This window comes from Pantoea dispersa, from assembly GCF_019890955.1.
In the GTDB taxonomy this organism is placed as follows: Bacteria; Pseudomonadota; Gammaproteobacteria; order Enterobacterales; family Enterobacteriaceae; genus Pantoea; species Pantoea dispersa.
Map to the genome: position 1 here is coordinate 3,193,226 of NZ_CP082346.1, position 57,431 is coordinate 3,250,656.

The 57,431-nt window shown below is 58.0% G+C and carries 54 protein-coding genes (2 of these 54 running past the window's edge); 29 read left to right on the top strand and 25 right to left on the bottom strand.

All coding sequences use genetic code 11. The features are described from left to right. Window positions 1-983, bottom strand: the 5' end (the start) of a protein-coding gene (gene hrpB / locus K7H94_RS15020) for an ATP-dependent helicase HrpB (RefSeq protein WP_222951268.1). The gene continues 1,495 nt to the left of window position 1, outside the view; 983 of the gene's 2,478 nt are visible here — the first part of the coding sequence; the start codon lies at window positions 981-983; its stop codon lies beyond the left edge, outside the window. A 35-nt stretch (window positions 984-1,018) separates the two neighbouring features. Here hrpB and thpR point away from each other — a divergent pair, with 35 nt between their 5' ends. The 9 genes from thpR to panD all read left to right on the top strand — a co-directional run bounded on the left by thpR (window position 1,019) and on the right by panD (window position 8,125). Further along, window positions 1,019-1,558: an RNA 2',3'-cyclic phosphodiesterase gene (gene thpR, locus K7H94_RS15025; RefSeq protein ID WP_222951269.1), complete on the top strand. Its 540-nt coding sequence runs from the start codon at window positions 1,019-1,021 to the stop codon at window positions 1,556-1,558. Next, complete coding sequence (sfsA, locus tag K7H94_RS15030) at window positions 1,559-2,275, top strand: DNA/RNA nuclease SfsA (protein ID WP_021507511.1); 717 nt, start codon at window positions 1,559-1,561, stop codon at window positions 2,273-2,275. Between the two features lie 239 nt (window positions 2,276-2,514). Beyond that, window positions 2,515-2,970 (top strand): RNA polymerase-binding protein DksA, encoded by a 456-nt coding sequence (dksA, locus tag K7H94_RS15035; protein WP_021507512.1) that lies wholly within the window; start codon window positions 2,515-2,517, stop codon window positions 2,968-2,970. Between the two features lie 70 nt (window positions 2,971-3,040). Then, window positions 3,041-3,976, top strand: a complete 936-nt coding sequence (gene gluQRS, locus K7H94_RS15040) for a tRNA glutamyl-Q(34) synthetase GluQRS (protein WP_370515549.1) — start codon at window positions 3,041-3,043, stop codon at window positions 3,974-3,976. A 38-nt stretch (window positions 3,977-4,014) separates the two neighbouring features. Continuing rightward, on the top strand, window positions 4,015-5,430 hold the full coding sequence (pcnB, locus tag K7H94_RS15045; RefSeq protein ID WP_206543568.1) for a polynucleotide adenylyltransferase PcnB: 1,416 nt from the start codon (window positions 4,015-4,017) through the stop codon (window positions 5,428-5,430). Continuing rightward, on the top strand, window positions 5,427-5,912 hold the full coding sequence (gene folK, locus K7H94_RS15050) for a 2-amino-4-hydroxy-6-hydroxymethyldihydropteridine diphosphokinase (RefSeq protein WP_222951270.1): 486 nt from the start codon (window positions 5,427-5,429) through the stop codon (window positions 5,910-5,912). Before pcnB ends, folK begins: the two co-directional genes overlap by 4 nt. A gap of 82 nt (window positions 5,913-5,994) precedes the next feature. Beyond that, window positions 5,995-6,789, top strand: coding sequence for a 3-methyl-2-oxobutanoate hydroxymethyltransferase (gene panB / locus K7H94_RS15055; RefSeq protein ID WP_088516660.1), 795 nt, complete (start codon window positions 5,995-5,997; stop codon window positions 6,787-6,789). A 15-nt stretch (window positions 6,790-6,804) separates the two neighbouring features. Beyond that, a complete protein-coding gene (gene panC / locus K7H94_RS15060) occupies window positions 6,805-7,659 on the top strand; it encodes a pantoate--beta-alanine ligase (RefSeq protein WP_021507517.1) in 855 nt (284 codons plus the stop codon). An 85-nt stretch (window positions 7,660-7,744) separates the two neighbouring features. After that, window positions 7,745-8,125 carry an aspartate 1-decarboxylase gene (gene panD / locus K7H94_RS15065; protein WP_021507518.1) on the top strand — a complete coding sequence of 127 codons (381 nt, stop codon included), beginning with the start codon at window positions 7,745-7,747 and terminating at the stop codon, window positions 8,123-8,125. Between the two features lie 36 nt (window positions 8,126-8,161). Here panD and K7H94_RS15070 read toward each other — a convergent pair whose 3' ends face one another. The 4 genes from K7H94_RS15070 to hpt all read right to left on the bottom strand — a co-directional run bounded on the left by K7H94_RS15070 (window position 8,162) and on the right by hpt (window position 11,796). Continuing rightward, window positions 8,162-9,169, bottom strand: a complete 1,008-nt coding sequence (locus tag K7H94_RS15070) for an acyltransferase family protein (RefSeq protein ID WP_058780458.1) — start codon at window positions 9,167-9,169, stop codon at window positions 8,162-8,164. Window positions 9,170-9,320: 151 nt separating this feature from the next. Beyond that, a complete protein-coding gene (locus K7H94_RS15075; RefSeq protein ID WP_021507520.1) occupies window positions 9,321-10,091 on the bottom strand; it encodes an ABC transporter permease in 771 nt (256 codons plus the stop codon). Continuing rightward, a complete protein-coding gene (locus K7H94_RS15080) occupies window positions 10,088-11,014 on the bottom strand; it encodes an ABC transporter ATP-binding protein (RefSeq protein ID WP_021507521.1) in 927 nt (308 codons plus the stop codon). The genes K7H94_RS15075 and K7H94_RS15080 overlap by 4 nt, the downstream gene beginning before the upstream one ends. Window positions 11,015-11,259: 245 nt before the next feature. Next, window positions 11,260-11,796: a hypoxanthine phosphoribosyltransferase gene (gene hpt, locus K7H94_RS15085; RefSeq protein ID WP_021507522.1), complete on the bottom strand. Its 537-nt coding sequence runs from the start codon at window positions 11,794-11,796 to the stop codon at window positions 11,260-11,262. 155 nt (window positions 11,797-11,951) lie between these two features. Here hpt and K7H94_RS15090 point away from each other — a divergent pair, with 155 nt between their 5' ends. Continuing rightward, window positions 11,952-13,247 (top strand): cystathionine gamma-synthase family protein, encoded by a 1,296-nt coding sequence (locus K7H94_RS15090; RefSeq protein WP_222951271.1) that lies wholly within the window; start codon window positions 11,952-11,954, stop codon window positions 13,245-13,247. On the opposite strand, the gene cueO is transcribed toward K7H94_RS15090, so the two are convergent. Then, a complete protein-coding gene (gene cueO / locus K7H94_RS15095) occupies window positions 13,234-14,847 on the bottom strand; it encodes a multicopper oxidase CueO (RefSeq protein WP_222951272.1) in 1,614 nt (537 codons plus the stop codon). The two genes, K7H94_RS15090 and cueO, sit on opposite strands and share 14 nt — an antisense overlap. 177 nt (window positions 14,848-15,024) lie before the next feature. Between cueO and K7H94_RS15100 the strand changes: the two genes are divergently transcribed. From K7H94_RS15100 to speD, 3 genes are all read left to right on the top strand, one after another. After that, a complete protein-coding gene (locus K7H94_RS15100; protein WP_021507525.1) occupies window positions 15,025-15,372 on the top strand; it encodes a YacC family pilotin-like protein in 348 nt (115 codons plus the stop codon). Window positions 15,373-15,481: 109 nt separating this feature from the next. Then, a complete protein-coding gene (gene speE, locus K7H94_RS15105) occupies window positions 15,482-16,336 on the top strand; it encodes a polyamine aminopropyltransferase (RefSeq protein WP_058780455.1) in 855 nt (284 codons plus the stop codon). A 19-nt stretch (window positions 16,337-16,355) separates the two neighbouring features. Then, on the top strand, window positions 16,356-17,165 hold the full coding sequence (gene speD, locus K7H94_RS15110; RefSeq protein ID WP_021507527.1) for an adenosylmethionine decarboxylase: 810 nt from the start codon (window positions 16,356-16,358) through the stop codon (window positions 17,163-17,165). Between the two features lie 78 nt (window positions 17,166-17,243). Here speD and K7H94_RS15115 read toward each other — a convergent pair whose 3' ends face one another. From K7H94_RS15115 to dtnK, 3 genes are read right to left on the bottom strand one after another with little or no spacing between them, the layout of a single operon-like run. Beyond that, window positions 17,244-18,005, bottom strand: a complete 762-nt coding sequence (locus K7H94_RS15115; protein ID WP_022547144.1) for a DeoR/GlpR family DNA-binding transcription regulator — start codon at window positions 18,003-18,005, stop codon at window positions 17,244-17,246. 6 nt (window positions 18,006-18,011) lie between these two features. After that, window positions 18,012-18,992, bottom strand: a complete 981-nt coding sequence (locus K7H94_RS15120; RefSeq protein WP_222951273.1) for a D-threonate 4-phosphate dehydrogenase — start codon at window positions 18,990-18,992, stop codon at window positions 18,012-18,014. Continuing rightward, window positions 18,985-20,256 carry a D-threonate kinase gene (gene dtnK / locus K7H94_RS15125; protein ID WP_222951274.1) on the bottom strand — a complete coding sequence of 424 codons (1,272 nt, stop codon included), beginning with the start codon at window positions 20,254-20,256 and terminating at the stop codon, window positions 18,985-18,987. Before dtnK ends, K7H94_RS15120 begins: the two co-directional genes overlap by 8 nt. A gap of 188 nt (window positions 20,257-20,444) precedes the next feature. Between dtnK and K7H94_RS15130 the strand changes: the two genes are divergently transcribed. The 4 genes from K7H94_RS15130 (at window position 20,445) to K7H94_RS15145 (ending at window position 24,981) form a co-directional block, all read left to right on the top strand. Further along, entirely contained in the window at window positions 20,445-21,599 is a 1,155-nt protein-coding gene (locus tag K7H94_RS15130; protein WP_222951275.1) for an iron-containing alcohol dehydrogenase, read from the top strand. Window positions 21,600-21,610: 11 nt separating this feature from the next. Next, the gene (locus K7H94_RS15135; RefSeq protein WP_150360704.1) at window positions 21,611-22,495 is read left to right on the top strand and encodes a dihydrodipicolinate synthase family protein; all 885 of its coding nucleotides are present in this window, start codon (window positions 21,611-21,613) and stop codon (window positions 22,493-22,495) included. Window positions 22,496-22,666: 171 nt separating this feature from the next. After that, complete coding sequence (locus tag K7H94_RS15140; protein ID WP_058770607.1) at window positions 22,667-23,620, top strand: phosphoglycerate dehydrogenase; 954 nt, start codon at window positions 22,667-22,669, stop codon at window positions 23,618-23,620. Window positions 23,621-23,661: 41 nt separating this feature from the next. Then, a complete protein-coding gene (locus K7H94_RS15145; RefSeq protein WP_058780450.1) occupies window positions 23,662-24,981 on the top strand; it encodes an MFS transporter in 1,320 nt (439 codons plus the stop codon). Window positions 24,982-25,020: 39 nt separating this feature from the next. On the opposite strand, the gene yacL is transcribed toward K7H94_RS15145, so the two are convergent. Further along, complete coding sequence (yacL, locus tag K7H94_RS15150) at window positions 25,021-25,383, bottom strand: protein YacL (protein WP_222951276.1); 363 nt, start codon at window positions 25,381-25,383, stop codon at window positions 25,021-25,023. A 168-nt stretch (window positions 25,384-25,551) separates the two neighbouring features. After that, window positions 25,552-28,149, bottom strand: coding sequence for a bifunctional aconitate hydratase 2/2-methylisocitrate dehydratase (acnB, locus tag K7H94_RS15155; protein ID WP_152999258.1), 2,598 nt, complete (start codon window positions 28,147-28,149; stop codon window positions 25,552-25,554). Between the two features lie 767 nt (window positions 28,150-28,916). On the opposite strand from acnB, the gene K7H94_RS23305 reads away from it, so the two are divergent. Next, window positions 28,917-29,063: a Hok/Gef family protein gene (locus K7H94_RS23305; RefSeq protein WP_021314460.1), complete on the top strand. Its 147-nt coding sequence runs from the start codon at window positions 28,917-28,919 to the stop codon at window positions 29,061-29,063. Between the two features lie 149 nt (window positions 29,064-29,212). On the opposite strand, the gene lpdA is transcribed toward K7H94_RS23305, so the two are convergent. The 4 genes from lpdA to pdhR form a co-directional block, all read right to left on the bottom strand. Then, window positions 29,213-30,637 carry a dihydrolipoyl dehydrogenase gene (gene lpdA / locus K7H94_RS15165; RefSeq protein WP_021507536.1) on the bottom strand — a complete coding sequence of 475 codons (1,425 nt, stop codon included), beginning with the start codon at window positions 30,635-30,637 and terminating at the stop codon, window positions 29,213-29,215. Between the two features lie 174 nt (window positions 30,638-30,811). Next, a complete protein-coding gene (gene aceF / locus K7H94_RS15170) occupies window positions 30,812-32,704 on the bottom strand; it encodes a pyruvate dehydrogenase complex dihydrolipoyllysine-residue acetyltransferase (RefSeq protein ID WP_222951277.1) in 1,893 nt (630 codons plus the stop codon). 14 nt (window positions 32,705-32,718) lie between these two features. Then, window positions 32,719-35,385 carry a pyruvate dehydrogenase (acetyl-transferring), homodimeric type gene (aceE, locus tag K7H94_RS15175; RefSeq protein ID WP_021507538.1) on the bottom strand — a complete coding sequence of 889 codons (2,667 nt, stop codon included), beginning with the start codon at window positions 35,383-35,385 and terminating at the stop codon, window positions 32,719-32,721. A 126-nt stretch (window positions 35,386-35,511) separates the two neighbouring features. Continuing rightward, window positions 35,512-36,276, bottom strand: coding sequence for a pyruvate dehydrogenase complex transcriptional repressor PdhR (gene pdhR, locus K7H94_RS15180; RefSeq protein ID WP_021507539.1), 765 nt, complete (start codon window positions 36,274-36,276; stop codon window positions 35,512-35,514). A 512-nt stretch (window positions 36,277-36,788) separates the two neighbouring features. On the opposite strand from pdhR, the gene aroP reads away from it, so the two are divergent. The 3 genes from aroP to K7H94_RS15195 all read left to right on the top strand — a co-directional run bounded on the left by aroP (window position 36,789) and on the right by K7H94_RS15195 (window position 40,655). Further along, window positions 36,789-38,144 (top strand): aromatic amino acid transporter AroP, encoded by a 1,356-nt coding sequence (gene aroP, locus K7H94_RS15185; protein ID WP_058759500.1) that lies wholly within the window; start codon window positions 36,789-36,791, stop codon window positions 38,142-38,144. Between the two features lie 154 nt (window positions 38,145-38,298). Next, on the top strand, window positions 38,299-39,705 hold the full coding sequence (locus K7H94_RS15190; RefSeq protein ID WP_031279699.1) for a glycoside-pentoside-hexuronide (GPH):cation symporter: 1,407 nt from the start codon (window positions 38,299-38,301) through the stop codon (window positions 39,703-39,705). Continuing rightward, window positions 39,702-40,655, top strand: coding sequence for a glycoside hydrolase family 43 protein (locus K7H94_RS15195; RefSeq protein ID WP_211726681.1), 954 nt, complete (start codon window positions 39,702-39,704; stop codon window positions 40,653-40,655). The genes K7H94_RS15190 and K7H94_RS15195 overlap by 4 nt, the downstream gene beginning before the upstream one ends. On the opposite strand, the gene ampE is transcribed toward K7H94_RS15195, so the two are convergent. Beyond that, window positions 40,637-41,491: a beta-lactamase regulator AmpE gene (gene ampE / locus K7H94_RS15200; RefSeq protein WP_031279700.1), complete on the bottom strand. Its 855-nt coding sequence runs from the start codon at window positions 41,489-41,491 to the stop codon at window positions 40,637-40,639. The two genes, K7H94_RS15195 and ampE, sit on opposite strands and share 19 nt — an antisense overlap. A 16-nt stretch (window positions 41,492-41,507) precedes the next feature. Continuing rightward, window positions 41,508-42,059 carry a 1,6-anhydro-N-acetylmuramyl-L-alanine amidase AmpD gene (gene ampD / locus K7H94_RS15205; RefSeq protein WP_010618114.1) on the bottom strand — a complete coding sequence of 184 codons (552 nt, stop codon included), beginning with the start codon at window positions 42,057-42,059 and terminating at the stop codon, window positions 41,508-41,510. A 182-nt stretch (window positions 42,060-42,241) separates the two neighbouring features. Here ampD and nadC point away from each other — a divergent pair, with 182 nt between their 5' ends. From nadC to hofC, 4 genes are all read left to right on the top strand, one after another. After that, a complete protein-coding gene (gene nadC, locus K7H94_RS15210; protein ID WP_222951278.1) occupies window positions 42,242-43,138 on the top strand; it encodes a carboxylating nicotinate-nucleotide diphosphorylase in 897 nt (298 codons plus the stop codon). A 176-nt stretch (window positions 43,139-43,314) separates the two neighbouring features. Next, window positions 43,315-43,764, top strand: coding sequence for a prepilin peptidase-dependent pilin (ppdD, locus tag K7H94_RS15215; protein ID WP_222951279.1), 450 nt, complete (start codon window positions 43,315-43,317; stop codon window positions 43,762-43,764). Beyond that, a complete protein-coding gene (gene gspE, locus K7H94_RS15220; protein WP_150059253.1) occupies window positions 43,757-45,145 on the top strand; it encodes a type II secretion system protein GspE in 1,389 nt (462 codons plus the stop codon). The genes ppdD and gspE overlap by 8 nt, the downstream gene beginning before the upstream one ends. After that, a complete protein-coding gene (gene hofC, locus K7H94_RS15225; protein WP_141496250.1) occupies window positions 45,138-46,337 on the top strand; it encodes a protein transport protein HofC in 1,200 nt (399 codons plus the stop codon). Before gspE ends, hofC begins: the two co-directional genes overlap by 8 nt. Window positions 46,338-46,367: 30 nt before the next feature. Here the strand turns inward: hofC and K7H94_RS15230 are convergent, their stop codons facing one another. Then, window positions 46,368-47,408 carry a GMP reductase gene (locus K7H94_RS15230; protein WP_021507548.1) on the bottom strand — a complete coding sequence of 347 codons (1,041 nt, stop codon included), beginning with the start codon at window positions 47,406-47,408 and terminating at the stop codon, window positions 46,368-46,370. A gap of 207 nt (window positions 47,409-47,615) precedes the next feature. Between K7H94_RS15230 and coaE the strand changes: the two genes are divergently transcribed. The 3 genes from coaE to yacG are packed head-to-tail and all read left to right on the top strand — an operon-like array spanning window position 47,616 to window position 49,178. Beyond that, entirely contained in the window at window positions 47,616-48,224 is a 609-nt protein-coding gene (gene coaE / locus K7H94_RS15235) for a dephospho-CoA kinase (protein ID WP_058780442.1), read from the top strand. Window positions 48,225-48,228: 4 nt separating this feature from the next. Beyond that, on the top strand, window positions 48,229-48,972 hold the full coding sequence (gene zapD / locus K7H94_RS15240; RefSeq protein ID WP_222951280.1) for a cell division protein ZapD: 744 nt from the start codon (window positions 48,229-48,231) through the stop codon (window positions 48,970-48,972). A gap of 8 nt (window positions 48,973-48,980) precedes the next feature. Further along, window positions 48,981-49,178: a DNA gyrase inhibitor YacG gene (gene yacG, locus K7H94_RS15245; protein ID WP_021507551.1), complete on the top strand. Its 198-nt coding sequence runs from the start codon at window positions 48,981-48,983 to the stop codon at window positions 49,176-49,178. 26 nt (window positions 49,179-49,204) lie between these two features. Here yacG and mutT read toward each other — a convergent pair whose 3' ends face one another. Next, entirely contained in the window at window positions 49,205-49,600 is a 396-nt protein-coding gene (mutT, locus tag K7H94_RS15250) for an 8-oxo-dGTP diphosphatase MutT (protein ID WP_010618124.1), read from the bottom strand. Between the two features lie 185 nt (window positions 49,601-49,785). On the opposite strand from mutT, the gene K7H94_RS15255 reads away from it, so the two are divergent. Continuing rightward, window positions 49,786-50,172 (top strand): winged helix-turn-helix domain-containing protein, encoded by a 387-nt coding sequence (locus K7H94_RS15255; protein WP_021507552.1) that lies wholly within the window; start codon window positions 49,786-49,788, stop codon window positions 50,170-50,172. Between the two features lie 40 nt (window positions 50,173-50,212). On the opposite strand, the gene secA is transcribed toward K7H94_RS15255, so the two are convergent. The 6 genes from secA to ftsQ all read right to left on the bottom strand — a co-directional run. Then, window positions 50,213-52,918 (bottom strand): preprotein translocase subunit SecA, encoded by a 2,706-nt coding sequence (secA, locus tag K7H94_RS15260; RefSeq protein ID WP_222951281.1) that lies wholly within the window; start codon window positions 52,916-52,918, stop codon window positions 50,213-50,215. A 71-nt stretch (window positions 52,919-52,989) separates the two neighbouring features. Beyond that, complete coding sequence (gene secM, locus K7H94_RS15265; RefSeq protein ID WP_222951282.1) at window positions 52,990-53,496, bottom strand: secA translation cis-regulator SecM; 507 nt, start codon at window positions 53,494-53,496, stop codon at window positions 52,990-52,992. A 272-nt stretch (window positions 53,497-53,768) separates the two neighbouring features. Then, window positions 53,769-54,686 carry a UDP-3-O-acyl-N-acetylglucosamine deacetylase gene (gene lpxC / locus K7H94_RS15270; protein WP_031279703.1) on the bottom strand — a complete coding sequence of 306 codons (918 nt, stop codon included), beginning with the start codon at window positions 54,684-54,686 and terminating at the stop codon, window positions 53,769-53,771. A gap of 101 nt (window positions 54,687-54,787) precedes the next feature. Further along, entirely contained in the window at window positions 54,788-55,942 is a 1,155-nt protein-coding gene (ftsZ, locus tag K7H94_RS15275) for a cell division protein FtsZ (RefSeq protein WP_021507556.1), read from the bottom strand. Between the two features lie 71 nt (window positions 55,943-56,013). Continuing rightward, a complete protein-coding gene (gene ftsA / locus K7H94_RS15280; protein ID WP_013507861.1) occupies window positions 56,014-57,270 on the bottom strand; it encodes a cell division protein FtsA in 1,257 nt (418 codons plus the stop codon). Continuing rightward, window positions 57,267-57,431, bottom strand: partial view of a cell division protein FtsQ gene (gene ftsQ, locus K7H94_RS15285; protein WP_021507557.1) — the 3' portion only. It continues 675 nt past the right edge of the window; only the last 165 of its 840 coding nucleotides appear in the window; its start codon lies off the right edge, out of view; its stop codon occupies window positions 57,267-57,269. The genes ftsA and ftsQ overlap by 4 nt, the downstream gene beginning before the upstream one ends.

Below are 57,431 nucleotides of genomic sequence, written 5' to 3' on the forward strand. Positions count from 1 at the left end.
GCCTGGCTGATGCGCTGGGTCAGCAAACGCGTCACGCCGCTGCGCACGTCAAACTGCGCCGCGCGCTCCAGCGCGCTGTCCACCACCAGGCGGATGCCTTCAATCGTCAGGCTGGTTTCAGCGATGTTAGTGGCGAGCACCACTTTACGCCGGCCCGGCGCGGCCGGCAGGATGGCCCGCCGCTGCGCCTCCAGCGACAGCGCACCATATAAAGGAGATAAATCCACCTCATCACTGACGCGCGACGCCAGTTCACGCTTCACCCGTTCAATCTCCGCCACGCCGGGCAGAAACAGCAGCAGCGAACCGGGCTCGTCACGCAGCAGCTGTGCTACCTCGCGCGCCACCGCCTCTTCAAACCGCTGCTGCGGATTGAGCGAAGCGTAACGTTGCATCACCGGAAAGCTGCGCCCCTGTGACGCAATAAACGGCGCGTCGGGCAGTAGCGTGCGTAGCTGCTGATTATCCAGCGTTGCCGACATCAGCAGAATTTTCAGGTCGTCGCGCAATCCCTGCTGCACATCAAGCAGCAGCGCCAGCGCCAGATCAGCCTGCAGGCTGCGCTCATGGAATTCGTCGAGGATCACCAGCGATACGCCCTCCAGCAGCGAATCGCGCTGCAGCATGCGCGTCAGAATGCCTTCGGTGACCACCAGCAGACGCGTCGCTGCGCTGCTGCAGTTTTCCCCGCGCAGCCGATAGCCTACCGTCCCGCCCGGCTGTTCACCCAGCTGTTCCGCCAGCCGCTGTGCCACGTTGCGTGCCGCCAGCCGGCGCGGCTCCAGCATGATGATTTGCCCTGACAGCTGCGCCTGTTGCAGCAGCTGTAGCGGCAGCCAGGTGGATTTCCCGGCGCCGGTCGGGGCCGCCAGCAGCACCTGTGGCGACTGCGCCAGCGCGGCCAGCAATGCAGGCAGTACCTCGCTTACCGGTAACTCACTCACACTCAACTCCCACTCTGCCTGTGCTAAGATGGCGCGCATTGTACACCACCCGGCGCCAATTACCGGAGTTCAGCATGGCCACGCAACGACTGTTTTTTGCCCTCGAATTGCCTGATGCCCTCCAGCAACAGCTGGTGCAATGGCGGGCCGATTGCTTCGCCGCAGACGCGGGTAAACCGGTGGCGGCGGCGAATCTGCACCTGACGCTGGCGTTTCTTGGTGAGGTCAGCACGGAAACAGCGGGCCAGCTGCAGCAGCTGGCGGCACGCATCCGCCAGCCGGGCTTTACGCTGGATCTCGATGACGCCGGTCACTGGCCGCGTCCCGGCGTAGTGTGGCTTGGCTGCCAGCGCGCGCCGCGCGGTTTACTGCAGCTGGCCAACCTGCTGCGCGCCCAGGCCGCGCGCCATGGCTGTGCGCAGAGTATGCAGCCGTTTCATCCCCACATCACTCTGCTGCGCCACGCTGCGCAGACCGTGGCGCTGCCGCCGCGCGGTTTTCACTGGCGCGTTGAGGTGAGTCATTTCGCGCTGTTTGCGTCCAGCTTCACGCAGGGACGCACGCGCTATCGCCGGCTGGCGCGCTGGCCACTGTTATCTGCCGCAGGAGCATAAATGCAGTTCGATCCGCCGTTACAATCAGCCCGCTTAATCACCCGCTATAAACGTTTTTTAGCCGATGTCATTACGCCGGAAGGTGACACCTTTACCCTGCACTGCGCCAATACCGGCGCGATGACCGGCTGCGCCACGCCAGGCGACACGGTGTGGTACTCCACCTCGGCCAGCGCGACGCGCAAATATCCGCACAGCTGGGAAATAACGCAAACCGCGCAGGGCCACTGGATTTGCGTCAACACCCTGCGCGCTAACCAACTGGTGCGCGAGGCGCTGCTGCGCGACGCAATTCCGGAATTATCCGCTTATAGCCACTGCCAGGCTGAGGTGAAATACGGCACGGAAAAAAGCCGAATTGACTTCCTGTTGCAAGCGGAGGGCAAAGCCAACTGCTATATTGAAGTCAAGTCCGTCACCCTTTTACAAAATGGTAAAGGCTATTTTCCGGATGCGGTGACGGCTCGTGGACAGAAACATCTGCGCGAATTAAGCACTATCGCGGCAGAAGGCCACCGGGCCGTTTTGTTGTTTGCTGTTCTGCACACGGGGATTGAGGACGTTTCCCCGGCGCACCATATCGATGCGCAATACGCAGAACTACTGGTACAGGCGCAGCGCTGCGGTGTGGAAGTGTTGGCGTATCAGGCTCAGATTTCACCGGCAGAAATGTTACTTACCCGGCCGTTAACGGTAACGATTAACGCACAGTTGTAATATTTAACGTTATTTGCTGTGATAAGAATGTTCTGAGCGGTGCGCTAAATACGCTGTTCCTCACAGGCTTGTCAAGGTGCGTTCATGAATAATTGCCAACCTTGATTGCTTCTGCTATTTATAGCGGCCTGTTTTTTTCCCTGATGGGAATCGATATGCCCCGCATGCGTCGGGTTGCAGGCAAAGGCTTTCGCAATCTGAAACAGAACGGGTAGTGCGTGTTATCCAGGAGAAACAACATGCAAGAAGGGCAAAACCGTAAAACATCGTCCCTGAGTATCCTCGCCATCGCTGGGGTGGAGCCGTATCAGGAGAAACCGGGCGAAGAGTATATGAATGACGCCCAGCTGAGCCATTTCCGCAAGATTCTGGAAGCCTGGCGCAACCAACTCAGGGATGAAGTAGACCGTACTGTGTCGCATATGCAGGACGAAGCTGCCAACTTCCCGGATCCGGTTGACCGTGCCGCCCAGGAAGAGGAGTTCAGCCTGGAGCTGCGTAACCGCGATCGTGAGCGCAAACTCATTAAAAAGATTGAGAAAACGCTCAAGAAAGTGGAAGACGACGACTTTGGCTACTGCGAATCCTGTGGAGTCGAAATTGGTATCCGCCGTCTCGAAGCGCGTCCGACCGCCGATCTCTGCATTGACTGCAAAACGCTGGCAGAAATCCGCGAGAAGCAGATGGCAGGCTAATGGCCGTTAACAGACTGTCGCCGCACAGCCGGGAAAACCACTGTTTTCCCGCCGTGCGGTGTACCACAGCATGATGTCCGCCACGCTTCCCTGCATCGGGCGTTTCGCCCCCTCTCCTTCCGGTGATCTTCATTTCGGTTCGCTGATAGCTGCATTAGGCAGCTACCTGAGCGCGCGCGCGCAGCAGGGCCGCTGGCTGGTGCGCATTGAAGATATCGATCCGCCGCGTGAAGTCGCCGGTGCCGCAACGCGCATCCTGCGTCAGCTGACGCATTATGGGCTGCACTGGGACGGCGACGTGCTGTGGCAGTCGCAGCGCCACGAGGCCTATCGCGCGGCGCTGAGCTGGCTGCGCGAACATCGTCAAAGCTACTTCTGTACCTGCCCGCGCAGCCGCATCCAGCAGCTGGGCGGCTTTTACGACGGTCACTGCCGCGATTTACATCTGCCGCCGGAGGGCGCCGCGCTGCGGCTGCGTCAGCATGCGCCTGTATACGGTTTTGACGATCGCCTGCGCGGCCACCTGCAGGCGGAGCCGCGTCTGGCGCAGGAAGACTTTATTATTCACCGTCGTGACGGCCTGTTCGCCTATAACCTTGCGGTGGTGGTCGATGACCATTTTCAGGGCGTGACGGAGATTGTGCGCGGTGCGGATTTGATTGAGCCAACGGTGCGCCAGATTGCGCTGTATCAGCAGTTTGGCTGGCCGGTGCCGGCTTATCTGCATCTGCCGCTGGCAATTAACCCGGACGGTAATAAATTGTCGAAGCAGAACCACGCGCCAGCCTTACCGGACGGCGATCCGCGACCGGTGCTGGTGCAGGCGCTAAGCTTCCTGGGGCAGTCGGTTTTACCAGGCTGGCAGGACCATGGGCTGGAGGCGCTGCTGGACCATGCCGTTACATACTGGGATAGCGCATCGATTCCGCGGCATGATGCGCAACAACCGGATGAGGCGACAACGCCATTCCTAAATGGTTCGCAACAGGCTATGATTAGCCGCTGATTTTATTCACACCCATTTTCTCACTGTCGAGGTGTCCCATTTTTACCCGAGTCGCTAATTTTTGCCGGAGAGTCCTCAAGCGTGATGAGGAGGCCCCTGAAGAGGTGGAAACCGTAAGTCTGATGACCGTTATCCCCCGGGAAAGCCACAATATCTCACGCAAAGATATCAGCGAAAACGCTCTCAAAGTGCTGTATCGCCTGAACAAAGCCGGATACGAAGCCTATCTGGTTGGCGGCGGCGTGCGCGATTTGCTGCTGGGTAAAAAGCCGAAGGACTTTGACGTGACCACCAACGCCACGCCGGAGCAGATGCGTAAGCTATTCCGCAACTGTCGCCTGGTCGGGCGTCGCTTCCGTCTGGCGCATGTGATGTTCGGTCCGGAAGTGATTGAAGTCGCCACGTTCCGCGGCCATCACCAGGAAGAGAGCATCGACGATCGCAACGGTTCGCAGCGCGGTCAGAACGGCATGCTGCTGCGCGACAATATTTTTGGCAACATTGAAGATGATGCGCAGCGCCGCGATTTAACCATCAACAGCCTCTATTACAGCGTGGCTGATTTCACCGTACGCGATTACGTCGGTGGCCTGCAGGATCTGCAGGAAGGCATCATCCGCATGATTGGCGATCCGGAAACGCGCTACCGCGAAGATCCGGTGCGTATGCTGCGCGTGGTGCGCTTCGCCGCCAAGCTGGACATGAGCATTGCGGCGGAAACCGCCGAGCCGATTCCCCGCCTCGCCACGCTGCTGAATGACATTCCGCCGGCGCGCCTGTTTGAGGAGTCGCTGAAGCTGCTGCAGGCCGGTTACGGTTATCGCACCTATCTGATGATGCGCGAATACCAGCTGTTCCAGCCGCTGTTCCCGACGCTGGCGCGCAACTTTACCGAACAGGGCGACAGCCCGATGGAACGCATGCTGGCCCAGGTGCTGAAAAACACCGATACCCGCCTGCACAACGATATGCGCGTGAATCCGGCGTTCCTGTTTGCGGCGATGTTCTGGTATCCGCAGCTGGAGTCAGCCGAGCAGATTGCGCAGGAGAGCGGCCTGACCTATTTCGACGCCTTTGCGCTGTCCATGAACGAAACGCTGGATGAAGCCTGCCGTGCGCTGGCGATTCCGAAACGTATCACCACGCTGATTCGCGATATCTGGCAGCTGCAGCTGCGCATGTCGCGCCGTCACGGTAAGCGCGCATGGAAGCTGATGGAGCATCCTAAATTCCGCGCCGCCTACGACCTGCTGGCGCTGCGTGCAGAAGTCGAGAACAACGCCGAGCTGCTGCGCCTCAGCCAGTGGTGGGGCGAGTTCCAGTCGGCGGTGCCGACACAGCAGAAAACCATGCTCAACACCCTGGGTGACGATCCGGCTCCGCGCCGTAAACCGCGCCGTCCACGCCGTCGTCCAGCTGGCCCGCGCCGCGACAGCAACCACAGCGCGTCATGACGCGGGTCTATCTCGCCCTAGGCAGTAATCTCGCCGATCCGCTGCATCAGGTTGATGCAGCGCTGGCCGCGCTGGATGCCATTCCCGATACCCAGCGCGTAGCCACCTCCGCGTTTTATCGCACGCCACCGTACGGCCCGCCGGATCAGCCGGATTACCTCAACGCCGTGGTGGCGCTGGAGACCACACTGGCCGCGGAAACGCTGCTCGACCACACCCAGCGCATTGAGCTGGAGCATGGCCGGGTGCGCAAAGCCGAACGCTGGGGCCCGCGCACGCTGGACCTCGATATTATGCTGTTCGGCAATGCGGTGATCCACACGCCGCGCCTGACGGTGCCGCACTACGATATGCACAACCGCGCCTTCATGCTGGTGCCGCTGCTGGAGATCGCGCCAGCGCTGCGCCTGCCGAACGGCCAGCCGCTGGCCGGCATTCTGGCGACGCTGGACCGCAGCAGCATCCGCTTGTGGTCCGCCTGACGCGGCAGAATCGCACGCCCGTCGTATCGCCTTTGCAATCAATCCAGTACACTGCGCGCATCAGAAAATGCTGGAGATTGCGATGAAACCCACCACCCTCTCTCACTTACGCCAGCTGAAAGCCAGCGGCCGCAAGTTCGCCACGCTGACTGCCTACGATTTCAGCTTCGCGCGCCTGTTTGCCGACCAGGGCATTCCGCTGCTGCTGATTGGCGATTCGCTCGGCATGACCGTTCAGGGCCATGATTCCACGCTGCCGGTGACGGTCGACGATATTGCTTATCACACCGCCGCGGTGCGGCGCGGTGCGCCCAACGCGCTGGTGATGGCCGACCTGCCGTTTATGAGTTACGCCACGCCGCAGCAAACCTTTGACAGTGCCGCGCAGCTGATGCGCGCCGGTGCCAACCTGGTAAAACTGGAAGGCGGCGCCTGGCTGGCAGAGACCGTGCGCATGCTGACCGAGCGCGCCGTGCCGGTGTGTGGTCATCTGGGATTGACGCCGCAGTCGGTTAATATCTTCGGTGGCTACAAGGTGCAGGGGCGCGATGAAGCGGCAGCCGAGCGCCTGCTGGCGGATGCGCTGGCACTGGAAGCAGCCGGTATGCAGCTGCTGGTGCTGGAGTGCGTGCCGGTCGCGCTGGCTGAGCGCGTCACAAAAGCGTTGTCGGTACCGGTAATCGGCATCGGTGCCGGTAACGTCACCGACGGCCAGATTCTGGTGATGCACGACGCGTTTGGTATTACCGGCGGCCACATTCCAAAATTTGCCAAAAATTTCCTTGCGGAAACCGGCGACATTCGTGCGGCAATTCGCCAGTATATGGCCGACGTTGAGGCAGGCACCTACCCTGCTGCCGAACACAGTTTCCAGTAAATCAGGAGATTTGCAGTGCTGATCATTGAAACGCTGCCGCTGCTGCGCCGTGAGATTCGACGCTGGCGCCAGGCAGGTAAACGCATCGCGCTGGTGCCCACTATGGGCAACCTGCATGAGGGGCATCTGACGCTGGTGGATGAAGCACGCCAGCGCGCAGATATCGTGGTGGTATCGATCTTCGTTAACCCGATGCAGTTTGATCGCGCCGACGACCTGGCGCGCTATCCGCGCACGCTGCAGGACGATTGTGAAAAACTCAATCGCCACAGCGTCGACCTGGTCTTTGCCCCGGCGCCGGCCGATGTCTATCCGCAGGGTCTCGACAGCCAGACGTTTGTTGAAGTCCCGGGTCTCTCTTCGCTGCTGGAAGGTGCCAGCCGTCCCGGTCATTTCCGCGGCGTGGCCACCATCGTCAGCAAGCTGTTTAATCTGGTACAGCCGGATATCGCCTGTTTTGGCGAGAAGGATTTTCAGCAGCTGGCGATCATCCGCAAGATGGTGGCGGACATGGGCTTTGACATTGACATCGTTGGCGTGCCGACGGTGCGCGCCAAAGACGGTCTCGCGCTCAGCTCACGTAACGGCTATCTTACTGCCGATGAACGCAAGCTGGCGCCGGTGCTCAGCCAGGTGATGAACAGCATGGCGCAGCGCCTCAGCAACGGCGAGCGGCACGTGGATGAGATTATTGAACACGCCGAACAGACGCTGCGCGATCAGGGCCTGCGCCCCGACGGCCTGGCCATCTGCGATGCCGATACGCTGCAGCCGCTGACGGTCGACAGCCAGCGCGCAGTGATTCTGATGGCCGCCTGGCTCGGCAATGCGCGTTTGATTGATAATCAGCAAGTGGATCTGACGGTTTAACGCCGTCGTTTATGGGCAGCATGTACCCGCTACACACTGCGCGGTGGAAACCGGCCGCGCACGGGTATAACAAAGGTATCACGCTATGATTCGTACCGTATTACAAGGCAAACTGCACCGCGTAAAAGTGACGCAGGCGGATTTGCATTATGAAGGCTCCTGCGCCATCGATCAGGATTTTCTTGATGCCTCCGGCATTCTGCAATACGAAGCCATCGACATCTATAACGTCACCAACGGCCAGCGCTTCTCTACCTATGCCATTGCCGCCGAGCGTGGCTCAAAAATCATTTCGGTCAACGGTGCAGCCGCGCGCTGTGCCTGTCAGGGCGATCTGCTGATCATCTGTTCTTATGTGCAGGTGGAAGATGAAGTGGCACGCAGCTGGCAGCCGAAAGTGGCCTACTTCGACGGCGATAACGAAATGAAGCGTATCGCTAAAGCGCTGCCGGTGCAGGTGGCCTGATCATCCCGCGCGCTGTACGGACAGCGCGCCTTTCCCTTATACGCCCGCCAGCTGCGGCTGCCCTTTGCGCTTCAGCGTAAACAACCAGTCAAACCATCCTTTTGCCCGCAGTACGCACAGCGCCGTTGGCAACGCCAGCGCGACGCTGAACGCCAGCACAAAATGCAGGTCAGCCAGCCACGCAGAGTGGCCGTCGTGGCGCAGCAATTTACTGCACACCTGAATCGCCAGATAGTGCGACAGATAAAACACAATCGAATGGCGGCCAACGTAGTTAACCGCCCGCAGATTGATACGGCAGGCCAGCGCAACGAACAGCGGGATTGAGGGCAGCGCCAGCGGCAGCAGCCACGGCGAATGCTGACGCAGCCCGCCCCACAGGCTGAACGCCGCGAGCAGCATAAAGGCGATCAGCGACAGCAGCAGCGGCGTACGACGCTGCGCGAACGCGGCAATATCAATATCCTGGCGCACCAGCCAGTCGGCGCTGTAGAAGAAGGCAAACAGCACCAGCGACTTGTTCAGATGCAGGTTGTCGAAACTGGCAAATAGCGAGTCAGGCGGCACCGGCGGCAGCAGCACCGCACCGGCAACGCACAATGTCAGCACCAGCGCCGCGGGCAGGCGGCGCGCCGGGATAATCAGCACAAAGAACAGAAACAGCGAGTGCAGAAACCAGGTGATATCGCCGCCGCTCAGATGGCCGAGCGCGATGGCCAATGGCGACTGCGGGTGATTGGCCATCGCGCTGAAGGTCCACTTCAGCCCGCCGTAGATCAGCGCCCAGACGGCAAACGGATAGAGAATGCTGCTGACTTTGTTTCGCAGATAGCGCGCCTGTCCGTGGCGTAAACCGCTGGCGACGAACAGACCGGAGACGAAGCACATCAGCCCCATACGCACCGGCGCCAGCAGCTGATTCACCAGCTCGTTAAAGGCAGTGAAGTGCCCGGCCTGCTGGTTCACTGCAATCATGCAGTGCAAAAAAATCACCGCCAGAATGCTCATGCCGCGTAAATTATCAATCCATGATACCCGATTCACTCTTCGCTTCCCCGCTGCTTTTTTGGTCAGCGGCCACTATGGGGAAAGCCACAGACTGAAAGCACAAGACGCGTCTGGAATTGCGAAGAGTGGGTAAAAAAAAGCCGCCGCCGGACGACGCCGGCAGCGGCTTCTTATTCGGAGCTGCGCCTCAGGTGCGCAAGCCGCGTCCGCGCTGAATCAGCGCATACACCAGCACGTAAAACACCACGATAAACGCCACCAGCACTGACAGCGTCAACACCAGCGGAACATCGTTGATGCCAAGGAAGCCATAGCGGAACCCGCTGATCATGTACACCACCGGATTGAGCTTCGACACCGCCTGCCAGAACGGCGGCAGCAGCGCCAGCGAGTAGAATACGCCGCCGAGGTAAGTTAACGGAGTCAGCACGAAGGTCGGGATCAGGCTGATATCGTCAAAGGTGCGCGCAAACACCGCATTCAGCAGGCCCGCCAGCGAGAACAGAATCGCTGTCAGCAGCAGCGTGATCGCCACCATCGGCCACGAGAATACGTGGAACGGCACGAAAAACAGCGACACCGCCGTCACCAGCACGCCCACGCACACGCCGCGCGCTACGCCGCCGCCGACATAACCGGCGATAATGATGTGCGTCGGCACCGGCGCCACCAGCAGCTCTTCAATGTTGCGCTGGAACTTGGCGCTGAAGAATGACGAGGCGACGTTGGCGTACGCGTTGGTGATCACCGCCATCATAATCAGGCCCGGCACGATAAACTGCATGTAGCTGAAGCCGTGCATATCGCCGATGCGTGAGCCGATCAGATTGCCAAAGATAATAAAGTACAGCGTCATGGTGATCACCGGCGGCACCAGCGTCTGAATCCAGATGCGGGCAAAACGGTTGATCTCTTTGCTCCAGATACTCTTGAGCGCCACCCAGTACAGATGCGTCATGCGGTTACTCCTGTTTTTCCCTGCGTCAGGCTGACGAACAGCTCTTCCAGACGATTCGCTTTATTGCGCATGCTGAGCACCTGCACGCCCTGCGCGCTCAGCTGGCTGAATACGCTGTTCAGCCCCTGTTCACGCATCACTTCCACTTCCAGCGTTGAGGTATCAACCAGACGATACTGGAAGCCCTCCAGTTGCGGCAGCGGGCTGCGCGGCGCCAGGTCGAGGATAAAGGTTTCCGACTGCAGCTTGGACAGCAGCCCTTTCATTGAGGTGTTCTCCACCAGCTCGCCGCTCTGGATGATGCCGATGTTACGGCACAGCATTTCCGCCTCTTCCAGATAGTGGGTGGTCAGGATGATGGTGGTGCCTTTGGCGTTCAGCTCTTTCAGGAACACCCACATTGAGCGGCGCAGTTCGATATCTACACCAGCCGTCGGCTCATCAAGAATCAGCAGTTTCGGTTCATGCATCAGCGCCCGGGCAATCATCAGCCGGCGCTTCATCCCGCCGGACAACATGCGCGCCCGTTCGTTACGCTTGCCCCACAGGTCGAGCTGATTAAGGTATTTTTCCGCGCGCTTGTTCGCTTCGGCACGTTCCACGCCGTAATAACCGGCCTGATTAACCACAATCTGCATCACGGTTTCAAACGGGTTAAAGTTGAATTCCTGTGGCACCAGCCCAAGCTGCCGCTTGGCGTTGACCACATCTTTCTGCAGGTCGTAGCCAAACACGCGCACGCTGCCGCTGGATTTGTTCACCAGCGAGCTGATAATGCCAATGGTGGTGGACTTACCGGCACCGTTAGGGCCCAGTAAGGCATAAAAATCGCCTGCTTCCACGTTGAGATCGAGGCCTTTCAGCGCCTGTACGCCGCCGGGATAGGTCTTGGTCAGCCCGGAAAGTTCCAGTGCATAAGTCATTGCGAGTCCGTACCCTGTTGTAGTGACATCATAGCCATATGAAATGATAGTGCGCTCGCGTCGAGCGTGCGGGGTTATTCAGCGATAACGGTTGTGAAATCAAAGGAATTGCGCAGAGTGATAACCCACCACACTCTACCACTCTGCGTGCCGCAGGAAAACGCGTGCCGAGCCCGTAAGTCATTGAGTTACGGGCTGCGCATCTTATCGCAGGCGGAGGGAATCAGCCTTGGAAGATTGTGCGGTTATTCGTCCAGCAGCGTAACTTTGCCAATATACGGCAAATGGCGGTAGCGCTGTGCGTAATCAATACCGAAGCCGACCACGAACTCATCCGGAATGGTAAAGCCGACAAACTCGACCGGCACCTCAACTTCACGACGCTCCGGCTTATCCAGCAGCGTGCAGATCGCCAGTGATTTTGGCTCACGCAGCTGCAGAATTTCACGCACTTTGCTCAGGGTGTTACCGGAGTCGATGATGTCTTCGACGATCAGCACATCTTTGCCGCGAATGTCTTCATCGAGATCTTTGAGGATTTTCACGTCGCGCGTGGAGGACATGCCGCTGCCGTAGCTGGAGGCGGTCATGAAGTCGACTTCGTGCGCGACATCAATGGCGCGGCACAGGTCAGCCATAAACATGAAGGAGCCGCGCAGCAGGCCGACCAGCACCATTTCGCTGCCGCTGTTGCGGTAGTGCTCGCTGATCTGCTTGCCCAGTTCGGCAATACGGGTTGCGATCTCCTGCTCAGAGATCATCACGTCGACGGTGTGTTTCATTGCATTCGCCTAAGAAGGTTTTCAGAAAGCCGCGCATTCTATCATAGTCGACGCACAGGCTAACGCCGCGCACAGAACGCAAACGTTATCGTGGCGAAATTTATTGCGCTGGCGTTAACTGTAAGCATCCTGCCCCGCTCTCTCTGGAGATCCCTATGGCCGCTTCATCAGGTAAAAAAACGCAGATCGGCACGCGTGAACTGCATCCGGAAACGCAGATGCTCAACTACGGTTACGATCCGCGCCTGTCAGAAGGTGCGGTGAAGCCGCCGGTGTTTCTGACGTCAACCTTTGTGTTTAACAGCGCCGAAGAGGGCAAAGAATTTTTCGATTTCGTTGCCGGCCGCCAGCAACCGCCGGCGGGCAAAAGCGGCGGGCTGGTCTATTCCCGCTTCAACCATCCTAACAGCGAGATCGTCGAAGATCGGCTGGCCATTTATGAAGGTGCCGAAAGCGCCGCGCTGTTCTCTTCCGGCATGTCGGCGATTGCCACCACGCTGCTGACCTTTGCCCGTCCCGGCGAAGTGATCCTGCACTCGCAGCCGCTGTACGGCGGCACCGAAACGCTGCTGAGCAAAACGCTGCACGATCTGCAGATCAAAGCGGTGGGATTCAGCGACGGCACCGACGAAGATAAAGTGTATGAAGCCGCGAAGCTGGCGTGGCAGCGCGGGCGCGTCGCGATGATTCTGATTGAAACGCCGGCCAACCCCACCAACAGTCTGGTAGACATCCAACTGATGCGTCAGGTGGCGGAGGTGATCACCCAGCAGCAGGGCTCCCGGCCGATTCTCGCCTGCGACAACACCCTGCTCGGCCCGCTGTTTCAGCGTCCGCTGCAGCACGGCGCGGATATCTCGCTCTACTCGCTGACCAAATATGTCGGCGGTCATTCCGATTTGATTGCCGGCGCCGCGCTGGGCAGCCGGGCGTTAATCAACAAAGTGCGTTCGCTGCGCAGCGCGATTGGCACCCAGCTCGATCCGCACTCCAGCTGGATGATTGGCCGCTCGCTGGAAACGCTGTCGCTGCGCATGGAGAAAGCCGCCAGCAATGCGGAACAGGTCGCGGCATTTTTACGCGATCACGCGCAGGTGGCGAAACTGCACTGGCTGCCCTATCTCGACGTCAGCAGTCCGGCAGGAGAAACCTGGCAGCGCCAGTGCAGCGGCGCCGGTTCCACCTTCTCCTTTGATATTGAGGGCGGCCAGTCTGCGGCATTCCGCTTTCTCAACGCGCTGGCGCTGTTCAAACTGGCGGTGAGCCTCGGCGGCACCGAGTCGCTCGCCAGCCATCCCGCCAGCACCACCCATTCCGGCGTGCCGCAGGAGGTGCGGGAGCGCATCGGCATCACCGACGCGACGGTGCGCCTGTCGATCGGCATCGAACATGCCGATGATTTGATTGAGGATATTCGCCTGGCGCTGGAAGCGGCCGTCAGCTCACCGTAAAGCCCAGCATCATGCCGGTATCTTCATGCTCCAGCAGATGGCAGTGCGCCATATAGGCATTTTCAGTATCGGCGACGTAGTTGAAGCGCACCAGCACTTCACTGCGCCAGCCGTTGACGCTGACCATGTCTTTCCAGCCGGCACGATGCGCCGCAGGCGGCTTGCCGTTCTCGGACAGAATGCGGAACTGCGTGCCGTGAATGTGGAACGGATGCAGCATGGCGTCGCCTTCGCCGGAGATGGTCCATTTTTCATATTTGCCCAGCGGCACGGCAAACATGGGCTTTTCCATGTTAAAGGCCTGGCCGTTGATTTTGTTGCCGTTGTGGAAATCATATACGGCGCTGCTGGCGTAGTTACCCTGATCCATCGCCATATCGCCGTGATCCATGTTGCCATGATCCATCGCGCCATGGTCCATGTTCATGCTGCCATGATCCATCGCTTTGCCCGCGCCGTGCTGGCTGCCCATCGCTTTGGCACCGTAGCGCTGCTGCAGCGCCTGCATGCCCTGCTGATCCAGCTGCGGATCCATCATCAGCTGTAGCCAGCGGCTCTGCAGCCCTTCCGTTGCCGGCAGCGGCGGCACATCCACCAGCTGGTCCGGCAGCGTACCGCTGGCCATCACGCGCAGCGGCAGAATCTGCACCAGCGGCAGCGGCTGATCGAACGGCGCCAGCGTCATGCCCATCTGCGTGACCGGCAGCGTTACGATATCAAAGGTTTTGCCGTCTGAAGTATCCACCAGCACTTCAAAGCGCTCGCCCGGCAGCAGCGGCAGGCTCTTAACCTTCACCGGTTCAGCCAGCAGGCCACCGTCGCTCGCCACCACGTACAGCGGACGTTTATCGCTGGCGGCGATGTGCAGCGAGCGCGCGTTGCAGCCGTTGAGCAGGCGCAGGCGCAGCCAGCCGCGCGGCACCGCGTGCTGTGGATACGGCACGCCGTTGGTCAGCATCAAATCGCCAAACCAGCCCACGGCGGCGCGCATGATATCCAGCTGATAATCGATACGCGTACCGTCCTGAGTGAGCTGCTTATCCTGGAAAATCAGCGGCACATCATCTTCGCCCCACTGCATCGGCAGCCGCAGCTTGCCGGACGCCTCATCTTCTAGCAGTACCAGCCCCGCCAGCCCCTGCGCCACCTGATAGCCGGTTTTGCCGTGCTGATGCGGATGGAACCAGCAGGTCGCCGCCGGTTGATCGGGGGTAAAACTCACCTGACGCGTGGCGCCGGGCGCAATCAGCGCCTGCGGACCGCCATCCACCGCGCCGGGAATTTCCAGCCCGTGCCAGTGCAGCGTGGTGGCTTCCGGCAGGCGATTATGAATATTGACGGTGACGCTTTTCTCACGCTGCAGCCGCAGCGCCGGGCCGAGCAGGCTACCGTTGTAACCCCAGGTTGGGACGGATTTGCCGTTCCACTGGCTGTTGCCGGTCATGGCGGTCAGCGTGTACTGGCCGTGTGCATCGGGCTCCAGCAGCGACGGGATGGGCAACAGCGGGCGCGTAGCGGCCATCAGCGAGCGGCTCCAGAAGGGCAGCGCGCCGGCTGCACTGAGGGCGGCGGTCAGCTTGAGAAAATGACGACGTTGCATATTCATATCCTTATCGTGAATAGGGGCACAGCGTAAACCTTTCCCCTGCGGGAGGGTCAAGCGATGAAAGCGCCCGCCGGGATAAAAAGCGCGCCAGTGGCCCATTTAGCCAAATTTAGCGGAATCCCGGCAATAACTGTGCTAACGTCATTAAATTGTCCCTTGTTGAGAACGATTATGACGAAAAGCATCAAGATCCTGCTGCTGGCGGGACTCCTTGGCTTCTCCTCCACCAGTTTTGCCCTGAGCGAATCCGAAGCAGAAGATCTGGCTGACCTCACCGCGGTGTTTGTCTATCTGAAAAATGATTGCGGCTATCAGGATCTGCCCGACGCGCAGATTCGTAAAGCACTGGTGTTTTTTGCCCAGCAAAACCGCTGGGATCTGAGCAACTACAGCGCTTACAACATGAAATCCCTCGGTGAAGAGAGCTACAAAGATTTGAGCGGTATCGCCATCACCAATGACAAAAAGTGTAAGTCGCTGGCGCGCGATTCCCTCAGCCTGCTTGCCTACGTGAAATAATCCTCCGCCCTGCGCTGCTGTTAACGCCCTGACCGTGCAAGCACGGTCATAATTCGTTATGCTTTTTTCTGGCATTATTGCGCGTTAACAGCATAAGGAGCGCTCCGGCATGGCCGACAAAGAGACCTGGCATGAGACGCTGCATAGCGGCTTTGGCCAATATTTCAGCGTAGATAATCTGCTTTACCGCGATAAAACCGCGCATCAGGATCTGGTGATCTTTGAGAACGCCGCGTTTGGCCGCGTGATGGCGCTGGACGGCGTGGTGCAAACCACCGAGCGCGATGAGTTTATCTATCACGAAATGATGACGCACGTGCCGATTCTGGCGCACGGCAATGCCCGGCGCGTATTGATTATCGGCGGCGGTGACGGCGCGATGCTGCGCGAGGTCGCCCGGCATCAGCGCGTTGAGCACATCACCATGGTGGAAATTGATGCCGGCGTGGTGAATTTCTGTCAAACCTATCTGCCTAACCACAGCGCCGGCGCTTACGACGATCCGCGTCTGCAGCTGGTGATCGACGATGGCGTTAACTTCGTCAGCCAGACGCAGGAACGGTTTGATGTGATCATCTCCGACTGTACCGATCCAATCGGTCCCGGCGAGAGTCTGTTCACCTCGGCGTTTTATGCCGGTTGCAAACAGGCGCTCAATCCCGGTGGCGTGTTTGTCGCGCAGAACGGCGTCTGCTTCCTGCAGCAGGATGAAGCGGTCAACAGCCACCGCAAACTCAGCCACTATTTCGCTGACGTCAGCTTTTATCAGGCGGCGATTCCGACCTATTACGGCGGCATCATGACCTTTGCCTGGGCGAGCGATAATCCGGCGCTGCGCCAGCCGGACCTTGCGACGCTGCAGTCACGTTTTGCCGCGGCCGGACTGCCCTGCCGTTACTACACGCCACAGCTGCACATCGGCAGCTTTGCCCTGCCGCAATATCTTTTAAACGCGCTCAGCTGATCTCAGGAGGTGAACCCAATTGCAAAAGCTAAAACTACATGGCTTCAATAATCTGACCAAAAGCCTGAGTTTTTGTATCTACGACATTTGCTATGCCAATAGCGAAGCCGAACGTGATGGCTATATCGCCTATATTGATGAGCAATATAACGCCAACCGCCTGACGGAAATCCTCACCGAGACCTGCTCGATTATCGGTGCTAACGTGCTGAATATCGCGCGCCAGGATTATGAGCCGCAGGGTGCCAGCGTGACGATTCTGGTCAGCGAAGAGCCGATCAATCCGCAGGATATCGATAATTCCGAGCATCCCGGCCCGCTGCCCAGTTCGGTGGTCGCGCACCTCGACAAGAGTCACATCTGCGTGCACACCTATCCGGAGAGTCACCCGGAAGGCGGTTTATGTACCTTCCGCGCCGACATTGAAGTCTCGACCTGCGGCGTGATTTCGCCCCTGAAGGCGCTGAATTATCTCATCCACCAGCTGGAGTCGGATATCGTGACCGTGGATTACCGCGTGCGCGGCTTCACCCGCGACGTCAATGGCGTGAAGCATTTCATCGACCATGAGATCAATTCCATTCAGAACTTCATGTCCGAGGATATGAAAGCGATGTACGACATGGTGGACGTTAACGTTTATCAGGAAAACATCTTTCATACCAAGATGTTGCTGAAGGAATTTGATCTGAAGTATTACCTGTTCAACACCAAACCTGAAGAGCTGAGCCCGCAGGAGCACAAGCGCATTACCAATCTGTTGTGGAAGGAGATGCGTGAGATTTATTACGGGCGCAATATTCCGGCGACGGGATTGAAGTTGTTATAACTCAGCGCCAGCAGTGGGTGAAGGCTGCGCCGCGGTAACGCAGCGCACGTCATTTACCCGCTGATGCAGGCGGCACATTTACGCGGTCAGCTGCAGGCCAATGCCGCGCTCGCGCAAATCACGGCATACCGCTTCATCAAGGCGGGAATCGGTCACCACATCGGTCAGGCTATCAATCGGTGCCGCGCAGTACAGCGACCATGAGCCATATTTACTGCTGTCGGCCAGCAGAATGCGCCGGCGCGCGTTGGCCAGCAGATCCATCTTCAGCCCGGCTTTGTCTTCCGTCGGCGTGGTAATACCGCGCTCAATACTCCATGAGTTACAGCTGACAAACGCGATGTCCGGATTGATACTGCGCAGCAGGCGCCGGCCGTGCTCACCAATGCACGACTGGCTGGAGTCGTCGATGCGGCCGCCGATGATGGTGGTCTCAATCTGTTTAAACTCCGACAAAAACAGCGCAATGTGCAGATCGGCGGTGATCACCCGCAGCTGCAAATGGGTCAGCTGTCGTGCCAGTTCCAGCATGGTGGTGCCGGCATCCAGCACTACCGCATCGCCGGACTGCACATAGCTGGCAGCGAACTGGGCGATGGCCTGCTTCTCCGCCAGGTTACGCTGCATCTTCTCCAGCGTGGTCGGCTGCGTCGGGATAAAGCGGTTCAGCGTGACGCCGCCGTGGCTGCGGCTAATCACCCCTTCCTTGTCCAGCTTAATCAGATCGCGGCGAATGGTGGCTGGCGAAGCAGAAATGGCGCTCACCAGCTGTTCAACAGTGACCAGATTATGACTTTTGAGATAGTCCATAATCTGGTCGAGACGGCTTTGTCCCTTCATATTTCCCTATGCAAGCTGCATCGCGAGTTTTATCGAGATCGCCATGCTCGCAGAGTTCGCTTTACCTGTCCAGGCGATATCAAATGCCGTGCCGTGGTCGGCGGAAGTGCGGATAAACGGCAGTCCCGCCGTGATGTTGACGCCATCGTAAAAGCCAAGCAGTTTCAACGGGATATGCCCCTGATCGTGGTACATCGCCACCACCATATCGTACTGCCCCTGCTGGCACTGTAAAAACACCGTATCCGGCGGGCACGGGCCATAGACATCAATGCCCTGCTGCTTCATTGCCTGGATGGCTGGTGTCACCGTGGTGATCTCTTCATCACCAAACAGGCCATTCTCGCCCGCGTGCGGATTGACCCCGGCGACCGCGATGCGCGGTTGGTCATAGCCCACGCGGCGCAGGAAGCTGTCAGCCATGCCGATCACCGTCTGAATACGTTCGCCGTTCAGCGTGTCGAGGAACTTACGCAGCGCGATGTGCGTGGTCACGTGGATCACTTTCAGATGGTCGGTATACAGCACCATGGCGTAATTTTTGGTCTGGGTCAGCTGTGCCAGCAGTTCAGTGTGGCCGGGATAAAGGTGGCCCGCCGCGTGCAGCGCCTCTTTGTTCAGCGGGGCGGTGGCAATCGCCTGCACGTCGCCCGCCAGCGCCAGTTCGGTGGCGCGCTTCACGCAGCGCCAGGCCAGATCGCCGGCCTGCTTCTGCACCCTGCCCGGCTGCAGCGCATCAGGATCGGCCAGCGGCTCATCGATGACGTTAATGATGCCCGGTGCGAAATGCGCATCCTGCACGCTGTCCAGCACGCGCAGCTCGGCCTGCGGCGTAATGTTCAGCGCCAGCACCCGACGCAGCGTCGCGGCACAGCCGACCACCACCGCCGGAATGCCCGCCAGCTCCCCTTCTGCCAGCGCTTTAATGATGATTTCCGGGCTGATGCCCGCCGGATCGCCCATGGTCACCGCAATAGTGTTATTCACTCGACTTCTCCTCAATAAAACGAATGGCTTCTGCCAGGGTGTTTTCATCACCAAAGCCACCCGCTTTGGTCATCACCGGCAGGTGTAATTCACTGTTAAGCAGAACCCCGTGCGGTACACAGCCCGCCACCTGGCCCTGAATCTGAAAGCCGCTGGCCCCGAGTGCCTGCGCCACCGCGATGGCCACGTCACCGCCGGAAAGAAACAGGCCGGCAGGCTGAATGTGCGCGCAGACGGCGCGCGTGAGCTGCGCCAGAAACTGGCAGATGCGCTCGCCGAGCTGCTGGCGCGTAATCTGCTGCTGCTGACACAGCTGCGCAATCGCGTAGCGCTGATCAGCCTGTTGCGTGGTGCGTACCACACAGTGCACGCCCTCGCGCAGCGCCTGGACCATCGCCTGCTGCCAGGCCGCCGCCTGCGGCCATGCCGGTGTGGCAAACAGCTGGCAAATATCAATATCAATCAAGCGGATGTCACGCTGGCTGGCGAGCCGGGCGATTTGCTGCTGCGCCATGGCGCTCATCGAACCGACTATCGCCAGCACCGGGCGAGAGGGCCGCGCAGCAAGATGCGCACCCAGCGCATCGCTTAACCCGGACGCGCCGACCAGCAGCGGACGTTCCGGCAGCGTCGCGGCCGCCGCGATAATAGTGTCGATATCCGCCTGCAGTTCCGCGTCCAGTACCAGCAGTCCCTGACTGGTCGCCAGCCGTGCGGCCAGCGTGCCGCTGCGTACCGTGGCAAGATCGATCTGCTCGCCCGGCAGGTCGCATTGCATCTGCAGCCGCGTCAGCACGTTACTGCTGGTCACCGGGGTTTTGGGATCGCTGGCAAATTCGGTATCAGTCAGGCGCTGTTGATGGATCCACACTTCCCCGCCGCGCGTGATGCGGCCCAGCTTTGGCACCGCCGGCACCACCAGCGCCAGCCGTTTCGCGCTGACCTGCAGCGCGGCAGCCACCTCAGCGCCTGGATTGCCGCGCAGCGTTGAGTCAATTTTCTTAAACAGCCAGCCGTGTTGCGCTATCTGCTGATGCGGCTGCATGGCGGCATGTGTACGGCTGGCGGCTTCCGCTGCGCTCACCGCACGGCTATCGGTGCTGATCACCAGCACATCCGCTGCGCCGGCATCCGGGGGCGTCAGGTTATTGAACAGCACGTGGACGCGCGCGCCGGCCAGCGCGAAGCCGCTGCCTGCGTCATTGGCACCGGTAAAATCGTCGGCAATCACCAGAACGGGCGTTTTCCATGGCGATGAAGTCATTCTCTCTCCTGTCACGGCCCCTTGCCGTGCTGCATTTGATTATATTCAATCATGATTGATTATATGTGAGCAAGATCAAATTAATTGAAATCGATATCGCCTATAAATTTAGCCTCAGAAAGGGATACACCCCGCACAGCATTGAGCAAACCTAATCATAATGTGCAAAACCGTTATAAGGGCATGACATGAATATCAACAGCACCGTGATCAGTGGCTATCAGGCTCTGAACGATCTCAGCTATTTACTGCAGGATAAGCAGAAGGCGTTGCTGGTCACGGATAAAAACATTCTGGGTATTCCGGCGGTGCAGGCGCTTATCGCCCGGCTGCAGCAGCAGATCGCCAGCCTGAGCCTGGTTGATACGGTGCCGCCCGAACCGAGCCAGCATGATGTGGCGGCGATTGTTGCGGCGCTGCCGCACGGCGACGTCGATCTGGTGATCGGCATTGGCGGCGGCAGCGTGCTGGATGTGGCGAAGCTGCTGTCCGTGTTGTGCGTAGCCGATGCGCCAACCCTGACGGCGCTGCTGGCCGGTGAGAAGCCGCACACGCGTACCGCTTCTTTACTGATCCCGACCACGGCCGGCACCGGCTCGGAAGCCACGCCCAATGCCATCCTTGCCATTCCGGAGAAAGAGACCAAAGTCGGTATTATTTCGCCGGTGATGCTGCCGGACTACGTGGCGCTGATTCCGGAACTGACCACCAGCATGCCGGCGCACATCGCCTCGTCGACCGGGATTGATGCGCTGTGCCACCTGATTGAGTGCTTCACCGCCACCGTGGCCAATCCGGTGAGTGATAACTATGCGCTGATCGGCATGAAAAAGCTGTTCGCCAGCCTCGAAAAGACCCTTGCCGAACCGGACAACCTGGAAGCACGGCTGAATATGTTGTGGGCGTCTTACTACGGCGGAGCGGCGATCGCCCATGCCGGGACACATCTGGTGCACGCCATGTCGTATCCGCTGGGCGGCAAGTACCATCTGCCGCACGGCGTGGCCAACGCCATTCTGCTGGCGCCGTGTATGCAGTTTGTGCGTCCGGCGGCGGTGAGCAAGTTCGCGCAGGCCTACGATCTGCTGCCGGATGCCGATAGCACACTGGATGAAGAGGCTAAATCGCACGCGCTGGTGGCCTATTTCGCCGCGCTGGTGCAGCGCCTTAAACTGCCTGCCAGCCTGGAAGCGCTGGGCATCGGGCCGGATCATCTGCCGTATCTGGTCGAAGCCGCGCTGGACGTGCAGCGCCTGATGAAGAATGTACCGATGAAAGTCAGCGCCGACGATGTGCGCAACGTCTACCTGACGCTGTTTCCGGCATTAAATCACTCAGCATGAGCGGGGAAATTATGAGCAACACCATTCAGGGCGTACTGACCGCCATCGTCACCACTTTTGATCGCGACGGAGCCTATAATCCTGCCGCGCAGCGTGAACAGATTCGGCGTCAGCTTAGCGCCGGTAACGGTATTTTCTGCGGCGGCACCAACGGGGAATTTTTCGTGCTGAACGAGCAGGAGAAGCTGGCGGTGACCGAGACCTGCGTCGACGAAGTAAACGGCACTGCACCGGTGGTGGCGCACATTGGCGAGATCTCGACGCGTGAGACTATCCGGCTGGGCAGGCAGGTAGCAAAGCTGGGTGTGGATGCCGTCTCGGTGATCACCCCTTACTTTGTCCCGCTTAAACAGGAAGAGCTGATTGATCACTACCGCGCCGTGGCCGACGCCCTCGACGTCCCGCTGTTTCTCTACAACATTCCGGCGCGCACCGGTAATACGCTGCAGCCGGAAACCGTGCGCACGCTGGCAGCGCATCCCAACATCATTGGCATCAAAGACAGCGCCGGCAGCTACGAAAGCCTGAGCGGCTTTCTGCAGGCAGCGGCAGGTATTGCGCATTTCAATGTACTGAACGGGCCGGATTCACTGATTCATCAGGGCTTCGTCGATGGCTGCTCCGCCTGTATTTCCGGGCTGGCTAACGTGGCACCGAAAGAGATTAACGCCATCTGGGCGCGCTTCCATGCCGGTGACATCGCCGGATCGCGCGCCGCTCAGGAGAACGTCACCGGCCTGCGTACCGATCTCTACAGCATTGGTTTTTCCCCGGCGGCGGTGAAAAAAGCCGTGGCGCTGCTCGGCTATGAGGTCGGCGACAGCCGCTATGCGGTGCGCTTCTCTGCGGAGGAAGAGCAGAAGATCCGCCAGATCGTGAATCAGTATTTGCAGTAAAGCCTGGAAATTTAAAGCACTTACCGCACGCAGCTGTGGTAGCGGCGCGATTCATCGCGCAATACAGGCGCCGCTACCCCCTGCCGCCATCAGGGTTAGGGTTAATCTGACGGTGGCGGGTCGGATTCAGGCAGCGATGGCTGCTGTTATTAACACCGGGACGCATTTGCTATGAAAGTCATCTGTACTTCACCTTCGTTCGCCCGCTACGACGCCGCGCCGATCGACACACTGCGCCAGCAGGGCTTTGAGCTGATTACGCTGCCCGCCGACGCACCGCTCAGCGCGCTGGCGCCGCATCTCGCCGACACCGTCGCCCTGATCGTGGCCTTTACCGAGGTCAACGATGCGCTGCTGTCGCTGGCACCGCAGCTGAAAATTGTCTGCAAGCACGGCGTGGGCGTCGATAACATCGACCTCGACGCAACCCGTGCGCGCGGTATTTACGTGACGAACGTGCCGGACGCGAACAAACACGCGGTTGCCGATTTCGCCTTTGCGCTGATTCTCAATAGCGCGCGCCAGATCACCACCGCCGCAATAGAGACCCGCGCCGGCCACTGGCCGCGCATTTTTGCCACCGACGTCTACGGCAAAACGCTCGGCATCATCGGCCTGGGCAATATCGGTAAGCAGGTGGCACTGCGCGCTAAAGGCTTCAATATGCGCATCCTCGCCTTCGATTTTTATCCCGATGACGCCTTCGCCGCCGAACACGGCGTGACGTTTGTCAGCCTCGATCAGCTGACGGAGCACAGCGACTTCATCACCTTACATATGCCGCTCACCGACCAGACACAAAACCTGTTCGACGCTGCGCGCCTGAAGCGCATGAAGAAGAGCGCGTTTCTCATCAACGCGTCACGCGGTGGCGTGGTGAATGAGCAGGATCTCTACCAGGCGTTGCAGGATAACGTGATTGCCGGTGCGGCGGCGGATGTCTTTGTGCAGGAACCGCTGGCGCAGCATCCGCTGTTCACCCTGAGCAACTTTATCCCCACGGCGCACCTTGCCGGATATACCGACGGTGCTATCAGCGCCATCGGCGAACGCTGCGTGACGCAGATTGTGCAGTGTATAAAACAGGGCGAACGCCCGATGAATGTCATGAACGGGCTGGCCTGACGCCGCCCTCCTCTGTCACCCTTTTCGCGTGGATAATGATTATGACCAACACCGCACGCTCAACACGCATCAGATGGTGGATCGCCGGCCTGATGTGGCTGGCCATTGCCATTAACTATATTGATCGTACCGTACTCTCTGCCGCCGCACCGCACCTGATTACCGAGCTCGACATCAATCCAGAGATGATGGGCTTTATCATGGCGGCATTTTTCTGGTCCTACGCGCTGTTGCAGATCCCGGCAGGCTGGTTTGCCGACCGCTTCGGCCAGAAAAAAGGCCTCGGCATCGCTGTCGGCTGGTGGTCGATCGCCACCATGGCGATGGGGCTCGCCACCGGCTTTAAATCGCTGCTGGCGCTGCGTCTGGCGCTCGGCGTGGGTGAAGCAGCGGCTTATCCCAGCAACGCCGGTATTACCGCGCGCTGGTTCCCGGATCGCGAGCGCGCCACCGTCTCCGGCCTGTTCGACAGCGCATCAAAATTTGGCGGGGCCGTCGCCATGCCGCTGATCGTCTTTATGATCGCGCTGTTCGACTGGCGTCTGACCTTTCTGGCGATTGGTGCCGTCGGGCTGATCTGGGTCATCGCCTGGTACTTCATTTATGCCGAGAACCCGGAAGACCACAAAGCGATCAGCACCGATGAAGTGCGCCTGATCCGCGATGGCCAGGCGCAGAAGCACGGCGATAAGAACGTGCGGCCGATGAAGTGGTACAAGCTGCTGCGCTACCGCAACATCTGGGCGATGTGTATTGGCTTCTTCACCATCAATTACACTTCCTACTTCTTTATCACCTGGCTGCCAACCTACCTGGTGAAAGACAAAGGGATGGATTTCCTGAAAATGGGCATGGTGGCGGCGCTGCCGCTGATCTGCGGTATGGTGATTGAGGTGCTGGCGGGCTGGGCGTCGGACCGTATGGTGCACAAAAAAGTGCTGTCGCTGACCGCCACGCGCAAGCTGTTTCTGACGATTGGCCTGCTGATGGCGCTGTGCATCGGGTTCGCGCCGTTCACCGATTCCGTGTTCATGACGGTACTGCTGCTATGTATTGCTAAGTCCGGCACCACCGTCGCGGCCTCTCAGGTGTGGGCGCTGCCGGGCGATGTTGCGCCCACCAACAGCGTGTCAATTGTTGCCGGGCTGCAGAATACCGTCTCCAATATGGGCGGCGCGGTCGGACCAATCATTACCGGCGCTATCGTCGGTGCCACCGGCCACTTTACCTGGGCGCTGGTGTTCTCGGCGGTGCTGGTAGTGATCGGAATCCTTAACTACCTGTTCCTGCTCGGCAAGGTCGAACCGATTGTGGATGAGGAACCTTTATCCCACGCCCGTTCCGCCATTAACGGCGTGTAACCTGCGCAACGACAGTGGCGCCCCGGCTGCGGGCGCCCGTTAACGGCCGGCCATAAACCGGCGATAAGCAGCAATCACCGCGAGAAAATCCTCCACGCCGCAGAACGACAGGCTCTCCTCATCGTAATAAGTCATGCCCTCTTCCAGGCCGTCATCCTCTAACGCCAGCTGATTGGCGCGGATCATCACCTCTTCTTCATCCAGCCACAGCGTATATTCGTGCCCGACGCGCTGCCACTGCTGCTGCGTGCCTTTGACTGTACGCACCGCGGCTTCGACTTCATCCAGCAGCGCAACGTTCTCTTTCACCTCTTCATTGAACCAGTGCCCCACCGCTTCGTGGTCCATCGACATGCGTACCCGGACCTGACCGGTCACGTCACGCAGAAATTCATATTCCATGTTGGCCTCATACCTGTGGCGCGCCAGACGGCACGCTTTCGTGCATTTTGTGCGCAGCGCGCGCAAGAAAGTGGGATCGCGCTCGCATTATGCCTGGAGACGGCGAGGGAAAAAAGCGCATAAAAAAAGGGACGATGCGCTCGTCCCTTTTTCACTGGCAGGCGTATTTTACACCGCGGTCTGGAAAATCACTCCATCCGCTTTTTCGGTGTACTGGCCCAGCTGATCGAAGTTCAGGTAGCGGTAGGTGTCGGCAGCGGTTTTATCCACCTGCACCATAAACTGCTGATACTCGTCCGGCGTAGGCAGTTTACCCAGCAGGGAAGCGACCGCGGCCAGCTCGGCTGATGCCAGGAACACATTGGCACCGGTACCCAGACGGTTCGGGAAGTTACGGGTCGAGGTGGAAACCACCGTCGCGCCGTCTTTCACGCGCGCCTGGTTACCCATGCACAGTGAACAGCCCGGAATCTCGATACGCGCACCGCTCTTACCAAAGACGCTGTAGTAGCCCTCTTCTGTCAGCTGCGCGGCATCCATCTTGGTTGGCGGCGCTACCCACAGGCGGGTCGGCAGCTGGCCTTTGTGCGCGTCCAGCAGTTTACCTGCCGCACGGAAGTGACCGATGTTGGTCATGCACGAACCGATGAATACTTCGTCGATCTTCTCGCCCTGCACGTCAGACAGCCAGCGTGCGTCGTCCGGATCGTTCGGCGCACACAGGATGGGCTCTTTGATTTCCGCCAGATCGATTTCGATCACCGCTGCGTATTCCGCATCGGCATCGGCTTCCAGCAGTTGCGGATCGGCCAGCCATTTTTCCATGCCCTGGATACGGCGCTCCAGCGTACGACGGTCGCCGTAGCCTTCGGAGATCATCCACTTCAGCAGTACGATGTTGGAGTTCAGATACTCGATGATCGGCTCTTTATCCAGCTTGATGGTACAACCCGCCGCAGAACGCTCGGCCGAGGCATCGGTCAGCTCAAACGCCTGCTCAACTTTCAGCTTCGGCAGACCTTCGATTTCCAGCACGCGACCGGAAAAGATGTTTTTCTTGCCTTTCTTCTCAACGGTCAGCAGGCCCTGCTTGATGGCGTACAGCGGAATCGCGTGCACCAGATCGCGCAGCGTGATGCCCGGCTGCATTTCGCCTTTGAAGCGCACCAGCACTGACTCCGGCATATCCAGAGGCATAACGCCCGTCGCGGCGGCAAACGCCACCAGACCAGAACCGGCCGGGAACGAGATGCCAATCGGGAAGCGGGTGTGTGAGTCACCGCCGGTGCCGACGGTATCCGGCAGCAGCATACGGTTCAGCCAGCTGTGAATCACGCCATCGCCCGGACGCAGCGAGACACCGCCACGGTTCATGATGAAGTCCGGCAGCGTGTGGTGTGTGGTGACATCGACCGGCTTCGGATAAGCGGCGGTGTGACAGAAGGACTGCATCACCAGATCGGAGGAGAAGCCCAGACACGCCAGATCTTTCAGTTCATCACGGGTCATCGGACCGGTGGTGTCCTGAGAGCCGACCGAAGTCATTTTTGGTTCACAGTAGGCGCCAGGACGAATCCCTGCCACGCCACAGGCGCGGCCCACCATTTTCTGCGCCAGCGAGTAACCACGGTTGCTTTCAGCCACATCTTTGGCTTTGGTGAACACATCGCTGTGCGGCAGACCCAGCGACTCACGCGCTTTGGTGGTCAGGCCGCGACCGATAATCAGCGGAATACGGCCACCGGCGCGCACTTCATCCAGCAGCACGTCGGTTTTCAGCGCAAAGGTCGCCAGCAGTTCATTGGTCTCGTGATTGCGTACTTCACCCTTGTAAGGGTAAACGTCAATCACATCGCCCATGTTCAGGCGCTCAACGTCGAGTTCGATCGGCAGCGCGCCGGCATCTTCCATGGTGTTGAAGAAGATCGGCGCGATTTTACCGCCGAGGCACAGACCGCCGCCTTTTTTGTTCGGCACATACGGAATGTCGTCACCCATGAACCACAGCACTGAGTTGGTCGCGGACTTACGTGAAGAACCGGTACCAACCACGTCACCGACGTAGGTCAGCGGGAAGCCTTTCTGCTGCAGAGCTTCAATCTGTTTGATCGGGCCAATGTTGCCAGCATCGTCGGGTTCGATGCCGTCACGTGGGTTTTTCAGCATTGCCAGCGCGTGCAGTGGAATATCCGGACGTGACCATGCATCCGGCGCCGGAGAGAGGTCGTCGGTGTTGGTTTCGCCGGTCACTTTGAACACGGTGGTAGTGATTTTTTCTGCCAGCTTAGGACGCTTGAGGAACCATTCTGCATCAGCCCAGGACTGGAGGATTTTCTTCGCGTGGGGATTACCCGCTTTGGCTTTCTCTTCGACGTCGTAGAAGTTATCGAACATCAGCAGCGTGTGGGACAGTGCTTCAGCGGCAATCGGTGCCAGAGCCTCATCGTCAAGCGCCTCGATCAGCGCATGGATGTTGTAGCCGCCCTGCATGGTGCCCAGCAGTTCGACTGCTTTTTCACGAGTGACCAGAGGAGAGTGGGCTTCGCCCTTTGCGATAGCTGCCAGGAATCCGGCTTTTACATACGCCGCTTCATCAACACCCGGCGGGACACGGTTGACCAGCAGGTCAGTCAGGAATTCTTCTTCACCCGCTGGCGGGTTTTTCAGCAGTTCAACCAGCGCGGCCATCTGGGAAGCATCTAACGGCTTAGGTACGATTCCCTGGGCAGCACGCTCGGCAACGTGCTTACGGTATTCTTCTAGCACGACGTTCTCCTCGCTCTCATTGTATAGCTTTCCGGTGCACCTGTTGATGCTGTCAAACAGTAGGGTGAGGTGCCCGGTTCTGCGTCGGCCAGCATAGCAGGATTTCGGCTGATTGTTAATCCGTTTACAAAAAAGCAACATCCGCGCGTTATTTAGCAGATTTGACTGCGCTTTGCGCCAGGAGAGAAGCCAGAACGGCTCTAATAGTGCCTGTTCGCGCCTGTGCCGATAGCCAGTGGAACCAGGTTGTAGCGCGTAATTTGTTGCATTCGGCCTTCACAACGCGAATCCATAACCTGCAATCCCCTTTCGGGCCGGTTCATTCACTTTTGGTTATGTGCTGATGCGCTTGCACTAAACGGCTACCGTTCAGCTTCCCACACACGTTTTCCTGAGGAAAAATTAATACCACATCACCTGATAAATATTGAACGTGATGCCTTGCGCGCATTTAATTAATTATCAACGCAGTGCCGGTTTAAATTAACCTTTAAACTTAGCCACTCAATTAAAATACACCTTTAAAAAATAACTGCGATTTAAAAAAGAGATAAAAAATAAAAGAGGAAATGATAAATAAATAGCGTAGACTGCCTGCGGGTGCTTGAGGCTATCTGCCTTAAGATCTGCAAAAGAAATTGGGGTGGATGGTGGAAGGTGAACCGTGCGATTAATTTTCATTAACCGCACGGGTGAGCCACTACCCAAAACACCCAGACAGTGTCAGGGTAGTGGCTTGCTCGTGCTAATGCAAGGAGTAAGTGATTATGAAGGTGAAATTCAGCACGCTGATTATCAGCGGGCTCATCCTGTTAGGTTTATGCCTGGCAAATCGCAGTTCACTGTGTGAATTACGATTGCGGATATTCGCGGCTGAATTATCGGCTGTCATGGCTTACGAAGCACAACAGTAAACTTCAATAGCGGAGGGTTTCCTCCGCTATTCCGGCATCGTTTAAGGTGATGCTCCTGCGCCCGCTTTCATCTATTCAACTTACGTTTTCAATTAATAAAAAAACGGCTCCTTACAGGAGCCGTTAATTAACCTAAGCCTCAGGCGAACTTATTTCTTTTTCGCTTTCGGATTTGGCAGGTCAGTAATGCTACCTTCAAACACTTCCGCCGCCAGGCCAACCGATTCGTGCAGGGTTGGGTGCGCGTGGATGGTCAGCGCGATATCTTCGGCATCACAACCCATCTCGATAGCCAGACCGATTTCACCCAGCAGCTCGCCGCCGTTGGTACCGACAATCGCGCCACCAATAACACGGTGCGTCTCTTTGTCGAAGATCAGTTTGGTCATACCGTCTGCGCAGTCAGACGCGATAGCACGGCCCGATGCCGCCCACGGGAAGGTGGACACTTCGTAGCTGATGCCTTTCTCTTTGGCTTCTTTCTCGGTCAGACCCACCCAGGCCACTTCTGGCTCGGTGTAGGCGATAGAAGGGATCACTTTCGGGTCGAAGTAGTGCTTCAGACCGGAAATCACTTCTGCCGCCACGTGACCTTCGTGCACGCCTTTGTGCGCCAGCATTGGCTGACCGACGATGTCACCGATAGCATAGATGTGTGGCACGTTGGTGCGCATCTGTTTGTCGACGCGGATAAAGCCGCGATCGTCCACTTCCACGCCTGCTTTGCCAGCATCCAGACCTTTACCGTTCGGTACACGGCCAATCGCCACCAGCACTGCGTCGTAACGCTGTGGTTCAGCCGGCGCTTTTTTACCTTCCATTGATACGTAGATACCGTCGTCTTTCGCTTCTACCGCGGTGACTTTGGTTTCCAGCATCAGGTTGAATTTCTTACTGATACGCTTGGTGAACACTTTCACCACGTCTTTATCGGCGGCCGGGATCACCTGGTCAAACATCTCGACCACGTCGATCTCTGAACCCAGCGCATGGTAGACGGTACCCATCTCCAGACCGATGATGCCGCCGCCCATAACCAGCAGACGCTTCGGAACTTCTTTCAGCTCCAGCGCATCGGTAGAGTCCCACACGCGCGGATCGTTATGTGGAATGAAGGGCAGTTCGATAGGACGCGAGCCAGCAGCAATAATGGCGTTATCGAAGTTGATGGTGGTTGCGCCGCCCTCTCCTTCCACTACCAGCGTGTTAGCACCGGTGAATTTACCCAGACCGTTGACCACTTTCACTTTGCGGCCTTTTGCCATGCCAGCCAGACCACCGGTCAGCTGAGTGATGACTTTCTCTTTCCAGGTACGGATTTTGTTGATGTCAGTCTGCGGCTGGCCAAACACGATACCGTGCTCTTCCAGAGCTTTAGCTTCTTCGATGACTTTCGCCACGTGCAGCAGCGCTTTTGACGGGATACAGCCGACGTTCAGACAGACACCGCCGAGGGTGCTGTAGCGCTCAACCAGTACGGTTTCCAGACCTAAATCAGCGCAACGGAAGGCTGCAGAGTAACCTGCAGGACCTGCCCCAAGTACCACGACTTGAGTTTTAATCTCTGTACTCATCATGACCTCTTGTTAGATTGCCGGCGGTCAAAAGCGACCCTTTCCCAGGCTCTTGATGCCCTATCTCCACCGGGACATTTCACCGCGAGAGTTTACAGAATTGTTAACAAACTGCCAACCGCGGCAACTCCGAATGCTTACAACAAGGCCGGCATTTGCCGGCCTTGATTAATGTCACATCACCAGACGGCGAATATCAGACAGCATATTGTTAATGATGGTGATGAAGCGCGCACCATCCGCACCGTCGATGACGCGGTGGTCGAACGACAGCGAAATCGGCATCATCAGGCGCGGAGCGAACTCTTTGCCGTTCCACACCGGCTCCATCGCCGACTTAGACACCCCGAGGATAGCCACTTCCGGCGCGTTAACAATTGGCGCGAAGTGCGTGGTGCCGAGGCCGCCAAGGCTGGAGATGGTGAAGCAGCCGCCCTGCATATCGCTGGCGGTCAGTTTGCCATCACGCGCTTTCTTCGACGTCGCCATCAGCTCACGCGACAGCTCAGTGATGCCTTTCTTGTTCACGTCTTTGAACACCGGAACCACCAGACCGTTTGGCGTATCGACCGCCACACCGATGTTGATGTACTTTTTCAGGGTCAGCTTCTGGCCATCTTCCGACAGCGAGCTGTTGAAACGTGGCATCTGCTCCAGTGCCGCGGCGACCGCTTTCATGATGAACACCACCGGGGTGAACTTCACATCCAGCTTGCGCTTCTCGGCTTCCGCATTCTGCTGCTTACGGAACGCTTCCAGATCGGTGATATCGGTTTTGTCGAAGTGGGTCACATGCGGAATCATTACCCAGTTACGGCTCAGGTTAGCACCCGAGATTTTCTGGATACGACCCAGTTCCACTTCTTCGATTTCACCGAACTTGCTGAAGTCCACTTTCGGCCATGGCAGCATGCCCGGAATACCGCCGGCTGCGGCCGCAGCCGGTGCCGCTTCAGCGCGTTTCACCGCGTCTTTCACGTAAGCCTGCACGTCCTCTTTGAGGATGCGACCTTTACGGCCGGTGCCTTTGACTTTCGCCAGGTTAACACCGAACTCGCGCGCCAGGCGACGAATCACCGGCGTAGCGTGCACGTAAGCGTCGTTTTCAGCAAATTCGCTCTTCGCATCGGCTTTCGCCGCTGCTGGCGCAGGTACAGCTGCCGGTTTGGCTTCTGCAGCGGGTGCGGCTTCCTGTTTCGCTGCCGGTGCCGCAGTAGCCGGCGCAGCGCCTTCTACTTCGAACACCATGATAAGCGAACCGGTGCTGACTTTATCGCCGGTAGCCACTTTCAGCGCTTTAACCGTACCGGCAAACGGCGCCGGAACTTCCATTGACGCTTTATCGCCTTCCACTACGATCAGTGACTGCTCAGCCTCAACTTTATCGCCTACTTTGACCAGCACTTCGGTGACTTCCACTTCGTCGCCGCCGATATCCGGGACGTTAACGTCTTTGGCACCCGCAGCCGCGGCTGGCGCGGAGGCCGCCGCTTCTTTCACGGCAGGTTTGGCAGCCGCTGCTGGCGCCGCGCCTTCGGCTTCAAAGATCATGATCAATGAACCGGTGTTCACCTTGTCGCCCGTGGCGATTTTGATCTCTTTCACCACACCGGCAAACGGTGCAGGCACTTCCATTGAGGCTTTGTCGCCTTCGACGGTGATCAGCGATTGTTCTGCCGCCACTTTGTCGCCCACTTTAACCAGAATTTCGGTGACTTCGACTTCATCGCCGCCGATATCCGGGACGTTAACGTCTTTCGCTTCGCTGGCGGCGGCCGCAGCAGGTGCCGCTTCCGCTGGTTTCTCTTCGGCGGCCGGTGCCTCAGCAGCTGCACCTTCGGTGTCGAAAATCATGATCAGTGAACCGGTATTCACTTTGTCACCGGTCGCGATTTTGATCTCTTTAACCACGCCGGCCTGCGGCGAAGGTACTTCCATCGAGGCTTTATCGCCTTCCACGGTGATCAGCGACTGTTCGGCTTCAACCTTGTCGCCCACCTTGACCAGAATCTCGGTGACTTCAACTTCGTCTGACCCGATATCCGGTACGTTAATTTCGATAGCCATTACTCTCTTACCTCTTAAGCCAGACGCGGGTTAACTTTATCGGCATCGATGTTGAATTTCGCGATCGCATCCGCCACCACTTTCTTCTCGATTTCGCCGCGTTTAGCCAGTTCACCCAGGGCTGCAACCACTACGTATGACGCATCCACTTCGAAGTGGTGACGCAGGTTTTCGCGGCTGTCTGAACGGCCGAAACCATCGGTACCCAGCACGCGGTAATCGCTGGCTGGCACGTAGCTGCGAACCTGCTCTGCGAACAGCTTCATGTAGTCGGTCGATGCCACCGCCGGCGCGTCGTTCATCACCTGAGCGATGTACGGTACGCGTGGCGTTTCCGTTGGGTGCAGCATGTTCCAGCGCTCACAATCCTGACCGTCGCGTGCCAGCTCGGTGAACGAGGTCACGCTGTAGACGTCAGAACCGATGCCGTAATCCTTCGCCAGGATCTGTGCCGCTTCGCGCACGTGACGCAGGATGGAACCTGAGCCCAGCAGCTGCACTTTGCCTTTGCTGCCTTCTACCGTCTCCAGCTTGTAGATACCCTTACGGATACCCTCTTCCGCACCCTGCGGCATCGCAGGCATGTGGTAGTTTTCGTTCAGCGTGGTGATGTAGTAGTAAATATTTTCCTGCGCTTCGCCGTACATACGTACCAGACCGTCATGCATGATGACTGCCACTTCGTACGCGTAAGACGGATCGTAAGAGATACAGTTCGGGATAGTCAGCGACTGAATGTGGCTGTGACCATCTTCGTGCTGCAGACCTTCGCCGTTCAGCGTGGTACGACCGGACGTGCCGCCCACCAGGAAGCCGCGCGCCTGCTGGTCGCCTGCCAGCCACATCAGATCGCCGATGCGCTGGAAACCAAACATCGAATAGTAGATGTAGAACGGAATCATCGGCAGGTTGTTGGTGCTGTAAGAGGTCGCCGCCGCCAGCCAGGAAGACCCTGCGCCCAGCTCGTTGATCCCTTCCTGCAGAATCTGGCCTTTCTCGTCTTCTTTATAGTAAGCAACCTGCTCACGGTCCTGCGGCGTATACTGCTGGCCGTTCGGGCTGTAGATACCAATCTGACGGAACAGACCTTCCATACCAAAGGTACGCGCTTCGTCCGCGAGGATCGGCACCAGACGATCTTTGATCGACTTGTTCTTCAGCATCACATTCAGCGCACGCACGAAGGCGATGGTGGTAGAGATCTCTTTGCTCTGCTCTTCCAGCAGCGCACTGAACTCTTCCAGCGCCGGCATTTCCAGCTTTTCGCTGAACTCAGCCTGACGGGTTGGCAGGTAGCCACCCAGCTTCTCGCGCTGGCCGTGCAGGTAGTTGTACTCTTCTGAGCCTTTTTCGAAGGTCACATACGGCAGCTGTTCGATCTTGTCGTCAGCCACTGGCACGTTGAAGCGATCGCGGATGTAGCGAACGCCATCCATGTTCATCTTCTTAACCTGGTGCGCGATGTTCTTACCTTCCGCGGTGTCACCCATACCATAGCCTTTGATGGTATGCGCCAGAATCAGCGTTGGCTGACCTTTGGTCTCCTGCGCTTTCTTCAGTGCCGCGTAGATTTTCTTCGGATCGTGACCACCACGGTTCAGGGCGAAGATCTCTTCGTCTGACCAGTCTTTCACCAGCGCTGCGGTCTCCGGGTATTTACCGAAGAAGTGTTCGCGCACATACGCACCGTCGCGTGATTTGAAGGTCTGATAGTCGCCGTCAACGGTTTCATTCATCAGCTGAATCAGCTTGCCGCTGGTGTCTTTCTTCAGCAGCTCGTCCCAGCGTCCGCCCCAGATCACTTTGATCACGTTCCAGCCAGCACCGGCAAAGATGCCTTCCAGCTCGTTGATGATCTTACCGTTACCGGTGACCGGACCGTCGAGACGCTGCAGGTTACAGTTGATGATGAACACCAGGTTATCCAGCTTCTCACGGGTAGCGATGGTGATCGCCCCTTTGGATTCTGGTTCGTCCATCTCGCCATCGCCAAGGAAGGCGTAAACGGTCTGCTTAGAGGTATCTTTCAGGCCGCGGTGTTCCAGATATTTCAGGAACTTCGCCTGATAGATGGCGTTCAGTGGGCCGAGACCCATCGACACGGTCGGGAACTGCCAGAAGTCCGGCATCAGTTTTGGATGCGGATAGGAAGAGAGACCGTTGCCGTGGACTTCCTGACGGAAGTTGTTCATCTGCTCTTCAGTCAGACGTCCTTCAAGGAACGCACGCGAGTAGATGCCCGGAGAAATGTGGCCCTGGAAATAGACCAGATCGCCGCCATCCTGCTCGCTACGCGCGCGGAAGAAGTGGTTGAAGCACACTTCATAAATGGTGGCAGAAGACTGGAAAGACGACAGGTGACCACCCAGCTCCAGATCTTTCTTCGACGCACGCAGAACCGACATAATGGCGTTCCAGCGGATTGCGGAACGGATACGACGTTCAAGAGAGGTGTTCCCCGGATATTCCGGCTCATCTTCGACCGCAATGGAGTTGATGTAGTTGCTGACGGCGTTGCCGCCCGCTGCCACTTTCACACCGCCTTTGCGTGCAGCACTCAATACCTGATCAATCAGATACTGCGCGCGCTCAACACCTTCTTCACGGATGACCGATTCGATCGCCTGTAGCCAGTCACGAGTTTCGATCGGATCCACGTCATTCTGTAAACGTTCTGACATGGGGTGTATTCCTTATCTGTGTCTAATACGTTGAATTATCAGGAGCCTGTCTGCTTGTGCTTTGCTTCTGATTCACAGCACAAGAAGACAGGCCCGTCGTTTATGTCGCACGTTCATTGCCGTGCGTTATTCCTTACGTTGCTGTAAACGACGCAGGGAGCGTTCACGACGGCTCTGCTCCCGACTTCTGTCCAGCAAGATTTCCTCAATGAACGCCAGGTGACGATGGGATGCCTCGCGTGCTTGTTCTGGCTCACGAGCCACAATCGCCTCAAAGATACTGGCGCGGTGACCGCTCACTTTCGCCAGCATTTCGCGGCGAGCGTAGAGCAATTCGAAATTCTGACGGACGTTCTGTTCCAGCATAGGGCCCATCGAACGCAGCAAATGCAGCAGCACCACATTATGGGCGGCTTCTGTGACAGCGATCTGATACTTCATCACCGCATCGGCCTCAGCATCTAAATCGCCGCTGTCCTGCGCCTGCTGGATGTTGACGTGACAGTCGCGAATACGCTGCAGGTCTTCATCGGTGCCGCGCAGCGCAGCGTAGTAGGCCGCAACGCCTTCCAGCGCATGGCGGGTTTCCAGCAGGTCAAACTGGGATTCAGGATGTTCAGCAAGCAGGCCGACCAGCGGGTCGCTCAGGCTTTGCCAGAGATTCTGCTGTACGAAGGTGCCACCACCCTGACGGCGCAGTAGCAGGCCTTTGGCTTCCAGACTCTGGATCGCTTCGCGCAGCGATGGACGTGAGACATCAAACTGTTTGGCCAGTTCACGCTCGGGAAGCAGTTTTTCACCCGGCTGGAGCGTCCCTTCCATAATCAGGGATTCCAGCTGCTGCTCGATTGCATCGGAGAGCTTGGGTTGGCGAATTTTACTGTAGGCCATCATCCCTTCTTATGAACCAAACGTCCGGAGTAAATTGGTAATACCAATTGAAAAATGGTGCCCGTAAAGTAACAAAGTATTCACCTTGTGTCTATATGGCCCCCCGCACACTTTCACCGCAGACACCGGTTACCGTGCGCTAACTTACCGGGATCTGGCAGAAAAGCGTCTCAGCGCGGCAAATGTTAACAGATTTCACTTTTACCAAACCTTACACTGCATTAGCGCGCACCAGGCTGCGTAGCCATAAGCGAATGCTATTCGTGTTTAAGCCTTATTCATGGCAGAAATAGCGCAAGGGAAGCGCAGAGGATGCTGCTGCTTTTTCAGCCATCTCTCAGCACAAAAAGCAAAAGCAGGTGCAAAGCGGCGCGCTTATCACTATTCTGGTCGCCAGGGTAGCTCAGGCTTGCACACAGCCCGCCGGATACCGTAAAGAAAAACGTACACAGATAGAACAGCCTTACAGTACGCGCACTGCAGGTGCACAATAACAACATCATGAGGTTTGTATGGAACAACAGCATGGCGAAACGCTGCATCGCGGCCTGAAAAATCGCCATATTCAGCTGATTGCGCTGGGCGGTGCCGTCGGTACCGGTCTGTTTCTGGGCAGCGCATCAGTGATTAAATCGGCCGGTCCGGCCGTGATTCTCGGCTATGCCATCGCCGGTTTTATTGCCTTCCTGATCATGCGCCAGCTCGGCGAAATGGTGGTGGAAGAGCCGGTGGCCGGCAGCTTTAGCCACTTCGCCTATAAATACTGGGGCAACTTTGCCGGCTTTGCCTCCGGCTGGAACTACTGGGTGCTGTATGTGCTGGTGGCGATGGCTGAACTCACCGCCGTCGGCAAATATATTCAGTTCTGGTGGCCGGAATTCCCCACCTGGGCCACTGCGGCTATCTTCTTTGTGGTGATCAACGCCATCAACCTGACCAACGTCAAAGTGTTCGGTGAGATGGAGTTCTGGTTCGCGATTATCAAAGTGGTGGCGGTCATCGGTATGATCCTGTTTGGCGGCTGGCTGCTGTTTAGCGGCAACGGCGGCCCACAGGCCAGCGTCAGCAACCTGTGGAACCAGGGCGGTTTCCTGCCACACGGCGTCAGCGGGCTGGTGATGATGATGGCGATCATCATGTTCTCCTTCGGTGGCCTTGAACTGGTGGGTATCACCGCCGCAGAAGCCGACAATCCACAAGAGAGCATCCCTAAAGCCACCAACCAGGTGCTGTGGCGTATCCTGATTTTCTACATCGGCTCGCTGGCGGTGTTGCTCTCCCTGCTGCCATGGACGCGCGTCACCGAAGAGACCAGCCCGTTTGTACTGATCTTCCACGAACTGGGCGATGCGCTGGTGGCGAATGCGCTCAACGTGGTGATCCTGACCGCCGCGCTGTCGGTGTATAACAGCTGTGTTTACTGTAACAGCCGCATGCTGTTCGGCCTCGCGCAGCAGGGCAACGCGCCAAAAGCGCTGCTGAAAGTGGACCGTCGTGGCGTGCCGGTGGCGACCATTCTGGTCTCGGCGGTAGCCACTGCGCTGTGCGTGTTGATTAACTATCTGATGCCGGGCGAAGCCTTCGGCCTGCTGATGTCGCTGGTGGTCTCCGCGCTGGTCATCAACTGGGCGATGATCAGCCTCGCGCACCTGAAATTCCGCAAGAAAAAAGACCAGCAGGGCGTGACCACCCGTTTCAGGGCGGTGCTGTATCCGCTGGGTAACTGGATCTGCCTGCTGTTCCTGGCGGCCATTCTGGTGATCATGCTAATGACGCCGGGCATGGCGATTTCAGTGTGGCTGATTCCGGTGTGGCTGCTGGTGCTGGCCGTGGGTTATACCGTTAAAAATCGGGTGCAGAAAGCCTGATGCTTCACCGGGCCCGGCACGCTGCTGCCGGGCCGATCCGCTTCACACTTTTCCCCGCCCGCGTATTTTGTCCATCATCCTGACCGATTGTTCCCCACCAGGTTACTGATTTAACGCTGATAATTTTTGCTCCACTTGTCGCAGGAGACGACTGATGAAAGGAGCAGCCCTCTCGTTCAGAGAAAAACTGGGATACGGCATGGGTGACGCCGGATGCAACATGATCGGCGGTGCCATCATGCTGTTCCTCAACTACTTCTACACCGACGTATTTGGCCTTGCTCCGGCGCTGGTCGGCACGCTGTTGCTGTCGGTACGGGTGCTGGATGCGGTGACCGACCCGATAATGGGCGCGATTGCCGACCGCACGCAGAGCCGCTGGGGACGCTTTCGCCCGTGGCTGCTATGGATATCGCTGCCCTACGTGCTATTCAGCGTGCTGATGTTTACCACCCCGGACTGGAGCTACGACAACAAGGTGATCTGGGCATTTGTCACCTATTTCCTGATGTCGCTGACCTACACCGCCATCAATATTCCTTACTGCTCGCTGGGCGGCGTCATCACTAACGATCCCGGTGAACGCGTCTCCTGCCAGTCATACCGCTTTGTCATGGTGGGCATCGCCACGCTGATCCTCTCGCTGTCGCTGCTGCCGATGGCCGAGTGGTTTGGCGGCGACAACAAAGCGCGCGGCTATCAGCTGGCGATGAGCGTGCTGGCGCTGATTGGCCTGGTGATGTTTCTGTTCTGTTTTGCCACGGTGCGCGAGCGTATTCGTCCGGCGGTACCGAGCAACGATGATCTGAAGAAAGATTTGCGCGATGTATGGAAGAACGATCAGTGGGTGCGCATTCTGCTGCTGACGTTCTGTAATGTCTGCCCCGGTTTTATTCGCATGGCCGCCACCATGTATTACGTCACCTGGGTGATGGGCCAGTCGACGCACTTTGCGACGCTGTTTATCAGCCTGGGCGTCATCGGCATGATGCTGGGCAGCACACTGGCGAAAGTCCTCACCGATCGCTGGTGCAAGCTGAAGGTGTTTTTCTGGACCAACATTGCGCTGGCGCTGTTCTCCAGCGGCTTTTACTGGATCGATCCGCACGCCACCGTCACCGTGGTAATTGCTTATTTCCTGCTGAACATCCTGCACCAAATCCCGTCGCCGCTGCACTGGTCACTAATGGCTGATGTCGATGACTACGGCGAATGGAAAACCGGTAAACGCATCACCGGGATCAGCTTCTCCGGCAACCTGTTTTTCCTCAAGGTCGGGCTGGCGGTAGCGGGTGCCATGGTCGGCTTTTTATTGTCGATGTATGGCTATGACGCAGCGGCGAAGCAGCAGTCTGCCAGCGCGCTCAACGGTATTGTGCTGCTGTTTACCCTGATCCCCGGCGTCGGCTATCTGATCACCGCCGGCGTGGTGCGCCTGCTGAAAGTGGACCGCGCGCTGATGCGCACCATCCAGCAGGATCTCGCCCTGCGTCGCGCCAACTTCCATGACCTGTCTGCCCCCGTTCGCCGCGCAACCTCACAACCAGGAGAAATTAAATGAGCTGGCCTAACCCGTTTATTACGCAACGTGCCGATCCGTTTATTTTGCGCCACGGCGATGGCTACTACTTTATCGCTTCGGTGCCCGAGTACGATCGACTGGAGCTGCGCTATGCCAGCACGCTTAACGGCCTGATTACCGCCCCGGCCACAACTGTGTGGCGTAAACCGGACAGCGGTCCCTGCAGCGCCCTGATCTGGGCACCGGAACTGCACGTGATCAATGGCCAGTGGGTGATTTACTTTGCCGCCGCGCCGTCCCGCGAAATCAAAGAGGGGCTGTTTCAGCACCGTATGTACGCGCTGGTATGTGATGATGCCGATCCACTCAGCGGTCACTGGCAGCCGTGCCGCCGCGTGCAAACCCACCTCGATACCTTCGCCCTCGACGCCACCCACTTCGTACATCAGGGTAAAAACTGGTATCTGTGGGCGCAAAAAGACCCGGCCATTCCCGGTAACTCCAACCTTTATCTGGCGGAATTACTGAATCCGTGGACGCTGAAAACCCAGCCGCTGATGCTCAGCCGGCCGGAGTATGAGTGGGAGTGTGCCGGCTTTAGCGTTAATGAGGGACCCGCAGTGATTCGCCATGGCGAGCGGCTGTTTGTCACCTACTCAGCCAGCGCCACGGACGAAAATTACTGCCTCGGCATACTGAGTATTGACGCGCAGGCCGATCCGCTCGACATCAGCGCATGGCATAAATCGGCGCGGCCGGTATTTGCCACCAGCTGGGATAATCACCAGTACGGTCCGGGGCATAACAGTTTCACCGTGGATGAAGCAGGACGGGATGTGCTGGTGTATCACGCACGGAATTACACCGAAATTGAGGGCGATCCGCTGTGGGATCCCAACCGCCATACGCGGCTTAAATATTTTGCCTGGCGCGAAGACGGCACACCGGATTTCGGCGTGCCGCCTGCCGATCACACTAACGTGCCGTAGATAGTCAGCAGCGCCACTACCACGACCAGTACCAGCGAAACGCGTTTGGCCAGCGCCACGGCGACCCGTGGCGTTTCCACTTTATCCAGATGCGGATCGCGCGCCAGCGAGAACTGCGCCAGGCTGGTCAGCACCTGATACTGTGGACGATGCACATCGCTGAGCGCGGCAAACCATGCCGGCAGCGCACGCTCGCCGTGGCCGAGCAGCGCATAAGCCACACCGGCCAGCCGCACCGGAATCCAGTCCAGCACGTGCAGAATGCGATCGATGCCGGACTGTGCGCGTTCCAGCGGGGAACGGTGTTTTGCCAGCCAGCTCTGCCAGGCGCGCAGAAACGCATACCCCACCAGCAACACTGGCCCGTAAGGGCCACCGACCACAAACCAGAACAGCGGCGCAAGATAGAAGCGGAAATTAATCCAGATCAGCGCGTTTTGCAGCGCCTGCAGAAATTCGCGCTCGCTACAGTCAACCGGCACGCCGTGAATCAGCGTCAGCTCTGCGGCCATCGCCTGATGGGCCGCTTCATCATCGTGGCTCGCCGCTTTAAGATACTGGTGGTAATGCAGCCGCACCGAGCCGGCACCAATGCACAGCAAACCGACCACAATCCAGAACAGCAGCTGCGCCACGCCAAACAGAATGCCCTTCAGGCTCCACACCACCAGCCAGACCAGCAGCATGGCGATCACGGTCATCAGCAGCGTACGCAGCAACGAGAAGCGCTGGCGACCGCGAAACAGCGGCTCAAGCCGATGATCCAGCTGCCAGTGTTCACCTAATTTAAAAAGGCGTTCCCAACCCAAAACTAACAACAAACTAAACAACGTCATACCTGCTCCTGCGGTGTCAGGGGTGCTCCTGCCCGATAGCCTGTTTATAGCGTATCCAGTCAAATGCCGGACCGGGATCGGTCTTGCGTTCCGGCGCAACATCGCTGTGACCGGTGATACGCTGCGGCGTCAGCGGATAATGCTGCATCAGCAGGCGGGTAACCTGCTGCAGCGTAGCGTACTGAGCATCGGTGTAGGGCAGCGTGTCAGTGCCTTCCAGCTCAATGCCCATGGAAAAATCGTTGCAGTTTTCCCGTCCGGCAAACTGCGAAATGCCGGCATGCCAGGCGCGCTGGTCAAAGGAAACATACTGTACCAGCTCACCGTCACGGCGAATCAGACAGTGCGCCGCCACGCGTAACTGGGCGATATCCGCAAAATAGGGATGCGCATCGGCGGGTAGCGTCCCGGTGAACAGCCGGTCGATCCACGGACCGCCAAATTCGCCCGGCGGCAGACTGATGTTATGAATGATCAGCAGCGACGGCGCTTCGTTATCCGGCCGCGCATTAAAGTGCGGCGACGGCACCTTGCGTGCGCTCGTGATCCAGCCGTGTTCCAGTTTCATGCCTGTTATCCTGAACAAAATCTGGCTGAGAATACCATGATTCCACCTCGCTGCTTGTGACTTAATGCGTTATGGCACCAGCAAGTTAAGGATACTAAACATTTCACCTGGCGTGGCTGGCAATAGCTGCAAAATCAGGCTAAGGTGAGCGCACGTAATCCGTAGGGTGGAGCCGCAAAATCATGGTGTCGCGTCGTTATAATCCCGAATATCGCCGTCAGGAACTGCTTAAACGTATTCAGCTGGATATCCCGGAAACCGTGGCGCGCGCGCTTCAGGAGGATTTAGGCGGTGACGTTGACGCTGAGCGCGACATCACCGCCCAGCTGTTGCCGCAGGCGGCGCAGGCTGAAGCGCGCGTTATCACCCGCGAAGCCGGTGTTTTCTGTGGTAAACGCTGGGTGGAAGAGGTGTTTATCCAGCTGGGCAATAACGTTTCCATTACCTGGCACGTTGAAGACGGCCAACCGCTGGTGGCCGATCAGCTGCTGTTTGAATTACAGGGACCGGCGCGGTTGCTGCTGACGGCAGAACGCACCGCGTTAAACTTTGTGCAGACGCTCTCTGGCGTGGCGACAGCCGTGAACCGCTATGTGGCACTCTTGTCTGGCAGCAATACCCAGCTGCTGGATACGCGCAAAACCCTGCCCGGCCTGCGCACCGCGCTTAAGTATGCGGTACTGTGCGGCGGCGGGCAGAATCATCGTCTGGGATTGTCCGACGCTTTCCTGATCAAAGAAAACCACATCATTGCCAGCGGTTCGGTCAGTAAAGCGGTGGAGAAAGCCCTGTGGCTGCACCCGGATGTGCCGGTTGAGGTGGAAGTGGAAAATCTCAGCGAACTGCAGCTGGCGCTGGCGGCCGGTGCCGACATCATCATGCTGGATAACTTCACGCTGGCGATGATGCAGCAGGCGGTTACGCTGACGGCGAAGCGCGCGCTGCTGGAGGTGTCCGGCAACGTGACGGAGACGACGCTGCCGCAGATCGCCGCCACCGGCGTGGATTATGTCTCGGTGGGCGCGCTGACTAAGCACGTGCAGGCGCTCGATCTGTCGATGCGTTTTCGCGAAGTCTGACGTAAGGCCATGCCGCCGGTGCTGGCGGCAAATTGCGAGCCGGCTTCCATCATCATGTGGCTTCGCCTGTAACGCGCTACATTGTCTGCGCGCCCCTTTCCGGGATTGAAACGCGCCCCCTTCCGCTTTTCCCCGCCCTTTCTTACCGTTGCGGCTCCACAACAAGGAGCCTCATTATGGATAAACAACGCGGTTTTACCCTGATCGAGCTGATGATTGTCATCGGTATCGTCGCCATCCTCAGCGCCATTGGCCTGCCCGCTTACCAAAATTATCTGCAACGTGCCGCGCTGACCGACATGCTGCAAACCATGGTGCCCTATAAAACTGCCGTGGAGCTGTGCGCCATTGAGCGCGGCGGACCGGCGCAGTGTCAGGCAGGCGAGCGCGGTATTCCCGCCGCCAAAGGCTCACGCTATGTGGCGAACCTGAGCGTAGTCAATGGTGCCATTACGCTGACCGGCCAGGAGAGCCTGACGGGGTTAACCGTTGCAATGTTGCCGGTATGGAATGCGGCGGAAGGCGCACTCAGCTGGCAACGCAGCTGCACCAGCGACAACGCCAGCCTGCGCGACAGCTGTCTCGAGCAGTTCCGCTTTGCCGACAAGGAAGAAAACAATGGATAAGCCGGATAGCACCCTGCAGGCACTGTGTGCCCGCTATCAGGCCGTGATATTGCACCATGACGCCACGCACTTGCGCGTGGCGGTCGCGGACGCGCCAGACCCGTTGTTGCTAGAGGCGCTGCAGTTTGCCAGCCAGTGTGCAGTTGAGGTCGAGTGCTGGCCCGCCGCACGGCTGGAGCAGCTGCTGCACCAGCCAGAAAGCCGTGCGGCACCGCGCGAACAGGCCAGCGCCGAGTCCGCTATTCACGCTGTGGATCAGATTCTGCGCCAGGCCATACAGCGACGCGCCTCCGATGTGCACTTTGAACCGCAGCGTCACGGGCTGCGCGTACGGCTGCGGATTGACGGCGTGCTGCATCCGCTGCCGCAGTTACCGGATGCCCCACCCGCCGCCGTGCTGGCACGGTTGAAAATCCTCGGCGGTCTGGATATCGCGGAGCGTCGGCTGCCGCAGGATGGCCAGTTCAGTCTGGAGATGGATGACAAACCGGCGGCGTTCCGCCTGTCGACCCTGCCGGTCAGCCAGGGCGAAAAAGCGGTGGTACGCCTGCTGCAAAGCGAAAACAGCGCCATTGCGCTCGATAAGCTGGGCATGCCGGTGCCACAGCTGCGCCTGCTGAAAAACGCGCTGGCCAAACCGCAGGGGCTGATTCTGGTCACCGGCCCAACCGGCAGCGGCAAAACCTTTACGCTGTACAGCAGCCTGAGCGCCCTCAACGTGCCGGAGAAAAACGTCTGCAGCGTGGAGGACCCGCTGGAAATTCCGCTACAGGGGATTAACCAGACGCAGGTACAGCCACGGAGCGGTCTCGACTTTAACCGCGTCCTGCGCGCGCTGCTGCGGCAGGATCCGGACGTCATTATGATCGGCGAAATCCGTGATGCTGAAACCGCCAGCATCGCCGTAAAAGCGGCGCAGACCGGACATCTGGTGCTCTCAACCTTGCACACCAACTCGACGGCCGAAACCCTGACCCGCTTACGGCAGATGGACATTCCCGGCTATCTGCTTGGCCCAGCGTTACAGCTGGTGGTGGCGCAGCGGCTGGTGCGCCGTTTGTGCGTGCACTGTCGTCAGCCGGGCCAGGCGATTGCCCATCTGCCCGGCGACATGTGGCCCGGCACGCTGCAAACCTGGCGTGCGCCCGGCTGCGATCACTGCTTCTCGGGTTATTACGGCCGCCTGGCGCTGTTTGAAATCCTGCCGATGAGCAGCAGGTTGCAGAACGCTATCTCGGCTGATATGCCGCTGGAGCACCTGCTGACGCTGGCCGCGGAGCAGGGAATGAAAACGCTGCTGACCGCCGGGCTGGAGGCGGTGAGCCGCGGCGACACCTCTTTCGAGGAGATGCAGCGCGTGGTGGGCCTTGGCAATGGCTAATCGCTACCAGTTTCACTGGCAGGCACTGGACAGTATGGGCCTGCTGCAGGAGGGCGAGTCGCTGCAGCCCACGCAGGATGCCCTGCTCGGCCAGCTGGGCGATCGCGGCATGCTGGTGGTGAGCTGGCAACGCGGCAAGTGCTGGCGCGCGCGCGACTGGAAGTGGCAGCAGAAAATTGACCTGATGCGCCAGCTGGCGACGTTGCTGAAAGCCGGGCTGCCGCTGGCGGAGAGTCTGACATTGCTGGCCAGCGGCCATCCTCATGCAGGCTGGCGCGTGCTGCTGAGCCTTCTGCAACAGCGGGTCATGGCCGGTGAGCCGTTTTCACAGGCGCTGCGCGCCTGGCCGGATATCTTCCCGCCGCTGTTTCCGGCACTGATGCAGGTAGGTGAGCTGACCGGGCAACTGGACGAATGTTGCCGCCAGCTGGCACTACAGCAGAGCAGGCAACAGTTTCTGCGCCAGAAGGTAGTGAAAGCGTTGCGCTATCCGCTGTTCATCCTGCTGGTGGCGCTGGCGGTCAGCGCCGGGATGCTGCTGTTTGTGCTGCCGGAATTTGTTGCGGTGTACGCCAGCTTTGACGCACCGCTGCCAGCCTTTACCGCCGGCGTGATGGCGCTGTCGGCACTGTTGCAGCAGGCGGCGCTGCCGCTGCTGTTGTGCGGTGTGGTGTCCGGGTGGCTGGCGCGTCTGGCCTATCGGCGATCCGTTGCGTGGCAAAAGCGCAGCCAGCAGTGGCTGCTGCGGCTTCCGCTGCTGGCCCCGTTGTGGCGCGGCGGTCAGCTCAGCCAGATATACGCAATTCTGCAACTGACGCAGCAGGCCGGGCTGACGCTGCTGCAAAGCCTGCAGGCGGTGGAAGTGACGCTGGCCGCGCGACTGTGGCGCGATGCCATCGTGGCGTTACAGCAGCACATTGCTGCTGGCGCGCCGCTGCATCAGGCGCTACAGGGACATCCGCTGTTTACGCCGCTGTGCGCTCAGCTGATCCGCGTCGGTGAAGAGGCCGGTGCGCTGGATGTGATGCTGGCGCGGCTGGCGGAGTGGCACGAAGCGCAAACGCTGACCCGCGCAGATAGCCTCGCCGCTTCGCTGGAGCCGTTGATGATGGTGGTGATTGGCGGGATTGTCGGCACGCTGGTCATTGCCATGTATCTGCCGGTATTTGGTCTGGGAGACGCCATACGTTAAACGGGCGCACGCGGCGCCCGTTACGGCACATCAGCGGTTAAAGACGCGGTTTTCCTGCTCTGCCACACGAATAAAGGTGGTGCGTTTGGTCAGCTCTTTCAGGCGCTCTGCGCCGACGTAAGTACAGGCCGAACGCAGTCCGCCGAGGATATCTTTCACCGTCTCCGCGACCGGTCCACGCAGCGGCAGACGAACGGTTTTACCTTCTGCGGCGCGGTAGCCCGCCACACCGCCCACATGTCGTTTCATCGCGGATTCGGAGCTCATGCCGTAGAACAGCATGAACTGCTCGCCCTGCTCTTCAACAAGAGTGCCTTCGCACTCATCGTGCGCCGCCAGCATGCCGCCGAGCATCACGAAGTCAGCGCCGCCGCCGAACGCCTTGGCGATATCGCCCGGCACGGCGCAACCGCCGTCACTGACAATCTGCCCACCGAGGCCGTGCGCCGCATCAGCACACTCAATCACCGCGGAGAGTTGCGGGTAGCCAACGCCGGTTTTGACGCGCGTGGTGCAGACCGAACCCGGGCCGATTCCCACCTTTACAATGTCGGCACCGGACAGAATCAGCTCTTCGACCATTTCACCGGTCACCACATTCCCGGCACAAATGGTTTTCCCCGGGAAGCTTTCCCGCGCGCGCTGCAGGAAGGCAACAAAGTGCTCGGAGTAGCCGTTTGCCACATCAATACAGATAAAATTGAGTTGGGGTGACAGCGCGAGGATCGCGCTTAACTTTGTGAAATCTGCTTCTGAGGTCCCGGTGGAGACCATCACGTGGCTGAGCACCGTGGCCGGTACGCGCTGGATAAAGGTCTGCCACGCTTCAACACTGTAGTGCTTGTGAACGGCGGTCAGCACGTTAAAGCCAGCCAGCGCTTCGGCCATGGTAAAGGTGCCGACGGTATCCATGTTGGCGGCAATCACCGGAACGCCGGACCAGGCGAGGCCTGAATGTTTGAAGGTGAACGTACGTTCCAGCTCAACCTCGGAACGGCTTTTCAGCGTGGAGCGTTTCGGGCGGATCAATACATCTTTAAAGCCCAGTTTTACATCTTCTTCGATACGCATAGCAGAGTGTCCTGGTTAGTGACGACGAACCGCAGTTCGGGTAGCGCTCACGGCTCCAGTGTCGTTATCATACGCGCCATTCGTTCCGCGACAAGACTGCGAATTTCACTTTATTTAAGCTACAATCCGTTAAATTTAGCTGAGAAAACCGATTGTGATCGGGCTCTCATCACGCTGCGGCAGATGAGAAAATGTTGAGAGAACGCTATGCCTTTTACCGTTGCACTGACCGGCGGCATTGGTAGTGGTAAAAGCACCATTGCTAACGCTTTTGCCGCGCTGAACGTCGACATCATTGATGCCGATGTGATTGCCCGCGAGGTGGTTGAACCGGGCACACCTGCGCTCAATGCGATTGTGAAACGCCACGGAGAATCGATTCTGACCGCAGAAGGCACGCTTTATCGCGCTCGTTTGCGGGAAATTATTTTCCAGCAGCCGCAAGAGAAAAACTGGCTCAATCAACTGCTGCATCCGCTGATTAACGCCCGTACCCAGCAGCTGAAGGCGCAGGCGACTTCGCCTTACGTCATGTGGGTAGTGCCGCTGCTGGTAGAAAATGGTCTGCAGCATCAGGCTGATCGGGTATTAGTCGTAGATGTCGACGAGGCCACGCAGCTGCAGCGCACCCGCCAGCGTGATGGTATCTCTCTCAGCCAGGCGCAACGGATTCTTGCCGCGCAGGCCAGCCGTCAGCAGCGTTTAGCCTGCGCAGATGACATCATTGATAACAGCGGCACGCCGGAACAGGCTTTGCCGCGCGTTGCTGAACTTCACCAGCGCTATTTACGCCTGGCAGCAACCGGACGGGATTAATATCATGAGCACAGTGGTTCTGTTTGAACACCCATTGAATGAGAAAATGCGCACCTGGCTGCGCGTGGAGTTTTTGATTAACCAGCTGCACGAAACGCTGCCGGTCAACAGCTCGGTTGCCGCACTGGGTGTGTTTCGTATTATTAGCGACCTGCTGGATATCTTCGAACGCGGCGATATGCGCACCGAGCTGTTAAAAGAGCTGGAGCGTCAGCAGCAAAAACTGCGTGCCTGGCTGGATGTGCCGGGTGTCGATGAACACACTGTCAGCCAGCTACGCGAACAGCTGAAGCAGCAATCCAGCGAGCTGATGGCTGCGCCGCGCATGGGCCAGCAGCTGCGCGAAGACCGGTTGATTGCCTCCGTACGTCAGCGCCTGAGCATTCCCGGCGGCTGCTGCAGTTTTGATCTGCCGGGTTTACACATCTGGCTGCACCAGCCACAGGCGCTGCGCGATACCCTGGTGAATAGCTGGCTGGCCTCGCTCGATCCGCTGCGCAACAGCCTGACGATGATCCTCAACCTGATTCGTCAGTCGGGCGTGTTTCGCCATCAGACCAGCCTCAACGGCTTTTATCAGGATAACGCCGAAGGGTCCGACCTGCTGCGCCTGCAGCTGACGCTGGAAGATGCGCTCTATCCGCAGGTCTCTGGTCATAAAAGCCGCTATGCCATCCGCTTTTTACCGCTCGATAGCGAACGCGGCGAAGTGCCGGCGCGACTGAATTTTGAATTAGCCTGTTGTTAGAGGAAGTTATGCAGGAAGAGATGATTACCGTACCTTGCCCCAACTGCGGTAAAGCCGTGATGTGGGATGAACTCAGCCCGTGGCGCCCGTTTTGCAGCAAACGCTGTCAGTTGATCGACCTGGGCGAGTGGGCCGCTGAGGAGAAACGCATTCCCAGCAGCGGAGACATGACGGAGAGTGACGACTGGAGTGAAGAGCAGTCGTGATCGGCAGGGGCACACGGCCCCTGAGTTTAAATCTCGCCCGCCACTAAGCGGGCAATCAGGGCGTGGTTGGCCGGTGGAAATTCATCGGCCACTAAATCACGCTGCTCGACCCAACGCTGCGGCTGACCTTCGCGTCCCCACGGCTCACCCTGCCAGCCCTCCACCAGGAAGAAATGCAGCGTAACACGCAGGTCATCGTAACTGTGGTCGGCCTGACCAATCGCTTTCGCCGCCGTCACCTCAATACCGGTTTCTTCCATCAGCTCACGTTTTAACGCCTGTTCTGCGCTTTCGTGCTGTTCAATTTTTCCGCCCGGGAACTCCCATTTGTTGGCCATGTGCGAGCTTGCTGCGCGCTGGGCAAGAAAGATCTGACGACTGGCATTGCGAATGATGCCCACCGCAACCTGCAGGTGTTTCATAAGCTGGATTCCGCTTGTAGTGAGTGAGCGCTGATTTTAAAGCAGACGCCGGACGATGTTAACTGCTGTCGGCCTCACCGCGATCCTGTCGCACAGATTCCAGTTATTAAGACAGGTCGTAATGATCGCACGGCGCCATGTTGGGAATACTCGCAGCCACTTTACTCTAGCCAGGCCGACTACACATGGAACGCAAACTAACAACGTTTCTGGCGCAAGACGCACAGAAACAGATGAATACCTTACGCCATTTGGTTTTTCACGACATCCTGACGCTCGACAGCGCGCAGAACACCTTAACCTGGTGGCCAGAACAGAAGACCATCCCGCTTAATGAAGCACAGAAGCGCTTCTTCTCCTGCCTGCTGCTGCGCATCACGTCGAAACGGCAGATCATTGCCACGGTATGGAATGAGAGCTATCCGGGGATCAGCGACAACAACTATCACCAGCTGCTGTTTCAGAGCCGGGCGCTGTTGAAACGCTATGGTTTGCCGGATGGGCTGCTGGTTACGCTGCCCTACCATGGCGTGCGGCTGAATGAGGAGAAGCTGATGGCGATTACCCGCTAATCAGCCAAAGAAAAAGGAGCCCGCGGGCTCCTTTTTGTTATCAGGCCAGACGACCGTGACACTGTTTGTATTTTTTACCTGAGCCGCATGGGCACGGATCGTTACGTCCCACTTTCCGCTCACCGCCCTGTGCCGCCAGTGCAGCGGCCGCTGCGGTGTCGTCATCGACATGACTGAGCTGCTGCTGCTGTGCCAGACGCTCTGCTTCTTCACGACGCTGCTGCTCCATCGCTTCCACTTCTTCCGGCATCCGCACCTGCACTTTGCTCAGGGTGCTGATCACTTCGTACTTCAGCGACTCCAGCATCGCGGCAAACATAGCGAAAGATTCACGTTTGTACTCCTGCTTCGGATCCTTCTGCGCATAGCCACGCAGATGGATACCCTGACGCAGATAGTCCATCGCCGCCAGATGCTCTTTCCACAGCGAGTCGAGCGTTTGCAGCATCACGCCTTTTTCGAAGTTGCGCATCATTTCTGCGCCGACCACTTCTTCTTTCGCCGCATAGTTTTCGCTGGCGCGGCTCATGATGCGCTCACGCAGCGTCTCTTCATGCAGATCCGGCTCTTTATCCAGCCACTCGGCAATCGGCAGATCCAGATCGAAATCATTGCGCAGACGCTCTTCCAGCCCCGGGACGTCCCACATCTCTTCCAGCGACTGCGGCGGAATGTAAGTGTCGATAGTGGCTTTGAACACATCCTCGCGGATGCTGTTGATGGTGTCCGACACGTCAGAGACATCCAGCAGTTCGTTACGCTGGCTGTAAATGGCGCGGCGCTGATCGTTAGCCACGTCATCGTATTCCAGTAGCTGTTTACGGATATCGAAGTTGCGGCTTTCCACTTTGCGCTGCGCATTAGCAATCGCTTTGGTCACCCACGGATGCTCAATCGCTTCACCCGGCTTCATACCCAGCTTACGCATCATGTTGGACACACGATCGGAGGCAAAGATACGCATCAGCGCATCTTCCATCGACAGATAGAAGCGCGAAGAACCGGCGTCACCCTGACGGCCCGCACGGCCGCGCAGCTGGTTATCGATACGGCGTGATTCGTGGCGTTCGGTACCGATAATGTGCAAACCGCCTGCCGCCAGCACCGCATCATGGCGCAGTTTCCACGCCGCCTTGATGGCTTCAATCTGCTCTTCCGTCGGGTTTTCCAGCGCCGCCACTTCCGCCTGCCAGCTACCGCCGAGCATGATGTCCGTACCACGACCGGCCATGTTGGTCGCGATGGTTACCGCGGCTGGCTGACCTGCCTGCGCCACGATATCCGCTTCGCTGGCGTGGAATTTGGCGTTCAGTACGCTGTGCTTAATACCCGCGCGCGTCAGCTCCTGGGATACCACTTCCGATTTTTCAATCGAGATGGTGCCCACCAGTACTGGCTGACCGTTAGCCGTACAGGTACGAATATCTTCGATAATGGCGTCAATCTTCTCTTTCTCGGTCATGTAGACCAGATCGGCCATATCTTTACGCACCATCGGACGGTTGGTCGGTACCACGATGGTATCGAGCTTGTAGATGGAGCTGAATTCAAACGCTTCAGTATCAGCGGTACCGGTCATACCGGCCAGTTTCTCGTAGATACGGAAATAGTTCTGGAAGGTGATGGAAGCCAGCGTCTGGTTTTCATTCTGGATCTCCACACCTTCTTTGGCTTCGACTGCCTGGTGCAGGCCATCAGACCAGCGACGCCCCTGCATGGTACGGCCGGTATGTTCATCAACGATGATAACCTCGCCGTCCTTCACGATGTAGTCAACGTCGCGGGTGAACAGTGCATGGGCGCGCAGTGCTGCCGTCACGTGGTGCATCAGCATGATGTTGGTCGGCGAGTAGAGTGATTCGCCCTCATCCATGATGCCCTGACTGACCAGCAGCTCTTCCACTTTCACCAGACCGCGTTCGGTCATGTGCGCCTGACGGGCTTTCTCATCCACCCAGAAGTCACCTTCGCCCTGGAAGTTATCCGAGTCTTCTTTTTCCTGGCGCACCAGGTGCGGGATGATTTTGTTGACCTTGATATAGAGATCGGAGCTGTCTTCGGCCGGGCCCGAGATAATCAGCGGCGTACGCGCTTCATCGATCAGGATCGAGTCCACCTCATCCACCAGCGCATAGTGCAGTTTACGCTGTACGCGCTCTTCCGGACTGAAGGCCATGTTATCGCGCAGATAATCGAAGCCGTATTCGTTGTTGGTGCCGTAGGTGATATCGGCTGCATAGGCAGCGCGCTTGGCCACTGCCGGCATGCCCGGCAGGTTGATACCGACTGTCAGACCAAGGAACTCAAACAGCGGACGGTTGTTTTCGGCGTCACGCTGCGCCAGATAGTCGTTGACGGTCACAACGTGCACGCCCTTGCCGCTCAGCGCGTTCAGGTAAGCCGGCAGCGTCGCAGTCAGGGTTTTACCCTCACCGGTACGCATCTCCGCGATGCAGCGTTCGTTGAGCACCATGCCGCCGATCAGCTGCACGTCAAAGTGGCGCATGCCAAACACGCGCTTACTGGCTTCACGCACGGTGGCGAAGGCTTCGGGAATCAGGCTATCCAGCGTTTCACCTTTTTTCAGGCGCTCGCGGAATTGATCGGTTTTCGCTTTCAGTTCGTCGTCAGACAGTTTGACGAACTCCGGCTCCATCTTGTTGATGACATCGACCACTTTACGCATGCGGCGCAGAGTACGATCATTGCTGCTACCAAAAACTTTCGTTAACAATTTGATTAACATAATAAATTTATCTCAATTCAGCCGTAACAATACGGGCTGCAAAGGCAAAAAACAGAAACAGGAAAATAACGTTAGCTTTGAGCAATGAAAGGTCCGGCGCGGATGCCATGAATAGCAGCCTGCCAGTCAGCAGAAGAGTGAACGTTGGGCGAAACATGATGCGCTCGCGACGGCGGTGCCATCGTGGCTAAAGGTTGCGCGGGCGAAGTCAGCAGCGCCTGCAGCGAGTCAATCAGCGCCAGCTTTTGCGCCGCCAGCGGCAATGCATGTTCCGCTTCCGCTGTTGCGGGCGGCGTCATGCTGAATGAGAGATGGCGAATGACGGTGCGGATGGCGTGCTGATGCCAGTAGTCAACGTTGAAACTGGGGCGACGCGCGCTTTCCTGCAGGCGAATCAGGTGATCAAACCGCACCACCTTGCCGGTAAACAGGCTGCTGACCGGCGAATCGCTGCTGGTGGGCTCTGCGCTTTGTGCACAGGCAGGCAGGCCGAAACTGGCCGCCACCATTCCCAACAGGAGATGAGGCCAGAAATAGCGTCTGCCGAGTTGTCGCCAGCGTGAGAAAATCCCGATCACCTTTCGTCCATCATACCAGTCATTAAGCGCTAAGCCAGAGTTGCGTTACGCACCCTGCTTACATGAGCGCCAGATAATAGCACTTATGTGGGGCTTCGACATCAGGGATTAAAGGGCTTACAGCGGATTTCACGTTTTTTTGCGCAGGGTTTGGTCGCTGACAACAGGGTTTTGCGAGCGGGATTACAGCCTCAGCGGCGGGCAATAAAAAACGGCGGGTTCCACTGACCGGAGAGAGTGTCAGGGAAGCCCGCCGTTTGATGGCTGACTAATTAAGCCAGCACTAAATTTGGCGCTTTGAAGGCCAGTGGCAGTTCAGCTTCGTCTTCGAAGGTCGCCCATTCCCAGGCTTCCTGCTTCGCCAGTACCGCCTGCAACAGTTTGTTGTTCAGCGCATGGCCGGACTTGAACGCAGAGAATGCGCCAATCACGTTATGACCACACATGAACAGGTCGCCGATGGCGTCCAGCATTTTGTGACGCACGAACTCATCTTCAAAGCGCAGGCCATCTTCATTCAATACGCGGAAGTCATCGAGGCCAATCGCACAATCTAAACTACCGCCCAGGCACAGGCCTTTAGACTGCAGATATTCGATTTCACGCATAAAGCCGAAGGTGCGCGCACGGCTAATCTGACGCACAAAGGATTCAGCCGAGAAATTGAGCTGGTAACGCTGCGAGCTTGAGTCGATCGCCGGATGTTTGAAGTCGATGGTGAAGTCGAGTGAAAAACCGTTGTACGGTTTAATCTCGGCCCACTTATCGCCATCTTCAACCCGTACCGTTTGCTTCACGCGCACGAATTTCTTCGCGCTGTTCAGCTCTTCGACACCGGCATCCATCAGCAAATAAACAAAAGGCGCGGCACTGCCATCCATGATCGGAATTTCTGGCGCATCGACTTCAACAATAATGTTGTCGATACCCAGACCTGCCAATGCAGCATTCAGGTGTTCAACCGTCGAAATACGCACGCCTTCATCATTCACCAGGCAGGTACTCAGCATGGTGTCGCGCACGTATTTTGCATCAGCCGGGAAATCAACCGGTGGATTCAAGTCAGTGCGACGATAGATGACCCCGGTATTAGCCGACGCAGGGCGTAAAGTCAGCGTGACTTTTTTGCCGGTATGCAAACCGACGCCAGTCGCCTGAACAATACGTTTTAATGTCCTTTGTTTGATCATCGCATTATCTCGCAATATTACCCATCCGACCGCCAGTATAAATTACCGGCGGGCGAATACTTTAGCACAAAGAGCGGAGAATCCCAATTCTCAGGATATTCTTAGTCTGCCTGTTTACGCAGGAAGGCTGGAATATCAAGATAGTCAGGCTCTTTGCTGGATGACGCTGGCTGGTCATTCACCACTTTCGCGGCCGGTTTCTGCTCCTGCGGCAGCGGCGCCATGCCGTGCTGCTGGTAGCGATGATCCATAACCGGCTGAGTCGCAGGCTTGTTAGTCACCAGGGTGATTTCCGGACGCTTGTCCATGCCGATACCGGTCGCCACCACGGTGACGCGCAGCTCGTCGTTCATCTCTGGATCCAGCGAAGTACCGATAACCACGGTCGCGTTGTCCGAGGCGAAGGCGCGGATAGTGTTACCCACGGTTTCGAACTCATCCAGGCGCAGGTCGAAGCCCGCCGTGATGTTGACCAGCACGCCACGCGCACCCGACAGATCGATATCTTCCAGCAGCGGGCTGGAGATCGCCATTTCGGCCGCTTCTTCAGCACGGTCTTCACCACAGGCAACGCCAGAACCCATCATCGCGTAACCCATTTCTGACATCACAGTACGCACGTCGGCGAAGTCGACGTTCATCAGACCCGGACGGGTAATCAGTTCTGCGATACCCTGCACCGCACCTTTCAGCACGTCGTTAGCCGCACCGAAGGCATCCAGCAGAGAGATACCACGGCCCAGCACTTTCAGCAGCTTGTCGTTAGGAATGGTGATCAGTGAATCAACATGTTTGGACAGCTCTGCGATACCCTGCTCAGCAAACGCCATGCGTTTTTTCCCTTCGAAGTTGAAGGGCTTCGTCACCACCGCAACCGTCAGGATGCCTAAATCTTTGGCTACTTCAGCCACCACAGGAGCTGCACCGGTACCGGTACCGCCACCCATGCCCGCGGCGATAAACACCATGTCTGCCCCTTCCAGCGCAGAACGCAGTGCTTCGCGATCCTCTTCTGCCGAGGTACGACCGACTTCCGGGTTAGCACCCGCACCGAGACCTTTGGTGATATTGGTCCCGATCTGAATCGTCTGGCCGACCGCCGTTTTACGCAACGCCTGCGCGTCGGTATTCACAGCGAAGAATTCCACACCTTCGATACGCTCGCGTACCATGTGCTCTACGGCGTTGCCACCGCCACCGCCGACGCCGATGACTTTAATCACCGCGTCATTGGTTAATTCCATAGGTTCAAACATGATTTCTCTCCGTTATGTGCCTGTCGCCTGGAGATCATAAACATTGCCTGATGATCTCCTTTTTCAAAAAATTAAAACTCTTTCTTCAGCCAGCTGTTGATGCGTTTAAACCAATTGCCCACTGAAGCACGTTTTTCCGTTTCTGCATCACCGTTCATGTGTGACTCTTTGCCGTAATGCAGCAGGCCAACCGCCGTCGAGTAGTACGGCTCCTGCGCATAATCCGTCAGGCCGGTGATGTTAAGCGGCTGACCGATGCGCACCTGGGTGTGAAACACCCGCTGTGCACAGGCCGCCAGACCTTCAATCTGCGCCGCACCGCCGGTCAGCACAATACCGGCTGCCAGATGGTGCTTCACGCCCTGCTGGCGCAGTTGCTCCTGCAGTTGCAGAATCTCGTCGTTCACCAGATTCAGCAGTTCGGTGTAACGCGGCTCAATCACTTCTGCCAGCGTCTGGCGCTGCAGGCTGCGCGGTGGACGTCCACCCACGCTCGGCACCTCGACGTTTTCGTCTTTGCCGACAATCGAACCCAGCGCACAACCATGACGCACTTTAATCGCTTCGGCGTCGGTTGGCGGTGTGCCAAAGGCATAGGCGATATCACTGGTCACCACGTTCCCGGCATAGGGAATCACTTTGGTATGACGCAGCGCGCCGCCGGTGTACACCGCGATATCCATTGTACCGCCACCGATGTCAACAACACAGACTCCCAGCTCACGTTCATCTTCGGTCAGCACCGAAAAACTGGATGCCAGTCCGGCAAAAATCAGTTGGTCAACTTTCAGGCCACAACGTTCAACGGCTTTCACGATATTTTTTGCCATATCGTTGTGGCAGGTGATGAGATGCACCTTGGCCTGCATACGCACGCCGGAAAGGCCAACCGGATTTTTAATGCCTTCCTGATAATCGATGGCGTATTCCTGTGGAATCACATGCAGAATACGATGTTCGTCGCGCACGCGAACGGATTTCGCCGTATGCACCACGTTTTCCACATCATCCTGAGTGACTTCCTCTTCGGAAATCGGAACCATCCCGATTTCGTTCTGACAACTAATATGTTTGCCCGATAAAGCAAGGTATACCGACGAAATCTGGCAGTCTGCCATCAATTCCGCCTGGTCGATGGCGCGCTGAACGCACTTCACCACCGACTCCAGATCGTTCACGCCGCCTTTGTCCATACCGCGGGACGGGCAGCTGCCGACGCCAATAATGTTGACCATACCATCGGGCAGAATTTCCCCAACCAGGGCGGCGACCTTCGCAGTGCCGATTTCAAGTCCTACTACCAGTTTTCTGTCCGTTGCCTTGATCATTGTGGTTTAGCCTGTGCCTGGTTTTGTTGCTGATTACTGTCCTGTGGCTCAATCGGTGCCGGTGCCCAGCCTACTGCGGCGCCGGAGTCATAGCGTAGATCAACATAGCTGATACGCTGGTTCTGACTCTGGCCCTGCTGCTGCAACTCCGGATAGAGCTC

Excerpts from the sequence above, each read along its gene's own strand:
- thpR (WP_222951269.1), top strand. The coding sequence starts at position 1,019 with ATGGCCACGCAACGACTGTTTTTTGCCCTCGAATTGCCTGATGCCCTC.
- sfsA (WP_021507511.1), top strand. The coding sequence starts at position 1,559 with ATGCAGTTCGATCCGCCGTTACAATCAGCCCGCTTAATCACCCGCTAT.
- dksA (WP_021507512.1), top strand. The coding sequence starts at position 2,515 with ATGCAAGAAGGGCAAAACCGTAAAACATCGTCCCTGAGTATCCTCGCC.
- gluQRS (WP_370515549.1), top strand. The coding sequence starts at position 3,041 with ATGATGTCCGCCACGCTTCCCTGCATCGGGCGTTTCGCCCCCTCTCCT.
- folK (WP_222951270.1), top strand. The coding sequence starts at position 5,427 with ATGACGCGGGTCTATCTCGCCCTAGGCAGTAATCTCGCCGATCCGCTG.
- panB (WP_088516660.1), top strand. The coding sequence starts at position 5,995 with ATGAAACCCACCACCCTCTCTCACTTACGCCAGCTGAAAGCCAGCGGC.
- panD (WP_021507518.1), top strand. The coding sequence starts at position 7,745 with ATGATTCGTACCGTATTACAAGGCAAACTGCACCGCGTAAAAGTGACG.
- K7H94_RS15075 (WP_021507520.1), bottom strand. The coding sequence starts at position 10,091 with ATGACGCATCTGTACTGGGTGGCGCTCAAGAGTATCTGGAGCAAAGAG.
- K7H94_RS15080 (WP_021507521.1), bottom strand. The coding sequence starts at position 11,014 with ATGACTTATGCACTGGAACTTTCCGGGCTGACCAAGACCTATCCCGGC.
- hpt (WP_021507522.1), bottom strand. The coding sequence starts at position 11,796 with ATGAAACACACCGTCGACGTGATGATCTCTGAGCAGGAGATCGCAACC.
- K7H94_RS15090 (WP_222951271.1), top strand. The coding sequence starts at position 11,952 with ATGGCCGCTTCATCAGGTAAAAAAACGCAGATCGGCACGCGTGAACTG.
- cueO (WP_222951272.1), bottom strand. The coding sequence starts at position 14,847 with ATGCAACGTCGTCATTTTCTCAAGCTGACCGCCGCCCTCAGTGCAGCC.
- K7H94_RS15100 (WP_021507525.1), top strand. The coding sequence starts at position 15,025 with ATGACGAAAAGCATCAAGATCCTGCTGCTGGCGGGACTCCTTGGCTTC.
- speE (WP_058780455.1), top strand. The coding sequence starts at position 15,482 with ATGGCCGACAAAGAGACCTGGCATGAGACGCTGCATAGCGGCTTTGGC.
- K7H94_RS15115 (WP_022547144.1), bottom strand. The coding sequence starts at position 18,005 with ATGAAGGGACAAAGCCGTCTCGACCAGATTATGGACTATCTCAAAAGT.
- dtnK (WP_222951274.1), bottom strand. The coding sequence starts at position 20,256 with ATGACTTCATCGCCATGGAAAACGCCCGTTCTGGTGATTGCCGACGAT.
- K7H94_RS15130 (WP_222951275.1), top strand. The coding sequence starts at position 20,445 with ATGAATATCAACAGCACCGTGATCAGTGGCTATCAGGCTCTGAACGAT.
- K7H94_RS15135 (WP_150360704.1), top strand. The coding sequence starts at position 21,611 with ATGAGCAACACCATTCAGGGCGTACTGACCGCCATCGTCACCACTTTT.
- K7H94_RS15140 (WP_058770607.1), top strand. The coding sequence starts at position 22,667 with ATGAAAGTCATCTGTACTTCACCTTCGTTCGCCCGCTACGACGCCGCG.
- K7H94_RS15145 (WP_058780450.1), top strand. The coding sequence starts at position 23,662 with ATGACCAACACCGCACGCTCAACACGCATCAGATGGTGGATCGCCGGC.
- yacL (WP_222951276.1), bottom strand. The coding sequence starts at position 25,383 with ATGGAATATGAATTTCTGCGTGACGTGACCGGTCAGGTCCGGGTACGC.
- K7H94_RS23305 (WP_021314460.1), top strand. The coding sequence starts at position 28,917 with ATGAAGGTGAAATTCAGCACGCTGATTATCAGCGGGCTCATCCTGTTA.
- lpdA (WP_021507536.1), bottom strand. The coding sequence starts at position 30,637 with ATGAGTACAGAGATTAAAACTCAAGTCGTGGTACTTGGGGCAGGTCCT.
- aceF (WP_222951277.1), bottom strand. The coding sequence starts at position 32,704 with ATGGCTATCGAAATTAACGTACCGGATATCGGGTCAGACGAAGTTGAA.
- aceE (WP_021507538.1), bottom strand. The coding sequence starts at position 35,385 with ATGTCAGAACGTTTACAGAATGACGTGGATCCGATCGAAACTCGTGAC.
- pdhR (WP_021507539.1), bottom strand. The coding sequence starts at position 36,276 with ATGGCCTACAGTAAAATTCGCCAACCCAAGCTCTCCGATGCAATCGAG.
- aroP (WP_058759500.1), top strand. The coding sequence starts at position 36,789 with ATGGAACAACAGCATGGCGAAACGCTGCATCGCGGCCTGAAAAATCGC.
- K7H94_RS15190 (WP_031279699.1), top strand. The coding sequence starts at position 38,299 with ATGAAAGGAGCAGCCCTCTCGTTCAGAGAAAAACTGGGATACGGCATG.
- K7H94_RS15195 (WP_211726681.1), top strand. The coding sequence starts at position 39,702 with ATGAGCTGGCCTAACCCGTTTATTACGCAACGTGCCGATCCGTTTATT.
- ampE (WP_031279700.1), bottom strand. The coding sequence starts at position 41,491 with ATGACGTTGTTTAGTTTGTTGTTAGTTTTGGGTTGGGAACGCCTTTTT.
- ampD (WP_010618114.1), bottom strand. The coding sequence starts at position 42,059 with ATGAAACTGGAACACGGCTGGATCACGAGCGCACGCAAGGTGCCGTCG.
- nadC (WP_222951278.1), top strand. The coding sequence starts at position 42,242 with ATGGTGTCGCGTCGTTATAATCCCGAATATCGCCGTCAGGAACTGCTT.
- ppdD (WP_222951279.1), top strand. The coding sequence starts at position 43,315 with ATGGATAAACAACGCGGTTTTACCCTGATCGAGCTGATGATTGTCATC.
- gspE (WP_150059253.1), top strand. The coding sequence starts at position 43,757 with ATGGATAAGCCGGATAGCACCCTGCAGGCACTGTGTGCCCGCTATCAG.
- hofC (WP_141496250.1), top strand. The coding sequence starts at position 45,138 with ATGGCTAATCGCTACCAGTTTCACTGGCAGGCACTGGACAGTATGGGC.
- K7H94_RS15230 (WP_021507548.1), bottom strand. The coding sequence starts at position 47,408 with ATGCGTATCGAAGAAGATGTAAAACTGGGCTTTAAAGATGTATTGATC.
- coaE (WP_058780442.1), top strand. The coding sequence starts at position 47,616 with ATGCCTTTTACCGTTGCACTGACCGGCGGCATTGGTAGTGGTAAAAGC.
- zapD (WP_222951280.1), top strand. The coding sequence starts at position 48,229 with ATGAGCACAGTGGTTCTGTTTGAACACCCATTGAATGAGAAAATGCGC.
- yacG (WP_021507551.1), top strand. The coding sequence starts at position 48,981 with ATGCAGGAAGAGATGATTACCGTACCTTGCCCCAACTGCGGTAAAGCC.
- mutT (WP_010618124.1), bottom strand. The coding sequence starts at position 49,600 with ATGAAACACCTGCAGGTTGCGGTGGGCATCATTCGCAATGCCAGTCGT.
- K7H94_RS15255 (WP_021507552.1), top strand. The coding sequence starts at position 49,786 with ATGGAACGCAAACTAACAACGTTTCTGGCGCAAGACGCACAGAAACAG.
- secA (WP_222951281.1), bottom strand. The coding sequence starts at position 52,918 with ATGTTAATCAAATTGTTAACGAAAGTTTTTGGTAGCAGCAATGATCGT.
- lpxC (WP_031279703.1), bottom strand. The coding sequence starts at position 54,686 with ATGATCAAACAAAGGACATTAAAACGTATTGTTCAGGCGACTGGCGTC.
- ftsZ (WP_021507556.1), bottom strand. The coding sequence starts at position 55,942 with ATGTTTGAACCTATGGAATTAACCAATGACGCGGTGATTAAAGTCATC.
- ftsA (WP_013507861.1), bottom strand. The coding sequence starts at position 57,270 with ATGATCAAGGCAACGGACAGAAAACTGGTAGTAGGACTTGAAATCGGC.